Source organism: Neorhizobium turbinariae (genome assembly GCF_023223505.1).
GTDB classification, from domain to species: domain Bacteria; phylum Pseudomonadota; class Alphaproteobacteria; order Rhizobiales; family Rhizobiaceae; genus Neorhizobium; species Neorhizobium turbinariae.
In genome coordinates, this window is record NZ_JALPRY010000020.1 from 1 (window position 1) to 47,682 (window position 47,682).

The following is a 47,682-nucleotide window of genomic DNA, read 5'->3' on the forward strand; positions in this document are numbered from 1 at the left end:
AAACGAAGAACTTCGTCGCTAGCAGCGCCGCCGCCCTCGTCAGTGGTTGTGCTTATAAAGGTAGTCCCTTCGCGAAGTCAACAGGCCATTTCAAAAAACTGTCACTTTTCTCCGTCGGCCATCGACTTGTTCGGCCGCGACGGGGTTTTCAGCCGCCTGACGCTTTCATGGCTCCCATGGCTTTGCGACCCGCGCCCCGCGTTGCTAAGGTGCCGCTCCCTTTAATACCCGCTGATACCCAGGAGTACCCCGCATGCTGGTCATGGACGAAGAACAAACACGCGCCGCCCTTCCCTTTCCCGAACTGATCGACGCGATTGCGAAGATGTTTGCCAGCGAATGCGTGATGCCGGTGCGCCATCACCATGACATGGAGGTGCCGGGCGAAGCGCATGCGGTGATGTTGCTGATGCCGGCCTGGGTGCCGGGCGAATATGCCGGCGTGAAGATCCTCAACCTGTTTCCCGACAACCATTCACGCTCGCTCCCCTCCATCATTGGCCGTTATCTCCTGTCCTCCGGCAAGACGGGCGAGATGCTGGCCATGGTCGAGGGTGGCGAGCTGACCGCGCGCCGCACCGCCGCGGCCTCCGCACTCGCAGCCAAATATCTTGCGCGCGACAACGCCGAGACCATGCTGATGGTCGGCACCGGCCGCCTGTCGCTCAACCTGATGCAGGCCCATGCGGTCAACCGGCCGCTCAAGCGCTTCCTGCTCTGGGGCCGCGACGCGGCGAAGGCGCAGGCCATGGCAGAGGAAGCCAAGGCCCTGGGGATCACAGTCTCCGTCGTCACCGATCTTGCCGCCGCCTGCGCCGAGGCTGACATCATTTCCTGCGCAACGCTTTCGAGCGAGCCGCTGATCCGCGGCGAATGGCTGAAACCCGGGGTGCACCTTGATCTCGTCGGCGCCTACAAGCCGACCATGCGCGAAAGCGATGACGAGGCAGTGCGTCGTGCTTCGATTTTCGTCGACACCCGCGCCGGTGCGCTGAAGGAAGGCGGCGACATCGTCATGCCGCTCCAGGCCGGCATCATCAGCAAGGATGCGATCAAGGCGGAACTCGCCGAACTCGTGGCGGGGAGTCACCGGGGTCGCGCCAGTGCGGACGAGATCACCCTGTTCAAGTCGGTAGGCGCAGCGCTTGAGGATCTCGCCGGCGCCATCCTTGCTTATCAGCACGCGAGCGGACAAGCCGGTGCTTGACCGGAGCCGTTGCCATGGGTGATGGCGCAAATGCAGCACGGCTGCCGAAACTTCCTGTTTCGGAGGTACTGGGCGACATCACCAAGGCGCTTTCCGATGAGGCGCGGGCCGTGCTTTCGGCCCCGCCCGGTGCGGGCAAGACGACCCTGGTGCCGCTTGCGCTGCTCGACGAGCCGTGGTGCACCGGCAAGATCATTCTGCTCGAGCCGCGCCGGCTCGCCGCGCGGGCCGCAGCGTCCCGCATGGCGTCGCTGCTTGGCGAACCTGTCGGGGAACGCGTCGGATATCGCATGCGCCTCGACAACCGCGTTTCTGCCCGGACGCGGATCGAGGTGGTGACGGAAGGCGTGTTTGCCCGGATGATCCTCGAAGATCCTGAGCTTGCCGGCGTCTCCGCGGTGCTGTTCGACGAATATCATGAACGGTCGCTGGATGCCGATGTCGGTCTGGCGCTGGCGCTCGATGTGCAGTCGGCGCTGCGCGAGGATCTTCGCCTGCTGGTGATGTCGGCGACGCTGGATGTCGAGCGGGTGGCGGCGTTGCTGGGTGATCCGGCGGTGATCAAGAGTGAGGGCCGCACCTTCCCGATCGAGATCCGTCATCGTGACCGGTCTGCCGCCGAGCGGATCGAGGATGTGATGGCGGCCACCATCATCGAAGCACACCGTGGCGAGCAGGGCTCCATCCTCGCATTTCTCCCCGGCCAAGCGGAAATCACCCGCACCGTCGAGCGGCTGCAGGGGCATTTTGGTGCCGAAACGACCGTGGTGCCGCTTTATGGTAACCTGTCGCAAAAGGAGCAGGACCTCGCGATCAGGCCGGCGCCTGCCGGCCAGCGCAAGGTGGTGCTGGCGACATCGATCGCGGAAACCTCGATCACCATCGACGGAGTTCGAATCGTCATCGACAGCGGCTTGCAGCGCCTGCCTGTGTTCGAACCTTCGACCGGCATCACCCGGCTGGAAACGGTGCGGGTATCGCGCGCCTCTGCCGATCAACGCGCCGGACGTGCCGGGCGTACCGAACCGGGCATCGCCATACGCCTTTGGCACCAGGGGCAGACGGCGGCACTGCCCGCCTTTACCCCGCCGCAGATCCTGGCGAGCGACCTGTCCGGCCTTGTGCTCGACCTGGCGCATTGGTGCGTTCAGGACCCGGCGACACTTTCCTTTCTCGATCCGCCGCCGGCCGCGGCCTACAATGAAGCCAAGGGATTGCTCGTTCAGCTCGGCGCGCTGGAAGAAACCGGAAGCCTGACCGAAAAGGGCAAGTTGATGCGCGACCTCGCCCTGCCGCCACGACTTGCAGCCATGGCGATTTCGGCGACAGAGGAGGGACTGGGCCAGGAGGCCTGTCTCCTCGGCGTACTGCTGACCGAACAGGGGCTGGGCGGCAATGATGTCGATCTTGACGAGCGGCTGAAGCGCTTCCGGCACGAACGCGGAGACCGGGCTGACGCGGCGCGCAAGCTTGCACAGCGGATCGCCGCAAGTCTGCCGAAGACGAGCCAATCGCCTGAACCGGCAACGGCCGGGCGCCTCCTCATCCATGCCTATCCTGACCGGATCGCCCTGCAGCGTGGCGGTCGTGGCCGCTTCGTGATGGCGAATGGACGTGGCGCCGAGCTGCCGGAAACCGAGCGGCTGTCGGCCTCCAGGATGCTGGTGATCGCCGACCTGACCGGGCGCGCGGCGGCAGCACGCATTATGGCGGCAGCTGAAATCAGCCGCGCCGACGTGGAAGCAGAGCTTCAACATGCCATAATCGAAGGCGACGAATGTTTCTTCGACCGCGCCAGCCGCCAGGTACGGGCACGCAAGGTAACCCGGCTAGGTGCGATCATCTTCGATGAGCGGCCCCTGCCGCGCCCGAGCGGCGACCAGGCGGCGCGGGCTCTGGCGCAAGGAGTGCGCGAGCTTGGACTCCAGGTGCTGCCTTTTTCCAAGGAAGGGGCGCAGTTGCGCGATCGGATCGGTTTCCTTTACCGCACGATCGGCGAACCTTGGCCGGACATGAGCGACGAAGCGCTGCTTGCGCGGCTCGAGGACTGGTACGTTCCCTTCCAGGGAAATACGTCAGGGCTTGATGCGATCAACCCCGGCAGCTTGTCGGAAGGGTTGCGTTCGCTTGTGCCGCATGAGGTGGCGCAGGACCTGAACAAGCTTGCACCCACGCACTTCACGGCGCCGACGGGAGAGCGGCATCCGATCCGTTACGACGGGGAAGAACCGGTTCTGGCGATCCGCGTCCAGGAACTGTTCGGGCTGACGAAACATCCGGCGATCGCCGGCGGGCGATTGCCGCTGCTTCTCGAACTGACATCGCCGGCGCACCGGCCGATACAGACGACGCGCGACCTGCCCGGTTTCTGGGCCGGATCCTGGAAGGACGTGCGTGCCGAGATGCGCGGGCGCTATCCGAAACATCCGTGGCCGGAAGATCCGGCGCAGGCGCAACCGACGACGCGTGCCAAACCGCGCGGTACGTGACAGAATGCCGCCTCGCGCACCAGCGGAGGAACGGTATGACAGTGCCGAACACAAGCCAAGGTGAAGGACGGATTGTGAGCATGGACAGCCCATCGGTGCGATTTGCACAATTCGGCCCCTCCAGTCGGCGCATTCGCCTGCAGACCCTGGTGCGACTTCGCTGGCTGGCGGTGGCGGGCCAGACGATCACCGTGCTGATCGTCGGCGTCGTGCTGCGGTTTCCACTGCCGTTCCAGGAGGCGGCGATCCTGATCGGCGCGCTGGCGGTGGCAAACCTTGCGCTTTCCGCCTGGTTTCCGGCGACCCACCGGCTTGAACCAAAAGCGGCGCTTGCGCTACTCGCCTTCGACTTGCTGCAGATGGCCGCATTGCTGTTCATCACCGGCGGTCTTGCCAATCCGTTCGCGCCGCTCATCTGCGTGCCGGTCATCATTGCCTTTGCGTCGCAGCCGCTTCGCCACTCGCTGGTGCTGATCGTTGTGGCGCTCGCCGGCACCACGGCGCTTGCCCTCTCTCCTTACCCAGTGCCCTGGTATGAAGGTGAAACGCTGCGCATCCAGCCGATCATGCAGCTTGGCGTCTGGTGCTCGATCGCTTCGATGATGATGTTTGCTGCCTTTTACGCCTACCGCGTCAGCCATGAGGCGACGCTGCTGGCCGATGCACTGGCAGCCACCGAACTGGTGCTGGAGCGGGAAAAACACCTGTCACAACTCGACGGACTGGCGGCGGCCGCGGCCCATGAACTCGGCACACCGCTTGCCACCATCAGCGTCGTTGCCAAGGAAATGGAACGAGAACTCGGCGGTGACGAGCGCTTCCGGGAAGACGTGCAGCTTCTGCGCAGCCAGAGCGAGCGGTGCCGTGACATCCTGCGCCGGCTCACCTCGCTTTCGGCGGAGAGCGAGGAGCATATGCGTCGCCTCCCCTTGTCCTCGATGATCGAGGAAGTGCTTGCGCCGCATCGCCAGTTTGGCATCCAGATCGCTCTCATCGAAAACGGAGATCGGGCGACCGAACCGGTCGGCAACCGCAATGCTGCGATCCTTTACGGCCTTGGCAACCTGATCGAGAACGCGGTGGATTATGCGCGCAGCAAGGTGACCGTGACCGTCGCCCATGACGCGTCGCGGGTCTCGATCACCATCGAGGACGATGGCCAAGGTTACAGCCCGGAGGTCCTTTCCCGCATTGGCGAACCCTATATGACGCGGCGGCCGCGCGAGGATCAGCGCGCCGGGGGCCTCGGCCTTGGCCTCTTTATCGCCAAGACGCTCCTGGAGCGCTCCGGCGCTTCGATTCGCTTCGGCAACAGCGAAGGCAGCACGCTCGGCGCGCGTATTCATGTCGAATGGCCACGTTCGGTGATGGACGTGGCGGATAAAAATGATTTGGCTCCATCAACGGTAATGCCCATATAGATTGCACAAGGCAGGTGACAGCAGCCTGCGGAGAAGAAACGCTATGGAAACACACCTGGAACAGCCCTTAAGGCCGATTGATCCGGATCTCGGCCCGGACCCATCGCTGCTCATCGTGGACGATGACGGCCCGTTCCTGCGGCGCCTGGCGCGCGCCATGGAAGCGCGAGGCTTTGTGGTGGAAACGGCCGAATCGGTGGCCGAAGGTGTGGCAAAATCCAAGGCGCATCCGCCGAAATATGCGGTGGTGGACCTGCGGCTGGGTGACGGTAACGGGCTCGACGTGGTCGAGGCGATCCACCAGAGCCGCGAAGACACCAAGGTGATCGTGCTCACCGGCTACGGCAACATCGCAACCGCCGTGACGGCGGTGAAGCTTGGCGCACTTGATTATCTTTCGAAACCCGCCGATGCCGACGACATCTTCAGCGCGCTGACGCAGCGGCCGGGCGAGCGCGCCGACGTGCCGGAAAACCCGATGTCGGCCGATCGCGTGCGCTGGGAGCATATCCAGCGCGTCTACGAGATGTGCGAACGCAACGTTTCCGAAACGGCACGCCGGCTCAATATGCATCGCCGCACGCTGCAGCGCATTCTCGCCAAGCGCGCGCCGAAATAACTACATCTCGTCGAAGTTCCTGCCCGTCGCCCATTCGGCCATCATCAACCGTTGTGCCGCCGCGCGCGAGAAGCTGAGCGTGACGGCCTTGCGGGTCGCCGGCGCCAGCTTATGCTCCGGCGCATCGCGCAGCAGATGTGCGCCATAGCCATCCGACAGGATCAGCCCGCAGTCTTCCGGGAAGATATCGAGCGGCACATCCTTGTGGGTAGCAAAGAACAGCCTGTCACAGCAGGCACGGTAATCCGGCCATTTACGGTCGACGCGGAAATCCTCCACCGATGTCTTGATCTCGATGATCCAGATCTCGCCCTTCTCCGTCAGGGTCATCAAATCGGCGCGTCGTCCGCTGGATAGCACCATTTCCGGCAGGAGCGCATGGCGCATGTCATGCAGCAGGATCTGCACGCCCTTGCGCACCATCATGGCACGGGCGGACTGGCGCCCATCGATCAAGGGGTTGTTGCTGACGACATTCAGTATAGTCATGGGCTCTACGTATCAGGGACCAAGATGATGTTGCAAAAACACCATGCCCTTTTTCAATCATACGCCGGCTCTGTTTTGATGCGCTGCAGCGCTTGCCAAGACGAATCTTATCGAAAATAACCCCTGACGAAGGTGGTCGTCCACCTAATTCATCTGCCCAATCATCAAGAGACTTCCATGCGCGTCCGCAACAGCATGCTTGCACTCGGCCTTCTGGCGTCCGTCGCCCTGGCCGGCTGCTCCACCGTGACATCCAGCTCCGAAACCAAAAGCGTCAGCTATACCGAGCAAATCTTCACCGATTCCTACGGCTCGGTGCAGGACGCCGGATATACCTTGCCGGCGATCCCGATCAACCGGATGGACAAGAAGTTCGTTCGCCAGATCGTCAGCTACCAGACGAACGAGAAGCCCGGCACGATCGTGGTGAATACCCGCGAACGGCATCTCTACTACATCCTGCCGAACGGCAAGGCGGTGCGCTATGGCATCGGCGTCGGCAAGCAGGGCTTCGCCTGGTCAGGCACGGCTTACGTTGCCTGGAAACAGGAATGGCCAACCTGGCACCCGCCGAAGGAGATGGCAGCCCGCAAGCCGGACATCGCTCGTTATGTCGAGGCCGGCATGGGCCCCGGTCTCAACAACCCGCTTGGCGCGCGCGCCATGTATCTCTTCAATGAGAAGGGCCAAGACACGCTGTTCCGCCTGCACGGCACGCCGGAATGGGCTTCCATCGGCACCGCGGCATCGTCGGGCTGCATCCGCCTGATGAACCAGGACGTGATCGACCTCTACAGCCGCGTTCGCCCCGGTCGCCAGACCAAGGTCGTGGTGATCCAGTAAACGCAGCCATCCGCGCAGGAATAAAAAGGCCGCCAGGAGAGTTTCTCCGGCGGCCTTTTTTGTCGCTTGTGATTGCCCCCTCGTGAGGAGGCATTCCGGTATAGGGAATCACCCCGCCAGCTTCGCCTTCAGCTCCTGGCGACGACGGTGCAGCACTGGCTCGGTATAACCGTTCGGCTGTTCGCGGCCCTTCAGCACCAGGTCGAGCGCCGCCTGGAAGGCAACGGAGTTGTCGAAGTCCGTCGCCATCGGCCGGTAGAGCGGGTCGCCGGCATTCTGGCCATCAACGACCGCGGCCATGCGCTTCATCGTCGACACGACCTGTTCTTCGCTGACCAGTTTGTGGTGAAGCCAGTTTGCCATGTGCTGGGCCGAGATGCGCAGCGTTGCGCGGTCTTCCATGAGCCCGACATTGTTGATGTCCGGCACCTTGGAGCAACCGACGCCCTGGTCGATCCAGCGGACGACGTAACCAAGGATCCCTTGCGCATTGTTGTCGAGCTCGCGCTGGATCTCGTCCGCGGTCCAGTTCGGCCGCGAAGCAACCGGAACCGACAAGATATCCGAAAGCTTCGCGCGCTCGCGGCTCTTCAGCCCCGCCTGAACGGAGGCAACATCGACCTTGTGGTAGTGCGTCGCGTGCAGGGTTGCCGCAGTCGGCGACGGGACCCAGGCGGTGTTTGCTCCCGCGTTCGGATGGGCGATCTTCTGCTCCAGCATCGCCGCCATCATGTCGGGCATCGCCCACATGCCCTTGCCGATCTGCGCGTGGCCCGACAGGCCGCACTGCAAACCGATATCGACGTTCCAGTTTTCATAAGCTGCGATCCAGGCAGCCTGTTTCATGTCGCCCTTGCGGATCATCGGACCGGCTTCCATCGAGGTATGGATTTCGTCGCCGGTACGATCCAGGAAGCCGGTGTTGATGAACACCACCCGCTCGCGCGCCTGGCGAATGCATTCCTTGAGGTTGACCGTGGTGCGGCGCTCCTCGTCCATGATGCCCATCTTGATCGTGTTCACCGGAAGCCCCAGCGCCTGCTCGACGCGCGAGAAGATTTCCGAGGCGAAGGCCACCTCTTCCGGCCCGTGCATCTTCGGCTTCACCACATACATGGAGCCGGTGCGGGAATTCTGGCGGCGACCGTTGGGGCCAATGTCGTTGATGGCAATCAATGCCGTGATCATGGCATCCATGATGCCTTCCGGAACCTCGTTGCCGTCCCGGTCGAGGATTGCCGGATTGGTCATCAGGTGGCCGACATTGCGGATCAGCATCAGCGAACGGCGCTTCAGCACGAAATTCGAGCCATCCGGCGCCGTGTAGTCGGTGTCGGGGTTCAGCCGGCGGGTGAAGGTCTTGCCGCCCTTCGAGACTTCTTCCGACAGGTCCCCCTTCATCAGCCCGAGCCAGTTGGCGTAGACGGCAGCCTTGTCCTCGGCGTCAACGGCTGCGATCGAATCTTCGCAGTCCATGATCGTGGTAATGGCGGATTCGACCCAGACGTCGGAAATCTCCGCCGGATCATCCTTGCCAATTGCCGTCGTCGCATCGATCAGGATCTCTACATGCAACCCGTTCTTCTTAAGCAGGATATGCGTCGGTTCGGCGGGCGAACCCTGGTAGCCGGCAAACTGGTTCGGATCGGCAAGCTCGACCGTCTGGCCATCCTGCGCGGCGGCCTTCAGCCTGCCATCGGCAATGACGAAGGAGGTGACACCGGTCCAGCTCGCGCCAGACAGCGGCACGGACTGGTCAAGGAAGTCACGCACCCAGGCGATCACCTTGGCACCGCGCACCGGGTTGTAGCCCTTGCCCCTGTCGGCGCCATCCGTTTCGGGAATCGCATCCGTGCCGTAGAGCGCGTCATACAGCGAGCCCCAGCGGGCATTCGCCGCATTGAGCGCATAACGAGCGTTCATCACGGGCACGACAAGCTGCGGGCCAGCAATTTCTGCGATCTCGGGGTCGACATTCTGGGTGGAGACGGTGAAGTCCGGTCCTTCCGGCAGGAGATAGCCGATCTCGCGCAGGAAGGCTTCGTAGACTGAAAGATCCGTGGGAGCGCCGTTCTGCCGGTACCAGTCATCGAGCTTCGCCTGGAACTCGTCACGCTTTGCCAGCAGCACCCGGTTCTTCGGGGCAAGATCATGAATGATCTTGGAAAACTCGGAGAAGAAGTGGTTCGCATCCACGCCGGTGCCGGGAAGTGCCTGGTCGACCAGAAAATTGTAGAGCGTCTCGTCGATTGCGAGACCGTTCTTTTCGATGCGGGCCATGTGCCTCCCCTTGAACCGATTGCGAAAACTGCCTGTCACATTGCGCGGGCAAGGCAAGCTGTCAATGCAACGAATGGGCAGCGGTCCTACATTCACCCAACTGCGACGCGCGGCCGGCCGGCGGCAGTGGCGGTGATTCGCGCTTCCACAAGCTTTCGCGCGCCTTCGACCTCTGCGGCATCGACCTCTTCCGTGACCGCCAGAACCGCTTCGGCCGCGCCATCGGACAGGGCCCGGGCAAGCGCGACATCGGATGCCAGTTCCCGTGCTTTGGCAAGCGCTTCCGCCTCGCCCGCCAGCACAAGCCGCTCGCCAGCACCGGACAGGATGAAGCGCCCCTCTTCCGGTGAGGTGACGACAACCGTGGCGGACGCCCGCACCTGGCCCACGACAGCACCAATGGCGTTTGCCACATCCGCATCGGCGGGAATGACCGGCTGCGCGCCGAGCATGGTCGCCACGGCCGGATAATAAACGGCAGCCGAAGCACCAAGACCGACCAGCGGGCGATCAAGAGATATAGAGAGACGCGCAATGCCGGGAGTTCGCTTCAGGGCTCGATCGATTGCAAGCGAGGTGGCCGGGTCGATGGCGCCCGCCCCATCGTCGGCCAGACAGGTCGCAAGCACCGCCTCTGCCGACTGGCGCGTCATCCCGTCGACGATCCTTGTCGCCAGCATCTCCGCAGAGGCGGCGACCTCACGTCCTGCACCATCCTTGCGACGCGCGTGGAGTGTGAGACCAAGATGTGCCGCCTCGGCGTTCCACTGGTTCTGCCGCCCGAGCACATGCAGCGCATCCGACGGCGTGACGCCGCCGATATGAACAAGGCCACGCGCCACGAGCCGATCTAGAACCGCCTTCTGCGACGTCATCGTCAGCAGATCGTTCAGCGCTGTTGGATGTTCGGTGATGCGGTCGTAGAGGGAACGGTCGGCAGAGGCCAGCCCCTGCGCCAGCGCTTCCGGCACCCCGGTGCGGATGGCAAAGCGTGCGTCATGCCGCCCCGCATGCGTCGCGCGCAGCTGTTTCTCCAGAGAGCCAAGAACCTCTTGCCCGTGAGAAACCGCCAGCAGGCTGAGCGGCAGGATGCGGCGGGGCCCAAGTGAAATCCGCGCCTCGAGCCCGCGCTCATCGACATAAACTTCCGAATCACCGCCGAGCCCATAGGTGCGTAGCGCGACCGCCTCCACCATGGTCTGGTGCCCACCGACAACCGCCCCCTCCTCCGCAAGCTTCGGCCGCCCCTCATGCAGCACGGCAACGTCGGTCGTGGTGCCGCCGATGTCCGACACCACCGCCTGGTCGAGTTTCGTCAGGTAACGCGCTCCGACTAGGCTTGCGGCCGGCCCCGAGAGAATGGTTTCGATCGGCCGCAGCCGCGCCTCCGTTGCCGAAATGAGGGCGCCGTCACCGCGCACCACCATCAGCGGCGCATGGATCTGCCGCGCATGGAGAAAACCTTCGCAAGCGCTGACCAGCCGGTCGATCACGGAAACGAGCCGCGCGTTCAAAAGCGTTGTCAGTGCTCGCCGTGGTCCACCGAGCTTCGATGACAGCTGATGACTGCAGGTGACCGGCAGATGTGTCAGTTGGCGCAGCCGATCGCGCACCCGGATTTCATGCGCGGGATTGCGAACAGCAAAATAACCGGCAACGGCAAAGGCGGTGACATCGGTGGAAAGTCCAGCAGCAACCTGCTCGAGCGGTTCGAGATCGAGCGGCGTTTCATTGCCGTGGGCGTCATGCCCGCCCTGCAGGAAGATCACCGGGTCGCTGCCCAGCGCTTCTGCCAGACCGCTGCGCGCCAGATCGTCCGGAGCAAAGCCGATCATCACCAGCGCGGAACGGCTACCCTGCCCTTCCACCAGCGCATTGGTCGCAAGTGTCGTCGAGATCGACACGAGGCCAATCCGCGAGGAAGAAAGCCTGGCCTGTGCCAACACCGCATCCACCGCACCGGCGATGCCGACCGAAAGGTCATGCCGCGTCGTCAGCGACTTCGCCTTGGCGACAACGCCTTCTTCCTCACGGAACAGCACGGCGTCGGTATAAGTGCCGCCGGTATCGATGCCGAGAAGATAAGGAGATGCCACGCGAAGATCCCGAGGATTGGTCACGGGATCATTAGCCGATGCCGGGCAAAGATCAATTCACTGCACGAGACGTCCTGTGTCGCGGACTGACCTTCATGGGCATGCCGTCGCGCGGCTGCGTTGTCAGCTTCTGCACCGGCCAAACCCGGCTCTCCGGCACCCGATCGAACCGGTAGCTTTGCATCAGCACGGCAAGCGCGATCACCCCTTCCTGCAGCGCGAAGGTGGCACCGATGCAGGTGCGTGGGCCGACACCAAAGGGGATATACTGGAAGCGGTTGATGGAGCCACGGTTCTCCGGCAAGAAGCGCTCCGGCATGAAGGCGTCGGGTTTGTCCCAATAAAGCTCGTGGCGGTGCAGCGTCCACGGCATGACGAGCACGGTAACGCCCGGTTCGATATGGATCGTCTCGCCTTCCGGGCTGGTCCAGGAGTCAGCGCCGATCGCTTCGCGATTGAGGGATGGTGCGGGCGGATAAAGACGCAGCGCTTCCTCGAAAGCGGCCCGCACCCAGGGCATCCGCTCCACCCATTCGACCGGTTCGGTGCCCTCCGCCAGCACGCGGCCAATCTCCTCTTCCATCCGCTCGCGCACATGCGGCGAATGGCCGACGCAATAAAGCGTCCAGGCCAGCGCCCGCGCCGTGGTCTCGTGGCCGGCGCCGATGAAGGTGAGAATATTGTCCTCGATCTCCTCCATGGTCAGCCCGTCTGGACCGGCCAACTGCAACAACAGGGTGAGAAAATCCTGCGGCACGTCATCCGGCGCCTTCCGCATCCGCTCCTGCCGCGCCGCCATGGTATCGGACACCATCTGGAGGAATTTTTCCAGCATGCGCCGCCCGCCAAAACGCGTCAGCCGCGGCACCCACGGTGGCGCACGCATCATGTCCATCGGGTCGACGCGCCCCATGCGGTGGAGAAGTGCATCGACATCATTGGAAACGGTGTCCTTGTCGCCCGCCAGTTCTCCCGAAAACAGCGTTTCCGCAAGGATCGCATAGGTCAGGTCGGTCATGTCGGCGGAAATGTCGCTCACCCGGCCTTCGCTGCCGATCAACGCATAACGTTCGATGAATTGCTCAGACATGGCCAGCATTTGCCCGGCAAAACCGCGGGAATGTTTCGGCGTGAAGACCGGCGCCATTGCCTTGCGCGAGCGTTTCCAGACGGGTCCTTCGGCGGTGAGCAGGCCGTCCTTCAGGATCGGCCTCAGCACCAGCTGGCGGACCTCCGACATCCGGTAGTTGGCGGCATTCTCCACAAGCAGATGGCGGATGAGGTCCGGATGGTTGGCAACGATCGTGCGTTCGCGAAAGAATTTCGATTCCATCCATGGCAGACGATAGGCGTCCTGCCTCCACAGCTCGAGCGGGTTGCGAAGCGCGGTCCAGATGATTTCGGGCGGCGTCAGCTGGCGCTGCCGCGGCACAGGCGCGGGCGGTACGAAGGGTTCCGGGCGCATGTCCATGAACTGCTCTCCTTGAGGTTGCTCAAGGAGATATCAGTCTCGACACCTTGGGTTTCAACTAGAGCAGGGATCGCAATTCCGCGAGCTTGTCGTTGACCAGCCAGCCGTAATAGTTTTCCTGGGGCAGTCCGCCGCGCGCTTTCAGAGCAGCCGCGCGCTGCACCGATCCACCCGTGTTGTACAGCGTTGCGGTGATGCCGGGGTTGCGGGAAATATCGACGCCGGCGATCGTCTTGTAGTCGTCGATCGAACGGCGGATGTTTGCCGCCATGAAGGCGAGCGATTTGTCGGGATCCATGATCGCGTCATAAACCTCAGCCGCCCTCGTCTCATCGAGCTTCGGGAAACCGGAAACTCGCGACACCAGGTCAGAAAGCATCAGCGCCGTCAGCGGATTGACCTGGCCAAGCCCGAATGTCTGCCCGGCAAAGAAGGGCTGGAAGAAAACCGCGCTAAAACGGTTGTCCGGGTAACCCTTGCCGCCGACCTTGCGGCCGCGGAAGGTCTTTTCCCAGATGTCTTCGCGGCAGTTCCACAGATCGTAGGAATCGCTGAACTTGGCGCAGCGGGAAAACTCTTCGCGGCTGACGAACTGGGTGATGGTCTCGTCACCATAGCCGAAGCGGAACTTGTTGCCGGCATAGGCGGCCGCCTTCACGTAATAGGTCTGCAGGCGGTCATAGGCGTCGACATTGTAGGTATGCTCGCCAACGATCGCGCCGACGATATGGATCGGGTCGATGCCGTAAGCGGCAGCGGTCGACTTGATCTTGCCGATCAGCTTCTTGTCGCTCGCCAGCAGGTCGCGGATCTTGTCGTATTTGTCATCGAAGGTGGTGCGGCCAGCCTTGGTACGGCGAACCGAGGCGCCGGGGATCTTCGGCTGCTCGGCATTCCTGTTTCCCTCCGGCACGAGCGTCATGGCGGCGGCGAAATCGGGCGCAGCGCTGATCGCGGCAACAGCAATCATCAGGGAGAATAGAATGCGCTTCAAGATGCAGGTCCTGGGGCGTGCGTCACGCCGTTCGTGGCATGCTGTCCAAAGCTGTTCCGGCCGCTCCTGTTCCGCAAGGTGCCGATCAACTTTGCAATGTGCCTCCCTTACGCCAGCGCTGCGCGGCCTGTCGAGACGGGAGGGATCAAAAACCCGTCAGAGGCGTAGGCGTGGCAGCCCCACGTTGCGCGGCTGCCACGACCGTCATCAGAGAATATAACGCGACAGGTCGGTATCGGATGCGAGGTCCCCGACATGCTTGCGCACATATTCCGCATCGATCGTCACCGACGAGCCACCGCGGTCCGGCGCGTTGAACGAGATCTCGTCCAGCACGCGTTCCATCACCGTCTGTAGCCGGCGAGCCCCGATGTTTTCGACGGAGGAGTTGAGATGCACGGCGACATCGGCGAGCGCATCGATCGCGTCGTCGGTGAAGTCGAGTGTCAGTTCTTCCGTTTCCATCAGTGCCTTGTACTGGCGGATGAGGCTTGCTTCGGTTTCCGTCAGGATCCGGCGGAAGTCCTCCTTGGTAAGCGGCTTCAGTTCAACACGGATCGGCAGGCGGCCCTGAAGCTCGGGCAGGAGATCGGACGGCTTGGCGACATGGAAGGCACCTGAGGCGATGAACAGCACGTGGTCGGTCTTCACCGGACCATATTTGGTCGAAACCGTGGTGCCTTCCACCAGCGGCAGCAGGTCACGCTGCACGCCTTCACGTGAAACACCGGCACCCAGGCCGCCGTCGCGGGCTGCGATCTTGTCGATCTCGTCGAGAAAGACGATGCCGTCGTTTTCCACTGCCCGCACGGCCTCGCGCTGGATGACTTCGTTGTCGATCAGCTTGTCAGACTCGTCGCGAATCAGCTCACCATAGGATTTTGAAACCGTGGTCCGGACCTTCTTGGTGCGGCCGCCCATCGCCTTGCCGAACATTTCCGACAGGTTCAGTACGCCGATATTGGCGCCCGGCATGCCTGGGATCTCGAAGCCGGGCATGCCCGACCCGGTGTCGGAAACCTCGATCTCGATTTCCTTGTCGTCCAGTTCGCCACTGCGGAGCTTCTTGCGGAAGCTGTCGCGTGTTGCCGGAGAGGCCGTAGCGCCCACCAGCGCATCAAGCACGCGCTCTTCGGCGCTCATATGGGCCTTGGCCTGTACCTCGGCGCGCTTCTTTTCGCGAACAAGACCGATGCCGACTTCCACGAGGTCACGGATGATCTGCTCGACGTCACGGCCGACATAACCGACTTCGGTGAATTTCGTGGCTTCGACCTTGATGAAGGGCGCGCCGGCGAGCTTGGCCAAGCGACGGGAAATCTCCGTCTTGCCGACACCCGTCGGGCCGATCATCAGGATGTTCTTCGGCATGACTTCGTCGCGCAGGCTCTCGTCGAGCTGCTGGCGCCGCCACCGGTTGCGCAGCGCAATCGCCACGGCGCGCTTGGCATCGTGCTGGCCGATGATGTGCCGGTCCAGCTCGGAAACAATTTCTCGGGGAGAAAAATTGGTCATTACAAATCCGTTTCCTGGTTTGCGTCCAGCGCCATGAAATGGGCCGGACCATATATGGTTGTTCTGGAATCGACGTAGCGGAAGCCGGCTTTCTCGTAAGCCCGGATCGCACGGATGTTGTCCGGATCCGGGTCGATGACGAGCCGCGGCACCCCGGTTTCGAAAAGCTCCTGCGCCAGCTGGCGAACGATCGCACTGCCGTGCCCAAGCCCTAGCAGTTCCGGCGGGCCGATCGAGATATCGATCCCGAGCGTGCCCTTCGGCTGGTCCTGGTACGGATGATCCTCTTCAAGATGCGGATCGTAATACTGGAGGTAGGCGATCGGCCTGCCATCCAGCTCCGCAATCATCGGCCGCGTCTCGACGCTTTCCACCGCCTCTTCGATGCCTGCCAGCTCCTCCTCGACACTGCCCCACCACTCCGCCAGATGCGGTTCCGCGAGCCACTGCCGCAGCAGCGGAAAGTCATCGCGGGTCCCGTCGCGCAGCGTGTATCGAGGCGGTCGATCAGGCATCCGCGTCCAACTGCTCCACCACGAGATTGTGGTTGGTATAAACGCAGATGTCAGCGGCGATATCGAGAGCCGTCCGGGCGATCTCCTCGGCAGACTTGTCCGAATCCATCATGGCGCGTGCCGCGGCATAAGCGAAATTGCCGCCGGATCCGATGGCAATCGTGCCATGTTCCGGCTCCAGCACATCGCCATTGCCGGTGACGGCAAGGGTGATCGACTTGTCGGCGACCAGCATCATGGCTTCGAGATTGCGCAGATACTTGTCGGTGCGCCAATCCTTGGCGAGCTCGACGGCAGCGCGCATCAGCTGCCCGGGATATTGTTCGAGCTTCTTTTCAAGCCGGTCGAGCAGCGTAAAGGCGTCGGCCGTGGCGCCGGCAAATCCGGCGATCACCTCGCCCTTGCCGATGCGGCGCACCTTGCGCGCATTGCCCTTCATCACCGTCTGACCAAGGCTGACCTGCCCGTCACCGGCCATGATGACCTTGCCGCCCTTCCGCACAGTTATGATTGTTGTCATTCAGCACCTTCTGGCCCGCACCGCGGGCGTTACATTTTAGGGGAGCAAACCGCTCCGTTGGCTCCTATGTAAGATGGAGCAAGGCGAATGCAAACCGCTTGCGCGTTGCAGCATTCTGGCCCGGCTTTTACTGGATATTTGCCGAACTGCCTGATATGCAGCCCGGATCAAAAGGAGCGGGAGACGCTCCGAGCATGGAGAGACCCATATGGGTGAAACGACAGTCGCAAGCACCGGTACACGCACGGGAAGCATTTCGCGCAAGACCAACGAGACCTCGGTCAACGTCTCCGTCAATCTCGACGGCACGGGCGCAGCCAAGATCTCGACCGGCGTTGGCTTCTTCGACCATATGCTCGACCAGCTTTCGCGACATTCGCTCATCGACATGGAAATCGACGTGAAGGGCGATCTTCACATCGACGACCACCATACGGTGGAAGACACGGGCATCGCGCTGGGACAGGCGATTTCCAAAGCGCTCGGCGACCGTCGCGGCATCAACCGCTATGCGTCGCTCGATCTTGCCATGGACGAGACCATGACCAAGGCCGCGATCGACGTCTCCGGCCGGCCGTTCCTCGTGTGGAACGTCGCCTTCAGCGCCCCGAAGATCGGCACTTTCGACACCGAACTCGTGCGGGAATTCTTCCAGGCCTTCGCGCAGAATACCGGGATCACCCTGCATGTGCTGAACCATTACGGCGCCAACAACCATCATATCGCCGAGACCTGCTTCAAGGCCGTGGCGCGGACCCTCCGCGTTGCAACCGAAATCGATCCGCGACAGGCCAATCGCGTTCCTTCCACGAAGGGCATGCTGGTCTGACGCTTCCGGGAGCACATCCCTGTGAAAGCGAAACATGAGAAGCTATCTCGTCCTGACACCGCCCGGCGGCCCTGATCGCGATCATCGCTCGACCTTGATCATGCGTGACGGGTTTTCCTGGCCGGCCTTGTTTTTCCCCTGGGCTTGGCTCCTCTGGAACCGGCTCTGGATCGCCGCGATCGTTATCTTCCTGCTGCAGGTGCTCAGCGGCTTCCTGATGGGTTTTGCCGGCCTTGAACTTGCCGGTGGCCTGTTCGGTTTTGCCGTCAGCCTGCTCGTCGCACTCGAAGGCCGACATTATCGCTCCGAATCCTTGATCCGTCGCGGCTGGACGCTTGAAGCCGTGATACCCGCACCCGATCTGGACACGGCAGAAGAAACATTTTTCGCCGGCCTTCCGGAAACACAGACACAACCGATGCCGGCTTCCGCCGATTGGGCCAGGGACGCAAAGTCCCCTGCCGGCTGGCAGGCTCCCCCGATGGGGCTATTTGAACACGGAGCACGCTGATGCGCGTTGCAATCATCGACTACGGATCCGGCAACCTCCGATCCGCGACCAAGGCCTTCGAACGCGCCGCCCGGGAGGCCGGCATCGATGCCACGATTGACCTCACCGACAAGGCGGATGCCGTCGCCACGGCTGACCGCATCGTGCTTCCCGGGGTTGGCGCCTATGCCGACTGCCGCGCCGGCCTCGATGCCGTGCCCGGCATGAAGGAAGCCATCATCGATGTGGTGGAAAGCAAGGGCCGCCCGTTTCTCGGTATCTGCGTCGGCATGCAGCTGATGTCGTCCCGCGGGCTGGAGAAGACCACGACCGAAGGTTTCGGCTGGATCAAGGGCGACGTCGTGGAAATGACGCCGAGCGACCCGAGCCTGAAGATCCCACAGATCGGCTGGAACACGCTCGATCTCGTGCATCCGCACCCGCTGTTTGATGGCATTCCGACCGGCAAGGACGGGCTGCACGCCTATTTCGTCCATTCCTACCACCTTGCTGCTGAAAACCGGCAGGAGGTGATCGCCACCACCGACTACGGCGGCGCCGTGACGGCCTTTGTCGGCCGCGACAACATGGCGGGCTCGCAGTTCCACCCGGAAAAGAGCCAGACGCTTGGACTTGCCCTGATCGCCAACTTCCTGCGCTGGAAGCCTTGAAACGGCTCGCGCATCTACAGGACCTTTGAAAGATGATCCTTTTTCCTGCCATCGACTTGAAAGACGGTCAGTGCGTGCGCCTGAAGCTCGGTGACATGGACCAGGCCACCGTCTATAATCCCGATCCTGCGGCGCAGGCCAAAGCCTTTGAAGACCAGGGTTTCGAGTGGCTGCATGTTGTGGACCTCAACGGCGCCTTTGCCGGCGAGAGCGTCAATGGCGCAGCCGTCGATGCCATCCTAAAGGCGACTACGAACCCGGTGCAGCTTGGCGGCGGCATCCGTACGCTCGACCATATTGAAAACTGGCTGAGCCGAGGGCTGGCGCGTGTGATCCTGGGCACCGTCGCGGTGCGCGATCCGGCGCTTGTCATCGAAGCCTGCAAGAAATTTCCGGGCAAGGTCGCGGTCGGCATCGATGCCAAGGGCGGCAAGGTAGCCGTCGAAGGCTGGGCCGAAGCCTCCGAACTTGGCGTGATCGAGCTTGCCAAGAAGTTCGAGGGCGCCGGCGTATCCGCAATCATCTACACCGACATCGACCGAGACGGCATCCTGGCCGGCATCAACTGGGCGTCCACCCTTGAGCTTGCGAACGCCGTTTCCATTCCGGTCATCGCTTCGGGCGGGCTTGCCTCGCTTGACGATATCCGCCGCATGCTGGAGCCGGATGCGGCCCGGCTGGAAGGTGCGATCTCCGGCCGCGCGCTTTACGATGGTCGCATAGACCCCAAGGAAGCGCTGGCGCTGATCCGCAGCAGACAAGGACGTGCGGCATGACCCTCAAGGCCCGTGTCATCCCCTGCCTCGACGTGAAAGACGGCCGTGTCGTCAAGGGCGTCAACTTCGTCGACCTCATCGATGCCGGTGATCCGGTGGAAGCGGCCAAGGCCTATGACGCCGCCGGCGCCGATGAGCTATGCTTCCTCGACATCACGGCATCCTCCGACAACCGCGACACGATCTTCGATGTCGTGGCCCGCACAGCCGATTACTGTTTCATGCCATTGACCGTCGGTGGGGGCGTCCGCGCGGTCGGCGACATCCGCAAGCTGCTGCTTGCCGGCGCCGACAAGGTTTCGATCAACTCGGCGGCGGTGAAGAACCCGGATTTCGTGGCCGAGGCGGCAGACAAGTTCGGCAATCAATGCATCGTGGTATCGATTGACGCCAAGAAGGTTTCGGCAGCCGGCGAAACGAACCGGTGGGAGATCTTCACCCATGGCGGGCGCACGCCGACCGGCATCGACGCGGTGGAGTTTGCCGTGAAGACGGTGGAGCGTGGCGCAGGCGAATTGCTCGTCACCTCCATGGACCGTGACGGCACGAAGAGCGGCTACGACCTAGAGCTGACCCGCACCATCGCCGACAGCGTCCGTGCGCCGGTCGTAGCATCTGGCGGCGTCGGCAACCTCGACGACATGGTCGCCGGCATCAAGGAAGGCCACGCCACGGCCGTTCTCGCCGCTTCTATTTTCCACTTCGGCACCTATACCGTCGGCGAAGCCAAGCGCTATATGTCCGAGCACGGCATTGCCATGCGGCTCGATTGACCGGGGAGAGTGATCTTGAGCAAGTTTTCCCTTGAGCAACTCGAGGCGATCGTCGCCAAGCGTGCAGAAGCGTCGCCCGACGAATCCTGGACCGCAAAGCTTGTTGCAGCCGGGCAGGAACGGGCCGCCAAGAAACTCGGCGAGGAAGCGGTCGAAACCGTCATCGCGGCGATCTCGCAGGACCGGCAGAACCTCACTGCGGAGAGCGCCGACCTGCTCTATCATCTTTTGGTCGTGTTGAAGATCGCGGGCATTCCGTTGCAGGATGTGCTTGACGAACTGCAGCGGAGGACCGGCCAATCCGGGCTTCAGGAAAAGGCGAGCCGGCCCAAGTGATGAGATTTGCGTCATGACCAACGCAGCCCAGACTGCCGAGCCCGCGGACGCCGCCAGTGCGGCAGATTACTATTCGCCCTACCACTCCTTCACGGCTGAGGAATGGGCGAAGTTTCGCGCCGACACGCCGCTGACGCTGACGGCCGACGAAGTGCAGCGGCTGCGATCGCTGGACGACCCGATCAACCTCGACGAAGTGCGGCGGATCTACCTGTCGCTGTCGCGCCTGCTTTCCACCCACGTGGAAGGATCGCAGCTGCTGTTCCAGCAGCGCAACCGCTTCCTGAGCCTCTCCGACGTCACCAAGACTCCGTTCATCATCGGCATCGCGGGCTCGGTCGCCGTCGGAAAGTCAACAACGGCTCGTATCCTGAAGGAGCTCCTGGCGCGCTGGCCCTCCAGCCCCAAGGTCGACCTCATCACCACAGACGGTTTCCTTTATCCGAATGCGGTGCTCCAGCGCGAAAACCTGATGGAGCGCAAGGGTTTTCCGGAAAGCTACGACATCGGCGCCATTCTGCGCTTCCTGTCGGCCATCAAGGCGGGCGAGCCGAATGTGCAGGCGCCGCGTTATTCGCACCTGACCTATGACGTGCTGCCGAACGAATTCACACTGGTGGACCGTCCGGACATCCTCATCTTCGAAGGCATCAACGTACTGCAGTCGCGTGCGCTGCCGGCGGACGGCAAGATCGTGCCGATCGTTTCCGATTTCTTCGATTTCTCGATCTATATCGACGCCGAGGAAGAGCAGATCCACCAGTGGTATGTGCAGCGTTTCATGCGGTTGCGTGAAACCGCCTTCCGAGACCCGACCTCGTTTTTCAAGAAATACGCGGCCATCGATCGAGAGGCGGCCATGGCTGTTGCTGAAAACCTCTGGGAAAACATCAACCTGAAGAACCTGCGGCAGAATATCCTACCGACCCGCCCGCGCGCCGACCTCATCCTGCGCAAGGGCCGTAACCACTTCGTGGAAACGGTTTCTCTCAGAAAACTGTAGGCGATCTATCGTAGAGGCTGGATTAGGATCGTCAGCTATGGACGCGGCGCAGCGTCAGGTTGATGCGCCCGCCATTCTTCAAAAGCGTCGATGTACCGGGATAGATCCGGTCGACGCCGTGGAAGGCCAGCCTCCCCTCACCGCCGAGGATCACCACATCGCCACTCGACAGGCGGAAGGACCCGGTCGGGTCATGGCGGCTCAAGCCGCCGACGCGAAACAAACAGGTATTGCCGAGCGAGATGGACAGGACCGGTGCGTCGAACGCCTTCTCGTCCTTGTCCTGGTGCAGGCCCATCTTTGCGTCATCGGCATAGAAGTTGATCAGGCAGGCTTGCGGCGGCTTCGGATAGCCGGAGAGCTTTTCCCAAAGCTCCAGCAATTCGGTCGGGATTGCCGGCCACGGCCTTTTCGTCACCGGATGTTCAGGCTGGTAGCGATAACCGCGCGCCTTGTCCGTAACCCAGCCGAGCGGGCCGCAATTGGTCATGCGCACCGACATCGGCTTGCCAGTGCCTGGCATTTCCGGCGTATAAAGCGGCGCCTCAGCGACGACCGCGCGCACCACTTCGACCAGATGCTCCTGTGCCGCCCGGTCGAGATACTCCGGCAGGTGCCGGATGCCGTTTGGGAGTGTCGCCACGATCGTCTTCCAATCTCAGTCGCCGATTGGCCGGCCGCGCATCTTCTTCACTTCGGAACGGCCGGATTTTTCCTTCAGGCGCCGCTCAACCGAGCCACGGGTCGGCTTTGTCGCCTTGCGGGGTGGCGGTGGCGGCTTTGCCGCTTCAAGGATCAGTTCCTTCAGCCGCTCACGCGCCTCTTCCCGGTTGCGCTCCTGGCTGCGAAAACGATTGGCTTCTATCATCAGCACGCCGTCCTTCGACACCCGTTTCCCGGCGAGCCTGATGGCGTTCTGCTTGACGCGATCCGGCAGCGAAGGCGAATTGAGGATATCGTAGAACAACTGGACGGCGGTCGAGACCTTGTTGACGTTCTGGCCACCGGGGCCGCCCGCCAGCACGAACTGCTCGTTCAGTTCCCATCCGGCGATGGTGATGCGGCTGTTGATCTGAAGCGGATTGCTGGCCATGCATCTCCATATGTCTTGGCGAGCCGGCTTGTCCAGAAAGGTGTCTAAAAGAAAACCGCCGGTGCAGGCATGGCCCGGCACCGGCGGTTTCACGTGAATCCTTAAAGGTATCGCTTATTCTGCCGCAGCGAGGACACCAGGAGCAGCGGAGCGCACCTTGCTGTCGACGTGATCCTCGTACTGCTCGAAGTTCTGGATGAACATCGACACAAGTTTCTGGGCATAGGCATCGAAGGCGGCGCCATCAGCCCAGGTGGAACGCGGGTCGAGGATCTTGCTGTCGACGCCTTCAACGGCAACCGGCACCGCGAAGCCGAAGTTCGCATCCGTGCGGAACTCGGCGTTCTTGAGGCTGCCGTCGAGTGCAGCGGTCAAGAGGGTGCGCGTGACCTTGATCGGCATACGATGGCCAACACCATACTGGCCACCGGTCCAGCCGGTATTGAGCAGCCAGCAATCAACCTGATGCTTTGCAATCAGGTCCTTGAGCAGGTTGCCGTATTCAGCCGGATGGCGCGGCATGAACGGGCTGCCGAAGCAGGTCGAGAAGGTGGCTTCCGGTTCCGTTACGCCCTTTTCGGTGCCGGCAACCTTGGCCGTGTAACCGGACAGGAAGTGGTACATCGCCTGTTCCGGCGTCAGCTTGGCAACCGGCGGCATGACGCCAAAGGCGTCGGCCGTGAGCAGGATGATGGTCTTCGGATGGGGTGCGAGACCCGTGCGCGAGGCATTCGGGATGAAATCGAGCGGATAGGCGCTGCGGGTGTTTTCCGTCAGCGAGCCATCGGTAAAGTCCGGAACGCGGTTCTCATCGAGCACGACGTTTTCAACGACCGTGCCAAAACGACGGGTCGCGGCATAGATTTCAGGCTCGGCTTCGGCCGACAGGTTGATTACCTTGGCATAGCAGCCGCCTTCGAAGTTGAAGACGCCGTTTTCACCCCAGCCGTGCTCGTCGTCGCCGATCAGCGTGCGGTTCGGGTCTGCCGAAAGCGTTGTCTTGCCGGTGCCGGAGAGGCCGAAGAACAGCGTCGTGTCGTTGTTCGGGCCGACATTCGCCGAGCAGTGCATCGGCATGACGCCCTTTTCCGGCAGGAAGTAGTTCAGCACCGAGAAAACCGACTTCTTGTTTTCACCCGCGTAGGACGTACCGCCCACGAGGATCAGCCCGTTGGTGAAATCGCAAGCAATAACCGTTTCCGAACGGCAGCCGTGGCGCGCCGGGTCCGCCTTGAAGCTTGGCAGGTTGATGATCGTCAGCTTCTGCTGGAAGGTCGACAGCGTGTCACGCTTCGGACGGATCAGCAGGTTGCGGATGAACAGCGAATGCCATGCGTATTCGCTGACAACGCGCGTCGGCAGGGCGTATTCCGCGTCGGCGCCGCCAACCAGATCCTGGACGAAAAGCTCCTTGCCCGCGGCATGCGCGATCATGTCTGCCTTCAGCACCGCGAAGTGCTCCGGCGACATCGCCTTGTTCTCGTTGCTCCACCAGATCCGCTTTTCGGTCTCGGCATCGCGCACCATGAACTTGTCCTTGGGCGAACGACCGGTGTGCTGGCCCGTGATGGCCCGCAAGGCGCCATCGACCGTCAGGTCAGCTTCGCCGCGGCGAATGGCTTCTTCATAAAGCTCGACTTCGGAGGAATTATAAAAGACGCGCGATGCGCCGCTGATGCCGATCGCGGCTAACCCGTTGTTCGGGTTGCGAAGTCCAAGCTCTTCCATTCGCGCACTCCTTCCGTGACCGTGGAAACGTGACGCGAAACTAGTGGCAGATGCGTGAAAGAGCAATAGTCGAGTCTGGAATTAACCAATGATATCAATCAATTAATCGATTTAAAAAAATTTATTCCTGATTAAATCGGTTTAAGAGTGGATTCCAACTAGTGCAGCACCACATGCGGAAGCGTCATCTCTGACCACGGAAGCACCGCCGCCCCTTTAACTTTGCCACAATTTGTTCCACCTTTATCCCCAGAAGGCGCATCACGGAACTTCTCGGGCGGGGGGATGATTCCAGGAGATGCGCATAAGATGTTCATGGAGACGGAGAGAATGCAGACAATCGCCCTCGTGGATGACGACCGCAACATCCTGACCTCGGTGTCGATTGCACTGGAAGCTGAAGGTTACAAGGTCGAGACTTACACCGACGGTGCATCCGCACTGGACGGTTTGATCGCCCGTCCGCCGCAGCTGGCCATCTTCGACATCAAGATGCCGCGCATGGACGGCATGGAACTTCTGCGCAGGCTTCGCCAGAAGTCGGACCTGCCGGTGATCTTCCTCACCTCTAAGGATGAGGAAATTGACGAATTGTTTGGCCTGAAGATGGGCGCCGACGACTTCATCACCAAGCCGTTCTCGCAGCGGCTGCTGGTGGAGCGCGTCAAGGCGATCCTGCGTCGCGCCGGTGCACGCGAAGCTCTGGCTGCCGGCGGCGGTGTCGGCACCAAGGCAGCGGCTGACGCGCAGGCGGCGCGCACGCTGGAACGCGGCCAGCTTGCCATGGACCAGGAGCGCCACACCTGCACCTGGAAGGGCGAGCCGGTAACGCTGACCGTCACCGAATTCCTGATCCTTCATTCGCTGGCGCAGCGCCCCGGCGTGGTGAAGAGCCGCGACGCGCTGATGGACGCCGCTTATGACGAGCAGGTTTATGTCGACGACCGCACGATCGACAGCCACATCAAGCGGCTGCGCAAGAAGTTCAAGATGGTGGATACCGACTTCGACATGATCGAAACGCTCTATGGCGTCGGGTATCGCTTCCGCGAGGCGGCTTGACCCTGTTCATGCCAGCTTGCGAAAGCTTGACTTGAGGCCACCCCCATCCGGGGCTAGAAGATGCCCGGTGGAAGGACTGCAGTGGCAGATCGAACATTCGACAATGAAGTAGCCGGCGACAGCGCAGCGACTGGCACCGACAAGGCCGAGACCCGTCGCGCTCCGCGGCGGTTCTGGTCGCGCTCCTTCACGCTGATCCGTCGCGTCTTCGGCCATGCGGTGTTCTCCAGCCTGACGCGGCGCATCCTGTTCTTCAACATTGCCGCGACCGTGGTCCTGGTTGCCGGCATTCTCTACCTCAACCAGTTCCGCGAGGGGCTGATCGATGCGCGCGTCGAAAGCCTTCTGACACAGGGCGAGATCATCGCCGGCGCGATTTCCGCCTCCGCCTCCGTCGATACCAACTCTATTACCATTGACCCGCAGAAACTGCTCGAGTTGCAGGCCGGCCAGAGCATCACGCCGGTGCCGAACGACGAGGATCTCGATTTCCCGATCGACCCGGAGCGGGTGGCGCCTGTGCTGCGGCGGCTGATTTCGCCCACCCGCACCCGCGCGCGCATCTTTGATGCGGATGCCAACCTGCTGCTCGACTCGCGCCACCTTTATTCCCGTGGCCAGGTTCTGCGCTACGACCTGCCGCCGGTTGAAAACACGCAGCAGACCTGGAGCGAATGGTTCGCAAGCCTGTTCAACCGCATGCTCCAACCGGGCAACCTGCCGGTCTACAAGGAAGCGCCCGGCGGTGACGGGTCGATCTATCCGGAAGTGATGAACGCGCTGACCGGTGTGCGTGGCGCGCTGGTGCGCGTCACCGAACGCGGCGAACTGATCGTTTCCGTTGCCGTTCCCGTCCAGCGTTTCCGCGCCGTGCTCGGCGTGCTGCTTCTTTCTACCCAGGCCGGCGACATCGACAAGATCGTGCATGCCGAGCGCCTTGCCATCATGCGGGTGTTCGGGGTCGCGACACTCGTCAACATCCTCCTGTCGCTGCTTCTGTCCTCCACCATCGCCAATCCGCTGCGCCGGCTTGCGGCAGCGGCCATCCGCGTGCGGCGCGGCGCCAAGCAGCGCGAGGAGATTCCGGATTTCGCCTACCGCCAGGACGAGATCGGCAACCTGTCGATCGCGCTCCGCGAGATGACGAACGCGCTTTATGACCGCATCGATGCGATTGAAAGCTTCGCGGCAGACGTCAGCCATGAGCTCAAGAACCCGCTGACCTCGCTGCGCAGCGCGGTGGAAACCCTGCCTCTCGCCAAGTCGGAGGAATCGAAGCAGCGGCTGACCGAGATCATCTTCCACGACGTGCGCCGCCTCGATCGCCTGATCAGCGACATTTCCGATGCCTCGCGACTGGATGCCGAACTGGCCCGCACCGACTCCTCGCCGGTTGATCTGGAGAACCTGCTCGGCAATCTCGTCGACATTTCCCGCCAGATTCGCACCGGGCGCAAGCCGGTGGATATCGAGCTCAGCATCGACAACAAGGGCGGCAACAAGTCGGCTTATGTCATCAACGGACATGACCTGCGTCTCGGCCAGATCATTACCAACCTGATCGAAAACGCCCGCTCCTTCGTACCGGACAAGGGCGGCCGCATCGCGCTGCGGCTGACGCGCACCAAGGACCGCGTCGTCATCACCGTCGATGACAACGGGCCCGGCATCCAGGCGGAAGACATCGACCGGATCTTCGAGCGCTTCTATACCGACCGTCCCGAAGGCGAGAGCTTCGGCCAAAATTCAGGCCTCGGCCTGTCGATCAGCCGGCAGATTGCCGAAGCCCATGGCGGTTCGTTGCGGGCTGAAAACCTCCACGACCCGAAGACGGGCGCTCCTCTGGGCGCCCGGTTCATCCTGTCGCTGCCGGCTGGTGAAACCCAGTGACCGCGCCGGTCAACATTCACGCAACGGCGATCGTCATCGGGACGAGAGGCATTCTTTTTACCGGACCTTCGGGAAGCGGCAAGTCGATGCTCGCCTTCACCTGCCTTGCGGCCGCTCGGCGGCAGGGGATGTCTGCGGCGCTGGTGGCCGACGACCAGGTGTTCGTTTCACGCGATGGCGCGCAGATCATTGCATCGCGCCCGGAAACCATTGCCGGGCTCATCGAGATCCGCGGCAGCGGCATCGCCAGGATCGACAGCGTTCCACAAGCAGTGCTGGAGCTTGCCGTGTCCCCCGTATCCTTTCCGCAGGCAGAGCGGCTTCCGCCGCAAAACGAACGGTTCGAGGTTGGCGGGCTGGGTTCGCTTCCGCTGCTGCGCATCTGGAATGGGGCACCCGATCCCCTGGCGATCATCGCCGCCTTCCACCCGCAGTTCGCCGCGCAGGTGCCGTTTTGCTAATCAAGCTGGCGGATTTTTGACTTGAAGTTCATCTTAACATGGAGAAGATGGGCTCCCACCGCTGGACCACTTTATTGCGATGCGATAATGGCGCCGAGTTTTTGCAGCAGAGGGCAGTTTTCATGATCGGACTTGTGCTTGTCACTCATGGCAAGCTGGCTGAGGAATTTCGTCATGCTGTGGAGCATGTCGTCGGACCTCAGAAGTGCATCGAGACAGTCTGCATCGGCCCCGAAGACGACATGGACCAGCGGCGCCAGGACATCGTTGACGCCGTCGCAAAGGCAAACGACGGCCATGGTGTCATCATCCTCACCGACATGTTCGGTGGCACGCCGTCCAACCTGTCGATTTCGGTCATGGAGAGCGGCCAGACGGAAGTCATCGCGGGCGTCAATCTGCCCATGCTGATCAAGCTCGCCGGCGTGCGCAGTGACAACAACATGGACCGGGCGCTGGCAGAAGCCTCCGAAGCCGGCCGCAAGTACATCAATGTGGCAAGCCGCGTCCTGAGCGGTAAGTGAGATTTCCCCACGCATGTCGTCCCCCACGTCCCGCGAGTTCCTGATCGTCAACAAGCGGGGCCTGCACGCGCGCGCCTCCGCCAAGTTCGTGCAGATGGTGGAGCGTTTTGACGCCCAGATCACCGTTTCGCGCGACGGCACCACCGTCAACGGCACATCGATCATGGGCCTGATGATGCTCGCCGCGAGCCCCGGCTGTACGATCGAAGTTGCAGCCGATGGCGCCCAGGCGTCCGAGGCGCTCGACGCCCTGCAGGACCTTGTCGCCAACAGGTTTGGCGAAGAAGCCTGACCTCTCCCGCCACTACATAAACATATAAAGACCTCTTTATGTCCCGTTGCCAGTTGGCGGGAACCCTGCTAAACCGCCTCCAGCTTCCGCCGCTGACGGCGGGTCGTGCGGTTTCTCGGCTGCCAGCCTCGTGCGGCAACTGAACAAGGAGAGCTTTATGAGCGCAGAAAAAGATTACATCGTCGCCGATATCAGCCTTGCCGACTACGGTCGCAAGGAACTGGACATCGCCGAAACCGAAATGCCGGGCCTGATGTCCTGCCGCGCCGAATTCGGTCAGTCGAAACCGCTCAAGGGCGCTCGGATCTCCGGTTCGCTTCACATGACGATCCAGACCGCGGTCCTGATCGAGACGCTGAAGGAACTCGGCGCCGATATCCGCTGGGCCTCGTGCAACATCTTCTCCACCCAGGATCACGCTGCCGCTGCCATTGCTGCTGCGGGCATCCCGGTCTTCGCTGTGAAGGGCGAGTCGCTCACCGAATATTGGGAATACACCGACAAGATCTTCCAGTGGTCCGATGGTGGCTTCTCCAACATGATCCTCGATGATGGCGGCGACGCCACCATGTACATCCTGCTCGGCGCCCGCGCCGAAGCCGGCGAAGACGTGCTGTCGAACCCAGGTTCTGAAGAAGAAGAGATCCTGTTTGCGCAGATCAAGAAGCGCCTCCAGGCCTCGCCCGGCTGGTTCACCAAGCAGCGTGACGCCATCAAGGGTGTGACCGAAGAAACCACCACCGGCGTTCACCGCCTGTACGAGCTCTCCAAGAAGGGCCTCCTCCCGTTCCCGGCAATCAACGTCAACGACTCCGTCACCAAGTCGAAGTTCGACAACAAGTACGGCTGCAAGGAATCGCTGGTTGACGGCATCCGCCGCGGCACCGACGTGATGATGGCCGGCAAAGTTGCCGTGGTTTGCGGTTACGGTGACGTGGGCAAGGGTTCGGCCGCTTCGCTCGCCGGCGCCGGCGCACGCGTGAAGGTCACGGAAGTTGACCCGATCTGCGCCCTGCAGGCCGCCATGGACGGTTTTGAAGTCGTCGTTCTGGAAGACGTTGTCTCGACCGCAGACATCTTCATCACCACCACCGGCAACAAGGATGTCATCCGCATCGAGCACATGCGCGCGATGAAGGACATGGCGATCGTCGGCAACATCGGCCACTTCGACAACGAGATCCAGGTTGCGGCTCTCAAGAACCTCAAGTGGACCAACGTCAAGCCGCAGGTCGACATGATCGAGTTTCCGAAGGGCAACCGCATCATCCTGCTGTCGGAAGGTCGCCTGCTGAACCTCGGCAACGCCACCGGCCACCCGTCCTTCGTCATGTCTGCTTCGTTCACCAACCAGACGCTCGCCCAGATCGAGCTCTTCACGAAGCAGGGCCAGTACAAGAACGAGGTCTATATCCTGCCGAAGCACCTCGACGAGAAGGTTGCTCGCCTCCACCTCGCCAAGCTCGGCGTGAAGCTGACCGAACTTTCGCCGGAGCAGGCCGCCTATATCGGCGTCTCGCCGGAAGGTCCGTTCAAGGCTGAACACTACCGGTACTAATCCCTAGCCGGTTAATCCACAACATATAGACAGCCGCAGCCTTGACAAAAGCTGCGGCTTCTTTTTTGGCCGCCTCCCTTCCCGGCTTTTTCCTCAGCAGTTATCCTTTTCACGTTGATTCGTGACTTTCCTGAAATCGACGTCCGAAACCTTCGGTCGTCCGGCTCGGGGCAAGGCACGGTATGGTATGTCTTGTCGATGAGCGGCAATTGGACGGAGACAGACCGGTATGTCGGTAAAAAAAATGAGCCTGTTTCAGCAGGCCGATCCTTCTTGCGGGGACGCTGGCGCGAAGACAACGGGACCTTCCTGTGGCGACACGGTTGAGGGCTCGGTGAGCGGCAAGGCAAAGCGTCTGGCGTTGTTTGCCAGCGCCTTTCTATCAGGTACGGCTTTTTCCGGATTGGCGACGGGGGCGCTCGCGCAGCAGTCCGGCAGCGCCGCCGTCCGCCTTTTCTCCTCTACCGAAGTCATCGTCTCCTCCGTCGTGCTCGGCGCACTGGGTGCTGCCCTGCTCTCGTCGGTCTGGCTGGTGCGTCAGCGCGGCAATCTCACCGCCGAAAGCCAGGAAATCCGCAGCGCGCTTTCCGACGCTCAGCAGCGGATTTCCAAATACGAAGCCCTTATCGCAGACAAGAACCGACGCATCGTCGTGTGGGAAAGCGGCTCCTCGAAGCCGGAATTCCTTGGCCAGCTGCCGGTTGAAACCGGTGCGCCGCAGAGCGATCGCGATTTCCTCGCGTTTGGTCGCTGGCTGCGCCCTGCATCGGCAGGCGAGTTGGACAAGCTGATCGAGGCGCTGCGCAACGAAGCCCGCACCTTCGATACCGTCGTTGAGACGAACCGTGACGAAATCCTCGAAGTCCAGGGCCGCGTTTCCGGCGGCAAGGCCTTCGTGCGCTTCCTGGCACTCAACAACCTTCGCGCCGAACTGGCCGAACTGAAGATCGAGCGCGAGCGGCTCACGACCTCCATCTCCATGTTCCACTCCCTGCTCGACGCGATCGAACAGCCGGTCTGGCGGCGTGACGCACAGGGCAAGCTGACCTGGGTGAACCACGCCTATGGCGAAGCGGTGGAAGCCTCCACGCCCGAACATGTCATCGAAGAGGGCCGCGAATTCCTCGGCACGATCGCACGCGAGAAGATCAAGGCGACCGCAACCGCGGCTTCACCTTTCCATGATCGCGTGTCGACCGTGGTGCATGGCAACCGTACCGTCTTCGACGTCGTTGATGTCGTGGTGCCGGGCGGCTCGGCTGGTATGGCAACTGATGTCTCCGAGGCGGAAGCCGTGCGCGAGGAGTTGAAGCGCACGTTGAAAAGCCACGCGGAGACGCTCGATCACCTCGGCACGCCTGTCGCGATCTTCGATGGCGAACGCCGGCTGCAATTCTACAACCAGGCTTTCGTGCAGCTCTGGGGGCTGACACTGCCCTTCCTCGATTCCAGGCCGGACAACGGCGAGCTTCTCGACAAGCTGCGCAGCGACGGAAAGCTGCCGGAACAGTTGAACTGGCGCAGCTGGAAGGATTCCGCCCTTTCCGTCTACCGCTCGACCGAAACCCAGACCGACCTCTGGCACCTCCCTAACGGCCAGACGCTGCGTGTCATCGCCACCGCCCATCCGCAAGGTGGCGCAACGTGGGTGTTCGAAAACCTCACCGAACAGGTGGATCTCGAAACGCGCTACAACACCTTGGTGCAGGTCCAGGGCGAAACGATCGACCACCTGTCCGAAGGTGTCGCCGTGTTCGGTCCGGACGGACGCATCCGCCTTTCCAACCCCGCCTTCAGGGCGCTCTGGGGCATCACGGCGGAACAGGCCAAGCCCGGCACCCATATCAAGGCGATCGAAGCCGCCTGCGCACCGTCCTACGACCAGCCGGACGGCTGGCGCCGCTTCGGCCAGATGCTAACGACGTTCAACGATGCGCGCATCCCGCTCCAGGGAACACTCGAATTGTATTCTGGCCTGATCCTCGATTACGCCGCGATCCCGCTGCCGAACGCGCAGACCATGCTGACCTTCGTCGACACGACGGCCAGTGCACGCGCCGAACGTGCGTTGAAGGAAAAGAACGAGGCGCTGCAGAAGGCCGACGAGATCAAGAACGATTTCGTGCAGCACGTTTCCTACGAACTGCGCTCTCCGCTCACCAACATCATCGGCTTCACGGACCTCCTGAAGACGCCGGGCGTCGGCCCGCTCAACGAGCGCCAGGCCGAATATATCGACCATATCTCGACCTCGTCCTCGGTGCTGCTCACCATCGTCAACGACATCCTCGACCTTGCGACGGTCGATGCGGGCATCATGGAACTGCAGTTGTCCGAGATGGCGATCGACGACCTGCTCGATGATGTCGCCATGCAGATCGCCGACCGGCTGCACGAAAACGGGGTCAATCTTGCGATCACTGCCCAGGCAGGCCTCGGCATGATCGTCGCCGACGAGCAGCGCCTCAAGCAGATCCTGCTGAAGCTCCTGACGAATGCGACCAATTTTGCGCCGGAAGGGTCGACCATCACGCTGAACTGCTGGCGCAACCCGAAGGAAGTTTATTTCTCAGTAACCGACAAGGGCCCCGGCATGTCGGAAGACATGTTGAAGACCGTGTTTAACCGCTTCTCCGCCAACAGTCGCGGCGGCAAGCGCAGCGGCGCCGGCCTGGGTCTCTCGATCGTCGAAAGCTTCGTGCACCTGCATAACGGCGACGTTGTCATCGACAGCAAGCCCGGCCAGGGTACCACCGTCACCTGCCGGATCCCGAGCGGCGCCGCAGTGCGCTCCATCGCCGCCGAATGACCGACGCCGAGCCTCTTTCGCTTTTTCTCGCCGACGAGGCCGAAACCGTTCGCCTGGGCGAGGACCTGGCGCTTGCACTTGGCAAGGGTGACTGGATCGCCCTGTCGGGTGATCTCGGCGCTGGCAAATCCACCTTCGCGCGCGCCTTCCTGCGGGCGCTGGCCGACGATCCGGAGCTTGAGGTTCCGAGCCCCACCTTCACCCTGGTCCAGGCCTATGACCTGCGGCTCCCGGTCGCCCATTTCGATCTTTATCGGTTGGGCGACGCGTCGGAACTCGATGAGCTGGGCTTCGATGAAGCCCTCTCCTCTGGCATCTGCCTTGTCGAATGGCCGGAAATGGCGGACGAGCTTCTGCCTGCAGCACGCATCTCCCTGAAGCTGGAGCACCAGGCCAACGGGCGGCTGGCGACGATCACGGCGCCTGACACGCAGATGAAGCGCATCCGCCGGGTGCTGGCGATCCGCGCCTTCCTTGAGCAGCACGGCTACGCACACGCCAAGCGCCGCTTCCTTACCGGCGACGCATCCACCCGCGCCTACGAGACGATTACCACCGGGGCTGCCGAAACGCTGGTCCTGATGGACTGGCCGCACCCGCCGGAAGGGCCCGCCGTGCTTGATGGCAAGCCTTACCCCAAGGTCGTGCATCTGGCGCTCGACCCCTATCCCTTCGTGGCAGTCGACGAGTACTTGCGCGAACTCGGCCTCGCGGCGCCTAAAATACTCCATACCGACTACGCGCAGGGCATCCTGCTGATGGAGCACCTCGGTGACGAGGGCGTGGTGGATGAAGCTGGCCAGCCGATCGCCGATCGTTACCGTGAGGCAGTGGTCTGTCTAGGCTACCTGCACAGCCACGAGATGCGGCAGGATCTGCCTGTGGGCGACGGGCATGTGCACCATATCCCCGATTTCGACGCCACGGCGATGAAGATGGAGGCGCGCCTCCTTCTTGACTGGCACCTGCCCTGGAAACGTGGCACCCCGGCGACCGAGGAAGAACGCGCCGAATACCTTTCGATCTGGGATGGGTTGATCGCCGAGCTGGCCGATACGGAAAAGAACCTGCTGCTGCGCGACTTCCATTCGCCCAACATCATCTGGCGCCCGGACGAATCCGGCGTGCGGCGCGTCGGCCTCATCGATTTCCAGGATTCGATGAGCGGCCCCACGGCCTATGACCTCGCCTCGCTTGTTCAGGACGCCCGCGTCGACATTCCGAAGCCGCTCGCCGACCAGTTGATGGTCGATTACCTGGCGCTACGCCGGTCGCTTGGCCCTTTCGACGAAAAAACCTTCATGAAGGCCTGGGCGATCATGGCGGCGCAGCGCAATTGCAAGCTCGCGGGCCTTTGGGTGCGGCTGTTGCAGCGTGATGGCAAACCGGGCTACCTGAAGCACATGCCCCGGACGCTTCGCCATCTATCCACAGCCCTTCGCCATGAAGTGCTTGCCCCCTTGCGGGATTGGTGTCTCAGGTCTGGAATACAACTTCCCGAATCATAGACGCCGAGTTCGATGATCATCAAAGAAGCCATGGTGCTGGCCGCAGGTCTTGGGACCCGCATGCGCCCGATCACCAATACGATGCCGAAGCCGCTGGTGAAGATCGGCGGCAAGCCGATGATCGACTACGTGCTCGATTCGCTGAAGCAGGCGGGCGTGAAACGGGCGGTCGTCAACGTCCACCATTTCGCGGACCAGATGGAGGCGCACCTCAAGGCGTATGAGGGGCTGGAGATCCTGATCTCGGACGAACGGGACGCGCTACTCAACAACGGCGGGGGCATCGTCAAGGGGATCACCCAGCTTGGCCGCGACACCATCTTCGTGATGAATGCCGACCTGTTCTGGGTCGGCGAGCCGGAAGAGGGTCCAAGCAACCTGCAGCGGCTGGCTCAATTCTTCGACCCGGACCGCATGGACATGGCGATGCTCTGCATCCGCATTGAAAACACCACCGGTCACAACGGTGTCAATGATTTCAGCATGGGGCCGGATGGCAAGCTCACTCGCTTTCGCGACGACCCGTCCAACCCGGTGGTTTATGCCGGTGCCTTCGCCATGAAGCCGGAATTCCTCGATGACGCGCCGCGCGAGCCGTTCAACATCAACACCTATTTTGACAAGGCAATCGCCCGCGGCCGCCTCTACGGCATGATGATGGACGGCCACTGGCTGACGGTCGGCACGCCCGAAGCCGTGGACGAAGCGGAGGCGACGATCCGGCGGCTCCGGGCGTCGGCGTGACCTGATGGCCGAGGCGACGAGACACCTTCCCCGCGTTTTCACCATTCCGCCAGGCGCGCCTTTCCTCCAGACGCTCGCCGCCACGCTCTGCAACGGCGAGCTTGTCGAAACCTTCCGCTATGATCCGACCGATCCGCTTTCCTTGGCCGATGTCACGATCTTCGTGCCGACCCGGCGCGCGGCCCGCGTGCTGCGCTCGGAGTTTGTCGATCTGCTCGGTGGCCGTTCCGCGATCCTGCCGGTCATCCGGCCGCTCGGTGAAACCGATGATGACAGCGGTTATTTCGACCTCGTCGCGCCGGAAGAGATGGATCTTGCCCTGCCGATCGGCGGCACGGCCCGTCTGCTCGAGCTTGGCCGGCTGATTCTTGCCTGGCGTAACCAGCTTCCCCAGGTCGTCCTCGACATCCACTCGCAGTCACCGCTGATCGCACCGGCCAGTCCGGCCGACGCCATCTGGCTTGCGCGGGCGCTTGCCGAACTCATCGACGCGATCGATACCGAAGAGCGCGACTGGGCGGACCTGAAGAACCTCAACACAGAGGAGCATGCCCTCTGGTGGCAGCTGACGGCCGAATTCCTGTCGATCGCCAGCGCCTTTTGGCCGGCGCGCCTGGAAGAGCTGCGCCGCTTCTCGCCGGCACGGCACCAGGCGGCAATCCTGCGCGGTGAGTCACGCCGCATTGCGACCAAGACGCACAAGGGCCCAGTGATCGTGGCCGGCTCCACCGGCTCCATCCCGGCGGCGGCGGAGCTGATCGCGGCGATCTCCCGGCTGCCGGAAGGCGCAGTCGTGCTTCCCGGGCTTGACCTCGCCATGCCGGCCGATCAGTGGGCGCTGATCGGCGAGGAGACATTGGATGGGCTCGCCGAGCCACCGAGCCGCAGCCACCCCCAGTTCGGGCTCTGGCGCCTCTTGACCCGGCTTGGCATCGATCGCAGCGAGGTTGTGCTGCTGGGCGACGTCCCTTCCGATCTCAAATTCCGCGCAGAGACCATCTCGCAGGCGCTGGTTCCCGCCAAGGCTACGGATCGCTGGAGCACCTGGCGCGACGACGTCGATCTCGAGAAGCTTCGCGTAGCCTTCGCCGATGTATCGCTGATCGAGGCAGCCAACGAACGCGAGGAAGCCGTAGCCATCGCCATTGCGCTTCGGCTGGCGCTTGAAGAACCGGGCGCCGATGGCGGCGAAACGCGAGCGGCGTTGATTACCCCGGACCGCGCGCTCGCCCGGCGCGTCACGGCTGAACTTGCCCGGTTTGGCGTTGTCGCCGACGATACCGCCGGTTCACCGCTGTCCGGCACGCCACAGGGGACTCTGGTACAACTGCTTCTCGAAGCAGCACTGCGCCCCGGTGATCCAGTGGCGATCGTTGCGCTCATGAAGCATCCGCTGCTGCGGGTCGGCCTGCCTGCTGATGCGATCTGCCCGGCTGTCGAAGCGCTGGAAATCCTCGCATTGCGTGGCGGTTTGGGCGACATGGATCTCGGCACGCTGGAGCCTCTGCTGGAGACACGGCTTGCCCAGCAGAAGACTGACCGGCACACGCCGCAATGGCGGCTGGCCCTTGACGAGGAGGCACCGACACGGGCGCGTGATCTTGCCAGGCGCCTTGCGGCGGCCGCCGAACCACTGATCTCCGCGCTTGTCACCCGCCGCCCCGATGGCCGGGGACTGACGACCAAGCTGACGCTGTCGGAATGGGCCGAGCGCACGGGCCGAGCGCTGGAGGCGCTTTGCATCGATGAGAACGGCCGCCTTGCCGCGCTGTGGTCCGGAGAGGCCGGCGAACGTCTGGCCGGCATGCTTGCCGAAGTCATCGAGACCGATGGGCAGATCGAGGCAGACGGTCCGCAATGGATCGACATCGTCATGGCGCTGACCACGGGCGAAGCGGTGAAACCACGCGCCCTCAGCCATCCGCGTGTCTTCATCTTCGGCACGCTTGAAGCGCGGCTGCAGACCGTCGACACGATGATCCTCGGGGGGTTGAATGAAGGTTCGTGGCCTGGCCAGACGGTCAACAACCCGTTCCTGTCACGCACGATGAAGACCGATATCGGCCTTGAGCCACCCGAACGGCGCATCGGGCAGCTGGCGCATGACTTCGAAATGGCGTGCGGCATGCGACGGCTCATCCTGTCGCGAGCGCTGCGCCAAGGCTCGACACCAACGGTCGCGTCGCGCTGGCTGCAGCGCTTGCTGGCGCTGGGCGGCAAAACCTTCGCCGACGAGTTGAAGGCTCGCGGGGAGCAATATCGGCACTGGGCGGCAGCGGTCGATGCCGGTGAAAACCAGCCCGGTGCCAAGCGACCGGCGCCAAAGCCGCCGGCTGATCTGCAGCCGGTGAAATATTCCTTCAGCGAGGTCGGACGCCTGCGGCGCGACCCCTATGCCATCTACGCCCGCCGAATCTTGAAGCTCGACCCTATCGACCCGTTCAATTCGGATCCGGGCGCCTCGGAACGCGGCACGCTCTATCACGCCATCATCGACCGCTATACCCGGCAGGGCCACAAGCCAGGCACGCCGGCGGCGAAGGAGGCGATGCGGGAGATCATGGAAGAGCTCTTCGATGCCGAGCAGCTTCCTATCCATATCGACCGCGTCTGGCGACCACGTTTCTGGGAAGTCGCTCGAGCCTTCCTTGATTGGGAAGCCGCTCGAGCCCACGACATTCGCCGGACGCTGACGGAAGTCGGCGCCGGCTGGGATGTGCCCGTCGCTGGCATCCGCGTCACCGGTATTGCAGACCGCATCGACATCAAGGGTTCCGGTCTTGTCGATATCGTTGATTACAAGACCGGCCTCAGCCCCTCGGTTTCCCAGGCGCGGTCGCTGCTCGATCCGCAGCTTGCGCTTGAAGCAGCCGCATTGCGCGCCGGTGCCTTCCGGGACCTGGACGCGCTGACGCCGGAAAACCTCATCTACGTGCGCCTTCGTCCGGGAGACCGGTTCCGGGAGGACAAGGTCAACAACGAGGGCGCCTCTGCCACCGCCAAACGCCAGCCGAAATCGGCGCTCGACCTCGCGCAGGAATCGCTCGACCAGTTGACGCGTTTCGTGGTGACGCTCCGGAGCGGTGAAGCCGGCTTCGCATCGCGCCTCGTACCCTTCGCGCAGGGCGATTTCGGCGGCGAATATGACCACCTTGCCCGCGTCGCCGAATGGTCGACGGCCGACGAGGACAATGAGGTTGATGCCGATGAGTGAGCTTCCACCTCCCCCGCTTCCCGAAGACGATGATCCGATTCGCTGGATCGACTGGACGACGCGGCAGCAGTCGCTCGCGTCCGATCCGGCAAGCTCGGCCTGGGTGTCGGCCAATGCCGGCTCCGGAAAGACGCATGTGCTGACACAGCGCGTCATCCGCCTGCTGCTCTCGGGCTGCCGCCCCTCGGCAATCCTGTGCCTCACCTATACGAAGGCCGCGGCGTCCGAGATGTCCAACCGCGTCTTCCAGCGGCTGTCGGAATGGACGGTGCTTTCGGATGCTGAGCTGCGGCAGCGGATCAAGGATATCGAAGGTATTGAGCCGGATTCACTGAAGCTTGCCGAAGCACGCCGGCTGTTTGCCAAGGCGCTGGAGACGCCAGGCGGGCTGAAGATCCAGACCATTCACGCCTTTTGCGAAGCACTGCTGCACCAGTTTCCGCTCGAGGCCAACGTCGCCGGGCATTTCTCGGTGCTTGATGATCGCGCCGCGGCAGCACTGCTCGCCGAAGCGCGGCGTTCGCTGCTGACCGCCTCGTCTGCCGAGGAAGACCCGCAGCTCGCAGAAGCCTTCGCACATGTGCTGGATCTTGGAGACGAGTTCGGGCTCGAAACGCTGCTTTCCGACATCATCGCCAACCGCACCGCGCTGCGACGTTTCATTGCGCAGGCGGAGCACCAGGGCGGTCTGGGCGTCGAGCTGAAGCGCGCCTATGGTCTTGATCCGGCCGACACCGAAGATAGCGTCGCCGCCTCCTACTGGCCCTTGCCCGGCCTTTCCGGCATTACGCTTGATCTTTATCTTTTGCTTGCTGACCAGAAGGGCGGAGCCAAGGCGACCGAGGTTGCATACGGCCTGCGACTGGTGATGCGCGAGCCTGACGTGTTCAAGCGCGCCCAGCACCTCGACCAGATCTTCCTCACCCGTGAAGGCAAACCAAAGGCAGATTCCTCGCTGGTCGCCAAGGCTATGCTGACCATGGCACCGGAACTGGCAGACGCCGTGGACGCCGCGCGATCACATGTTGTTGCCTGCCGCGATCGCCTGCGCCTGATCCGCATGTTCGGTGCGACCAAGGCGGCACTGATCTTGGCGCAGCGGCTCAACGACGACTACGAGGACCTGAAGAAGCAGCGCAGCCTGCTCGACTTCGAGGATCTGATTGCACGCACCGCCGATCTGCTTACCCGTGACGGCGTTGGCGCCTGGGTCCATTACAAGCTCGACCAGGGCATCGACCATATCCTGGTCGACGAGGCGCAGGACACGAGCCCGGTACAATGGACCGTCATCAAGTCGCTTGCGGAAGATTTCTATTCCGGCGCCAGCGCTCGCAACACGCGCCGCACAATCTTCGCCGTCGGGGATGAAAAGCAGTCGATCTATTCCTTCCAGGGTGCCCGACCGGAGCGGTTTGCCGAAGAGCGGAGCGAGACGGAAAAACGGGTGCGGGCCAGCGGCCAAGCCTTCCATCCTGTCCGCCTGCCGCTTTCGTTCCGCTCCACGGCGGATGTGCTCGCCGCAGTCGACCAGGTTTTCGCGCTTGAGGACAATGCCCGTGGACTGAGCGCCACCGGCGACCCGGTGCAGCACCGTTCGAACCGCATGGGTCATCCCGGTGCGGTGGATCTCTGGGATGTCATCGTTCCCGAAGCATCCGACCAGGACGAAGACTGGACCGCACCCTTCGACGCGACGCCCGACAAGGCGCCCTCGGCGATCCTTGCGTCCCGCATTGCCAACCGCATCGGCGAGATGATCGGAAACGAGACGATCATCGAAAAGGGCGTCGAGCGGCCGATCGAGGCCGGTGACATCCTGGTGCTGGTTCGCAAGCGCGATGCCTTCGTTAATGCGCTGACGCGGGCGCTCAAACGGCGCGACAATATTCCCGTCGCCGGTGCCGACCGCTTGAGGCTGACGAGCCATATCGCGGTGCAGGACCTGCTGGCGCTCGGCCGCTTCCTGCTCCTGCCGCAGGACGATCTTTCGCTCGCCGCCCTGCTGAAGAGCCCCTTGTTCAACCTCTCCGAAGAGAATGTTTTCGAGGTTGCAGCGCTGCGCCCGGAAAAGACCAGCGCCTGGGACGCGCTGAAACGCCTGGCGGAAGATCAGCCGCTGCGTTTTCAGGATGCGGCGGAGCGGCTTCAGCACCTGCTGGCGCTGTCGCGGCAGCTCAGTCCTCACGATCTCTTTGCCCGCATCCTTGGTCAATACGGCGGGCGTCGCAAATTCCTCGGGCGGCTTGGCACGGAAGCCGGCGACATCCTTGACGAGTTCCTCACCTTCGCGCTCGACCACGAAACCAGCGGCCTGCCCGGGCTGCAGGCATTCATCTCGACGCTCGAGATCGAATCACCGGAGGTGAAGCGCGAGCAGGATGCCGGCCGCAACGAAGTGCGGATCATGACCGTGCATGCCTCCAAGGGGCTTGAGGCGCCAGTGGTGTTTCTGGTCGACAGCGGCTCGAAGGCCTTCATCTCCTCGCATGTCGCCAAGCTTCGGCTGCTGCGGATCGATGGGCAGGAAGTGCCAGCCTGGGTGCCGGGCAAGACGCTGACGAATGCGCTCACCGTAGCCGACGACACCCGCATACGCTCCGCCACGGAAGAGGAATATCGCCGGCTACTTTATGTCGGCATGACCCGGGCGGCTGACCGGCTGATCGTTTGCGGTTACCGCGGCAAGACCGATAACCCGGACACCTGGCAGTCGATGATCTCGAAGGCCCTGGCGGCGGACGAGTACCGCTGCAGCCCGAGCGATTTCACCGACAAGGACGGCCAGTGGAGCGGCTTCAAGTGGCGGCTCCCGGCTTCATCCGACACACGGGCAAGCAAGGCCGAAAGCAGGGAGACGGCACCGGTGACGGCGCCACCCCTGCCGGCAGCGCTTTCCCGGCCGCTACCGCCGCAGAAGATGTTGCCGAGGCCGCTGAGCCCCTCCGGTGCCGGCACCATGATCGACGACGAGCCGGATGATCTGGTCTACGCCTCGCCGCTGTTCAGCACCAAGGAAAGCACGGGGCTTGCGGCCCAGAAGGGTCGGCTCGTGCACCGCATGCTGCAGATGCTGGCCGAGTTCCCCCATGCCGAGCGCGAAGCCGCAGCTTATCGTTACGCGGAACGGGCAGCGCGTTTCTGGCCTGCGGCCGAGCGGGACAAGCTCGTTCAATGCGTGCTGTCCGTGCTCTCCAACCCGGCGCTTCATCTGGTGTTTTCCGAACGCGGACAAGCGGAAGTCTCGATCATGGGCACGCTTGCGCTCGAAGGCCGCGATTACGCCATTTCTGGACGGATCGACCGGCTGGTGGTCACCGACGACCGGGTGATCGTGCTCGACTACAAGACCAATCGCACACCGCCGCGCGATGCTGAACAGGTGCCGCTGGCGCATCGGGCACAACTTGCGATCTACCGGGAGATCCTGCGCCCCCTTTACCCGGGCAAGGACATCGAATGCCTGCTGGTCTATACCGAAACCGGTGGAGTGATATCGCTCTCGCCGGAGCTCATGGCGCGCTCGCTTGCCGAACTCAAAACAAAGTGAGATGACGGTCATTGAAATGCGTGGGGCTCAGTCTCACATTTGGGTCAACAGAATTGTTAAGGAGAGCCCCATGGCTACCGTGAAAGTCGACAGCAACAATTTCCAGGCTGAGGTCCTGAATTCCGCCGAGCCTGTTGTGGTGGATTTCTGGGCTGAGTGGTGCGGTCCGTGCAAGATGATCGGCCCGAGCCTGGAAGAGATCTCCACCGAACTCGCCGGCAAGGTGAAGGTGGTCAAGCTCAACATCGATGAGAACCCGGATCTGGCCGCCCAGTACGGTGTCCGTTCGATCCCGACGCTCGCCATGTTCAAGGGTGGTGAAGTGGCCGACATCAAGGTTGGTGCCGCTCCGAAGACCGCGCTTTCTGCGTGGATTTCCAGCGCTGCCTGATCAGGCAAGACTTCAGAATCAAAAAGCCCGGCTGCCTTTCGGTAGCCGGGCTTTTTCGTGCCGTCAGGTCGGCGGCGTTCCGTTGTCTGCCAGCACATTGCCGGCGAAATACAGCGAGCCGCCGATCAGGATGCGCGGCGGAATGGCGTCCGGCAGCTGGCGACGGGTTATTTCCTTCAGCGCTTCTTCCGCCGATGCGGCAGGTTCCGCCACCAGACCCGCATCGAAAGCCGACTGCGCCAACGCCACCGGATCAAGGGCTGCTTCGCTGTCGCGGATGCGCACGGTGAAGACATGTTCGGCGAGATCCGCAAAGGCGCGGAAGTAACCGACCGGATCCTTGGTGTTGATCATGCCGGTGATGAGGTAAAGCGGCCGCGGCTGACGTTCCTCAAAAGCGGCCATCGCTTCCGCCACGACTTCCCCACCGGCCGGGTTATGTCCCCCATCAAGCCAGATCTCGGCGCCTTCGGGGGCATGCTGGATGAGCTTGCCCTCGGTCAACCGCTGCAGGCGTGCCGGCCATTCGACCGTCGCCATCGCTTCTTCCATCATCGCCTCGGTCACCGGGAAACCGGCGGCCTTGACGGCGCGGATTGCGGCGGCGGCATTGGCATATTGATGGCGGCCCGGCAGGCGCGGCAGCGGCAGGTCGTTGAGACCGAACTCGTCCTGGTAGATCATCCGGCCGAATTCCTCATGCGCCGAGAAGTCCTGGCCATAGACCACCATCGGGCAACCGAGCCGTTCGGCGGTGGAAACGAGCACATCGAGCGCGGCATCAAATTCCTGCTGGCCGATCACCACGGGACGGCCGCGCTTCATGATGCCGGCCTTTTCAGCCGCGATCAGTTCGACGCGGTCGCCGAGGTAAGCCTGGTGATCGAGCGAGATCGGCATGATGACCGAAACGGCGGGATCGGTGATGACATTGGTGGCGTCGAAGCGCCCGCCAAGGCCAACTTCCAGGATCACCACATCGGCCGGCTGTTCGGAGAATAGCAGGAAGGTCGCGGCCGTCAGGATTTCAAAGACCGTGATTTCCTGGCCAGCGTTGGCGGCTGCGATGCGGCGCAGCGCATCTGCCAGAAGCGCATCATCAACGATCTGGCTGCGGCCGCCCTTGACGCCGATCCGGTAGCGTTCGTGCCAATGCACGAGATGCGGTGAGGTGTGGACATGCGCCGCATATCCACCCGCCTCAAGCAACGCACGACAGAAGGCCGTGAAAGAGCCCTTGCCGTTGGTGCCGGCCACATGAATGACCGGCGGCATTTTCCTGTGCGGGTTGCCGAGGACCTCGAGAAGCCGCGTGATGCGGTCGAGTGAAAGATCGAAACCCTTCGGGTGAAGGGTCATCAGCCTTTCGATTTCCAGTTCGGCTTCGCTCGTCGCGGCTTCACCCATGGTCGTCATCCCGCCGCCCGCCTATCTCGCCGTTCGCTCAGGCGCTCACGGCGACCGGTGCCGGAACAACTTGCTCGGCCGGCTGGCGCATCAGCATCTTCAGGATGCGGGCAAGCGTCGACGGGATGTCGTGGCGCTTCACAACCATGTCCACCATGCCGTGCTCCAGCAGGTATTCCGCCGTCTGGAAGCCTTCCGGCAGCTTTTCGCGCAGCGTCTGCTCGATCACGCGCTTGCCGGCAAAACCGATCTCGGCGCCAGGTTCCGCGATATGGATGTCGCCGAGCATGGCGTAGGAGGCGGTGACGCCACCGGTGGTCGGGTTGGTCAGCACGACGATATAGGGAAGGCCTGCTTCCTTCAGCATGTCGACGGCAACCGTGGTGCGCGGCAGCTGCATCAGGGACAGGATGCCTTCCTGCATGCGGGCACCACCAGAGGCCGGGAAGATGACCAGCGGGCACTTTTCAGCAAGCGCGCGTTCGCAGGCTTTCACGATCGCCTCACCGGCGGCCATGCCGAGCGAACCACCGATGAAGCTGAACTCGTGCACCACGGCAACGAGCTTCACACCCTCAACAGTGCCAAGACCGGCAAGGATCGTATCCTCCTGCTCGGTCTTCAGGCGGCTGTCCTTCAGGCGGTCGACGTATTTCTTCGAGTCACGGAACTTCAGCGGGTCCTGAGCGACCTTCGGCTGCGGCAGGCTTTCGTACTCGCCACCATCGAACAGGTCCTTCAACCGCGCCTTGGCCGGCATCTTCATATGGAAACCGGAGGCCGGAATGACCCACTTGTTCTCTTCCAGATCCTTATGGAAAACCATCTCGCCCGTTTCCGGGCACTTGATCCAAAGATTTTCAGGAACGTCCCGGTTGGGGCGGCCAAGCATGGAGTTGATGCGCGGCCGGACGTAATTGGTGATCCAGTTCACTGGTTCTACTCCGAATGTTGTTCTAGCTTCATGTGGGCCGGTTATTCAGCCGCGACAAGACGTGCGGCACGAACGCCGGTGGCAAGGCCACGTACGAGGGTGGCGACAGAGGCGACCGTATCCGGGCCAGCCTTGCCGTCCTTGGTGAGGCTGCCGGCGACCTGGGCAACGATAGCCGAGCCGACCACGACGCCATCGGCTGCAGCACCGATCGCTCTTGCATGCTCAGCCGTCTTGACGCCGAAACCGACGCAGACCGGCAGGTCCGTATGGCCCTTGATGCGGTTGACGGCGCCCGACACGAGCGAGGGATCCGGCAGGGCCGACCCGGTAATGCCGTTCATCGAGACGTAATAGACGAAGCCGGAGGTGTTCTTCAGAACCGCGGGCAAACGTTTGTCATCGGTCGTTGGCGTCGCCAGGCGGATGAAGTTGATGCCCTTTTCGAGCGCCGGGATGCAAAGTTCGTCGTCCATTTCCGGCGGCAGGTCGACAACGATCAGGCCGTCGATGCCGGCTGCCAGCGCGTCATCCAGAAACTTGTCGACGCCGTGGATATAGATCGGGTTGTAGTAACCCATCATCACGATCGGCGTGTCGTTGTCGGACTTGCGGAATTCGCGGGCGAGCTCAAGCGTCTTGGCAAGCGTCTGGCCGGCTGCGAGCGCGCGCTGGCCCGCCATCTGGATCACCGGCCCATCGGCCATCGGATCGGAGAACGGCATGCCGAGCTCGATGATGTCAGAGCCCGCTTCCGGCAGCGCCTTCATGATGCCGAGCGAGGTTTCGAAATCCGGATCGCCGCCCATGAAATAGGTGACCAGAGCGGGGCGGCCTTCTGCCTTCAGCGCCGCGAAACGTGCATCCATACGAGCAGTCATATTACATATCCATTCCGAGGATCTTGGCGACGGTGAAGATGTCCTTGTCGCCGCGACCGGAGAGGTTCATCACGATGATCTGGTCCTTGCGCATGCTGGGTGCACGCTTGATCACTTCGGCAAGCGCATGGCTCGGCTCCAGCGCCGGGATGATGCCTTCGAGGCGGGTCAGGAGCTGGAAGGCATCGAGCGCCTCCTGGTCCATGATCGGCACATACTGGACGCGACCAATGTCATGCAGCCAGGAGTGTTCCGGGCCGATGCCCGGGTAATCGAGACCGGCCGAGATGGAGTGGCCTTCGAGGATCTGGCCGTCGTGATCCTGCAGCAGATAGGTGCGGTTGCCATGCAGCACGCCCGGCGCACCGGCGGTGATCGAGGCGCAGTGTTCGACGCCCTGCAGGCCACGGCCACCGGCTTCGACGCCAACGATCTGGACGCCATCATCATCCAGGAACGGATGGAATATGCCGATTGCGTTGGAGCCGCCACCAACGGCTGCGACCACCAGGTCGGGCAGCTTGCCTTCGGCCTCGAGGATCTGCTCGCGGGCCTCCTTGCCGATTACCGACTGGAAATCGCGAACCAGTTCCGGATAGGGATGCGGGCCGGCCGCTGTGCCGATCAGGTAATAGGTGTCGTCGACATTGGTGACCCAGTCGCGAAGGGCCTCGTTCATCGCATCCTTCAGCGTGCCGTTGCCGGAACTCACCGGCACCACTTCGGCGCCGAGCAGCTTCATGCGGAACACGTTCGGCGCCTGGCGCTCGACATCGGTTGCGCCCATGTAGACGACGCAGGGGAAACCGAAGCGCGCCGCAACGGTTGCCGAGGCGACGCCATGCTGGCCGGCACCGGTTTCAGCGATGATGCGGGTCTTGCCCATGCGCTTGGCGAGCAGGATCTGGCCGATGCAGTTGTTGATCTTGTGCGAGCCGGTGTGGTTCAGTTCTTCGCGCTTGAAATAGATCTTCGCGCCGCCGAGATGTTCGGTCAGGCGTTCGGCGAAATAAAGCGGGCTCGGGCGGCCAATATAGTGCTTGCCGAGTTCGGCCAGTTCCGACTGGAAGGCCGGGTCGTTCTTCGCCTTTTCCCATTCGCCCTGGAGATCAAGGATCAGCGGCATCAGGGTTTCCGCAACAAAGCGGCCACCGAAAATGCCGAAGCGGCCGTCTTCGTCCGGACCTGACCGGAAAGAGTTCGGTTTTGGCGTCTCGTTCACTGTCAATCTCCTTCAGGCGCTTTGGCGGCGCGAACTGTTTACGGCGTCAAAGAACGCATCGATCATGCCAAGATCCTTGACGCCCGGCGCGCTTTCCACGCCGGAGGATATGTCGAGACCTCGTGCACGGGTGGAGCTGAGCGCAGACGCGACATTGTCCTTGTTCAGCCCTCCGGAAAGCATGTATTCCACGCTCTCGTCAAGCGATGCCATGAGGCTCCAGTCAAAGGAAACGCCGTTGCCGCCCGGCAGTTCGGAACCGGCCGGGGCCTTGGCGTCAAAAAGAAAGCGATCGGCAACGCCGATGAAGGGATCCACCCGGTCGAGATCGCCCGCTTCGCGGACCGAAAATGCCTTCATGACCGGCAGGCCGTAAAGCGCCTTCAAGTGCAGGATTCGCTCCGGGCTTTCATGACCGTGGAGCTGCAGAATGTCGGGCCGCAGCAGCGAGACAATATCATCGAGTTCCTCGTCGCCGGCATCCACTGTGACGGCCACGATCTTCACCTGGCCGCGCACCCGGTCAGCGAGTTCTGCCGCATCCTCTGGGGAAATGTTGCGTGGGCTCTTCGGGAAAAAGATGAAACCGACGTGGGACGCTCCACGAGCAACGGCACGTTCAACAGCGTCGGGCGTCTTCAAACCACAAATCTTGATTTCGGGCTTCATGGGCGTCGGAGTGGCATGAAATCGTGTTGGAGTCGAGGCAAATCAGGCGGCAGGCGGACTCCTGCCTTGGCGATCTCGGTATTTTGATTTCGGCCGGGGCGCTGAAAGCTGCCTCTTAAGTTTTAGTTTTATGTGACACCTCTCAGCGCCCCGTTCAGTGTGTTTTTCCGCGCAACTCCGGTCCGTCTGCGGCGGCCCCTCTTGTTGTTCTTGGTGGGCCGGGTTGTGTGCGACACACGCACGCCTTGTTCAGGGGCAGACCATTTTCTGCGCAGCTTCCGGGCGGGCGCCTGCATAAGGGCGCCTTCCCGGACCACCGGTCCCGCCTCGCCGGTTATGCGGACCGGTGTAGCCGAAGCGGAACGGGCTTAGTGTAGAGGCAGGCGGAAGAGCGTGGATAAACGGGGG

The 47,682-nt window shown here is 62.5% G+C and carries 40 protein-coding genes; 24 read left to right on the plus strand and 16 right to left on the minus strand.

Going from position 1 to position 47,682, the window contains the following annotated elements; translation table 11 throughout:
* The first annotated feature begins 253 nt into the window (after positions 1–253).
* From M0654_RS17465 to M0654_RS17480, 4 genes are all read left to right on the plus strand, one after another.
* Positions 254–1,207, plus strand: coding sequence for an ornithine cyclodeaminase family protein (locus M0654_RS17465; RefSeq protein ID WP_248684186.1), 954 nt, complete (start codon positions 254–256; stop codon positions 1,205–1,207).
* A 14-nt stretch (positions 1,208–1,221) separates the two neighbouring features.
* Positions 1,222–3,696, plus strand: coding sequence for an ATP-dependent helicase HrpB (hrpB, locus tag M0654_RS17470; protein ID WP_248684187.1), 2,475 nt, complete (start codon positions 1,222–1,224; stop codon positions 3,694–3,696).
* 80 nt (positions 3,697–3,776) lie between these two features.
* Positions 3,777–5,117, plus strand: a complete 1,341-nt coding sequence (locus M0654_RS17475) for an ActS/PrrB/RegB family redox-sensitive histidine kinase (protein WP_248684188.1) — start codon at positions 3,777–3,779, stop codon at positions 5,115–5,117.
* Positions 5,118–5,160: 43 nt separating this feature from the next.
* Positions 5,161–5,736 carry an ActR/PrrA/RegA family redox response regulator transcription factor gene (locus M0654_RS17480; protein WP_248684189.1) on the plus strand — a complete coding sequence of 192 codons (576 nt, stop codon included), beginning with the start codon at positions 5,161–5,163 and terminating at the stop codon, positions 5,734–5,736.
* Here the strand turns inward: M0654_RS17480 and M0654_RS17485 are convergent, their stop codons facing one another.
* On the minus strand, positions 5,737–6,225 hold the full coding sequence (locus tag M0654_RS17485; RefSeq protein ID WP_118851162.1) for an MmcB family DNA repair protein: 489 nt from the start codon (positions 6,223–6,225) through the stop codon (positions 5,737–5,739).
* Positions 6,226–6,402: 177 nt separating this feature from the next.
* Here M0654_RS17485 and M0654_RS17490 point away from each other — a divergent pair, with 177 nt between their 5' ends.
* Complete coding sequence (locus M0654_RS17490) at positions 6,403–7,068, plus strand: L,D-transpeptidase (protein WP_118851161.1); 666 nt, start codon at positions 6,403–6,405, stop codon at positions 7,066–7,068.
* 108 nt (positions 7,069–7,176) lie between these two features.
* On the opposite strand, the gene M0654_RS17495 is transcribed toward M0654_RS17490, so the two are convergent.
* The 7 genes from M0654_RS17495 to hslV all read right to left on the minus strand — a co-directional run bounded on the left by M0654_RS17495 (position 7,177) and on the right by hslV (position 16,459).
* The gene (locus tag M0654_RS17495) at positions 7,177–9,348 is read right to left on the minus strand and encodes a malate synthase G (RefSeq protein ID WP_248684190.1); all 2,172 of its coding nucleotides are present in this window, start codon (positions 9,346–9,348) and stop codon (positions 7,177–7,179) included.
* Between the two features lie 92 nt (positions 9,349–9,440).
* Complete coding sequence (locus M0654_RS17500) at positions 9,441–11,444, minus strand: hydantoinase/oxoprolinase family protein (protein WP_248684191.1); 2,004 nt, start codon at positions 11,442–11,444, stop codon at positions 9,441–9,443.
* A gap of 52 nt (positions 11,445–11,496) precedes the next feature.
* Positions 11,497–12,915 carry a cytochrome P450 gene (locus tag M0654_RS17505; RefSeq protein WP_248684192.1) on the minus strand — a complete coding sequence of 473 codons (1,419 nt, stop codon included), beginning with the start codon at positions 12,913–12,915 and terminating at the stop codon, positions 11,497–11,499.
* 58 nt (positions 12,916–12,973) lie between these two features.
* Positions 12,974–13,909 (minus strand): DUF1402 family protein, encoded by a 936-nt coding sequence (locus M0654_RS17510; RefSeq protein WP_248684193.1) that lies wholly within the window; start codon positions 13,907–13,909, stop codon positions 12,974–12,976.
* Between the two features lie 207 nt (positions 13,910–14,116).
* Positions 14,117–15,424: an ATP-dependent protease ATPase subunit HslU gene (hslU, locus tag M0654_RS17515; protein WP_118851158.1), complete on the minus strand. Its 1,308-nt coding sequence runs from the start codon at positions 15,422–15,424 to the stop codon at positions 14,117–14,119.
* Positions 15,424–15,939: a GNAT family N-acetyltransferase gene (locus M0654_RS17520; RefSeq protein WP_248684194.1), complete on the minus strand. Its 516-nt coding sequence runs from the start codon at positions 15,937–15,939 to the stop codon at positions 15,424–15,426. The genes hslU and M0654_RS17520 overlap by 1 nt, the downstream gene beginning before the upstream one ends.
* The gene (hslV, locus tag M0654_RS17525; protein WP_118851156.1) at positions 15,932–16,459 is read right to left on the minus strand and encodes an ATP-dependent protease subunit HslV; all 528 of its coding nucleotides are present in this window, start codon (positions 16,457–16,459) and stop codon (positions 15,932–15,934) included. The genes M0654_RS17520 and hslV overlap by 8 nt, the downstream gene beginning before the upstream one ends.
* A 208-nt stretch (positions 16,460–16,667) precedes the next feature.
* Between hslV and hisB the strand changes: the two genes are divergently transcribed.
* From hisB to coaA, 7 genes are read left to right on the plus strand one after another with little or no spacing between them, the layout of a single operon-like run.
* Positions 16,668–17,288, plus strand: a complete 621-nt coding sequence (hisB, locus tag M0654_RS17530; RefSeq protein WP_248684195.1) for an imidazoleglycerol-phosphate dehydratase HisB — start codon at positions 16,668–16,670, stop codon at positions 17,286–17,288.
* Positions 17,289–17,322: 34 nt separating this feature from the next.
* The gene (locus M0654_RS17535; protein WP_248684196.1) at positions 17,323–17,799 is read left to right on the plus strand and encodes a DUF2628 domain-containing protein; all 477 of its coding nucleotides are present in this window, start codon (positions 17,323–17,325) and stop codon (positions 17,797–17,799) included.
* Positions 17,799–18,449 carry an imidazole glycerol phosphate synthase subunit HisH gene (gene hisH, locus M0654_RS17540; protein WP_248684197.1) on the plus strand — a complete coding sequence of 217 codons (651 nt, stop codon included), beginning with the start codon at positions 17,799–17,801 and terminating at the stop codon, positions 18,447–18,449. Before M0654_RS17535 ends, hisH begins: the two co-directional genes overlap by 1 nt.
* A 32-nt stretch (positions 18,450–18,481) precedes the next feature.
* Positions 18,482–19,225: a 1-(5-phosphoribosyl)-5-[(5-phosphoribosylamino)methylideneamino]imidazole-4-carboxamide isomerase gene (hisA, locus tag M0654_RS17545; protein WP_248684198.1), complete on the plus strand. Its 744-nt coding sequence runs from the start codon at positions 18,482–18,484 to the stop codon at positions 19,223–19,225.
* Positions 19,222–19,998 carry an imidazole glycerol phosphate synthase subunit HisF gene (gene hisF, locus M0654_RS17550; RefSeq protein ID WP_248684199.1) on the plus strand — a complete coding sequence of 259 codons (777 nt, stop codon included), beginning with the start codon at positions 19,222–19,224 and terminating at the stop codon, positions 19,996–19,998. The genes hisA and hisF overlap by 4 nt, the downstream gene beginning before the upstream one ends.
* A 15-nt stretch (positions 19,999–20,013) precedes the next feature.
* Entirely contained in the window at positions 20,014–20,334 is a 321-nt protein-coding gene (locus tag M0654_RS17555) for a phosphoribosyl-ATP diphosphatase (protein WP_248684200.1), read from the plus strand.
* A gap of 13 nt (positions 20,335–20,347) precedes the next feature.
* The gene (gene coaA / locus M0654_RS17560; RefSeq protein ID WP_248684201.1) at positions 20,348–21,337 is read left to right on the plus strand and encodes a type I pantothenate kinase; all 990 of its coding nucleotides are present in this window, start codon (positions 20,348–20,350) and stop codon (positions 21,335–21,337) included.
* 31 nt (positions 21,338–21,368) lie between these two features.
* Here coaA and M0654_RS17565 read toward each other — a convergent pair whose 3' ends face one another.
* The 3 genes from M0654_RS17565 to M0654_RS17575 all read right to left on the minus strand — a co-directional run bounded on the left by M0654_RS17565 (position 21,369) and on the right by M0654_RS17575 (position 24,158).
* Positions 21,369–21,980 (minus strand): alpha-ketoglutarate-dependent dioxygenase AlkB, encoded by a 612-nt coding sequence (locus M0654_RS17565; RefSeq protein ID WP_248684202.1) that lies wholly within the window; start codon positions 21,978–21,980, stop codon positions 21,369–21,371.
* Between the two features lie 15 nt (positions 21,981–21,995).
* Positions 21,996–22,430: an alternative ribosome rescue aminoacyl-tRNA hydrolase ArfB gene (gene arfB / locus M0654_RS17570; protein WP_248684203.1), complete on the minus strand. Its 435-nt coding sequence runs from the start codon at positions 22,428–22,430 to the stop codon at positions 21,996–21,998.
* A 114-nt stretch (positions 22,431–22,544) separates the two neighbouring features.
* Entirely contained in the window at positions 22,545–24,158 is a 1,614-nt protein-coding gene (locus M0654_RS17575) for a phosphoenolpyruvate carboxykinase (RefSeq protein WP_248684204.1), read from the minus strand.
* A gap of 330 nt (positions 24,159–24,488) precedes the next feature.
* Here M0654_RS17575 and M0654_RS17580 point away from each other — a divergent pair, with 330 nt between their 5' ends.
* The 12 genes from M0654_RS17580 to trxA all read left to right on the plus strand — a co-directional run bounded on the left by M0654_RS17580 (position 24,489) and on the right by trxA (position 42,161).
* A complete protein-coding gene (locus M0654_RS17580) occupies positions 24,489–25,220 on the plus strand; it encodes a response regulator transcription factor (RefSeq protein WP_118851694.1) in 732 nt (243 codons plus the stop codon).
* An 81-nt stretch (positions 25,221–25,301) separates the two neighbouring features.
* Complete coding sequence (locus M0654_RS17585; protein ID WP_248684205.1) at positions 25,302–27,110, plus strand: stimulus-sensing domain-containing protein; 1,809 nt, start codon at positions 25,302–25,304, stop codon at positions 27,108–27,110.
* Entirely contained in the window at positions 27,107–27,571 is a 465-nt protein-coding gene (locus M0654_RS17590) for an HPr kinase/phosphorylase (protein WP_248684206.1), read from the plus strand. Before M0654_RS17585 ends, M0654_RS17590 begins: the two co-directional genes overlap by 4 nt.
* Before the next feature lie 122 nt (positions 27,572–27,693).
* Entirely contained in the window at positions 27,694–28,095 is a 402-nt protein-coding gene (locus M0654_RS17595; protein WP_118851143.1) for a PTS sugar transporter subunit IIA, read from the plus strand.
* Positions 28,096–28,108: 13 nt separating this feature from the next.
* Complete coding sequence (locus M0654_RS17600; RefSeq protein WP_248684207.1) at positions 28,109–28,387, plus strand: HPr family phosphocarrier protein; 279 nt, start codon at positions 28,109–28,111, stop codon at positions 28,385–28,387.
* A 157-nt stretch (positions 28,388–28,544) separates the two neighbouring features.
* Positions 28,545–29,945 (plus strand): adenosylhomocysteinase, encoded by a 1,401-nt coding sequence (gene ahcY, locus M0654_RS17605; protein WP_248684208.1) that lies wholly within the window; start codon positions 28,545–28,547, stop codon positions 29,943–29,945.
* Positions 29,946–30,174: 229 nt separating this feature from the next.
* Positions 30,175–32,754 (plus strand): PAS domain-containing sensor histidine kinase, encoded by a 2,580-nt coding sequence (locus M0654_RS17610; protein WP_248684209.1) that lies wholly within the window; start codon positions 30,175–30,177, stop codon positions 32,752–32,754.
* Entirely contained in the window at positions 32,751–34,262 is a 1,512-nt protein-coding gene (tsaE, locus tag M0654_RS17615) for a tRNA (adenosine(37)-N6)-threonylcarbamoyltransferase complex ATPase subunit type 1 TsaE (RefSeq protein WP_248684210.1), read from the plus strand. Before M0654_RS17610 ends, tsaE begins: the two co-directional genes overlap by 4 nt.
* 12 nt (positions 34,263–34,274) lie before the next feature.
* Positions 34,275–35,006: a nucleotidyltransferase family protein gene (locus tag M0654_RS17620; protein ID WP_248684211.1), complete on the plus strand. Its 732-nt coding sequence runs from the start codon at positions 34,275–34,277 to the stop codon at positions 35,004–35,006.
* A gap of 4 nt (positions 35,007–35,010) precedes the next feature.
* Positions 35,011–38,220 carry a double-strand break repair protein AddB gene (gene addB, locus M0654_RS17625; RefSeq protein ID WP_248684212.1) on the plus strand — a complete coding sequence of 1,070 codons (3,210 nt, stop codon included), beginning with the start codon at positions 35,011–35,013 and terminating at the stop codon, positions 38,218–38,220.
* Positions 38,213–41,770 (plus strand): double-strand break repair helicase AddA, encoded by a 3,558-nt coding sequence (gene addA / locus M0654_RS17630; protein WP_248684213.1) that lies wholly within the window; start codon positions 38,213–38,215, stop codon positions 41,768–41,770. Before addB ends, addA begins: the two co-directional genes overlap by 8 nt.
* Positions 41,771–41,840: 70 nt before the next feature.
* Complete coding sequence (trxA, locus tag M0654_RS17635) at positions 41,841–42,161, plus strand: thioredoxin (RefSeq protein ID WP_248684214.1); 321 nt, start codon at positions 41,841–41,843, stop codon at positions 42,159–42,161.
* Between the two features lie 63 nt (positions 42,162–42,224).
* Here trxA and M0654_RS17640 read toward each other — a convergent pair whose 3' ends face one another.
* From M0654_RS17640 to M0654_RS17660, 5 genes are read right to left on the minus strand one after another with little or no spacing between them, the layout of a single operon-like run.
* The gene (locus M0654_RS17640; protein WP_248684215.1) at positions 42,225–43,577 is read right to left on the minus strand and encodes a bifunctional folylpolyglutamate synthase/dihydrofolate synthase; all 1,353 of its coding nucleotides are present in this window, start codon (positions 43,575–43,577) and stop codon (positions 42,225–42,227) included.
* 28 nt (positions 43,578–43,605) lie between these two features.
* Positions 43,606–44,502, minus strand: coding sequence for an acetyl-CoA carboxylase, carboxyltransferase subunit beta (gene accD, locus M0654_RS17645; protein ID WP_248684216.1), 897 nt, complete (start codon positions 44,500–44,502; stop codon positions 43,606–43,608).
* Between the two features lie 41 nt (positions 44,503–44,543).
* Positions 44,544–45,383: a tryptophan synthase subunit alpha gene (gene trpA / locus M0654_RS17650; RefSeq protein ID WP_248684217.1), complete on the minus strand. Its 840-nt coding sequence runs from the start codon at positions 45,381–45,383 to the stop codon at positions 44,544–44,546.
* A 1-nt stretch (position 45,384) separates the two neighbouring features.
* Positions 45,385–46,605, minus strand: coding sequence for a tryptophan synthase subunit beta (trpB, locus tag M0654_RS17655; protein ID WP_248684218.1), 1,221 nt, complete (start codon positions 46,603–46,605; stop codon positions 45,385–45,387).
* A gap of 12 nt (positions 46,606–46,617) precedes the next feature.
* Complete coding sequence (locus M0654_RS17660) at positions 46,618–47,274, minus strand: phosphoribosylanthranilate isomerase (RefSeq protein WP_248684219.1); 657 nt, start codon at positions 47,272–47,274, stop codon at positions 46,618–46,620.
* Between the last annotated feature and the right edge of the window lie 408 nt (positions 47,275–47,682).

Excerpts from the sequence above, each read along its gene's own strand:
- arfB (WP_248684203.1), bottom strand. The coding sequence starts at position 22,430 with ATGGCCAGCAATCCGCTTCAGATCAACAGCCGCATCACCATCGCCGGA.
- trpA (WP_248684217.1), bottom strand. The coding sequence starts at position 45,383 with ATGACTGCTCGTATGGATGCACGTTTCGCGGCGCTGAAGGCAGAAGGC.
- M0654_RS17575 (WP_248684204.1), bottom strand. The coding sequence starts at position 24,158 with ATGGAAGAGCTTGGACTTCGCAACCCGAACAACGGGTTAGCCGCGATC.
- M0654_RS17480 (WP_248684189.1), top strand. The coding sequence starts at position 5,161 with ATGGAAACACACCTGGAACAGCCCTTAAGGCCGATTGATCCGGATCTC.
- hisF (WP_248684199.1), top strand. The coding sequence starts at position 19,222 with ATGACCCTCAAGGCCCGTGTCATCCCCTGCCTCGACGTGAAAGACGGC.
- M0654_RS17600 (WP_248684207.1), top strand. The coding sequence starts at position 28,109 with ATGTCGTCCCCCACGTCCCGCGAGTTCCTGATCGTCAACAAGCGGGGC.
- hisH (WP_248684197.1), top strand. The coding sequence starts at position 17,799 with ATGCGCGTTGCAATCATCGACTACGGATCCGGCAACCTCCGATCCGCG.
- M0654_RS17475 (WP_248684188.1), top strand. The coding sequence starts at position 3,777 with ATGGACAGCCCATCGGTGCGATTTGCACAATTCGGCCCCTCCAGTCGG.
- M0654_RS17640 (WP_248684215.1), bottom strand. The coding sequence starts at position 43,577 with ATGACGACCATGGGTGAAGCCGCGACGAGCGAAGCCGAACTGGAAATC.
- M0654_RS17535 (WP_248684196.1), top strand. The coding sequence starts at position 17,323 with ATGAGAAGCTATCTCGTCCTGACACCGCCCGGCGGCCCTGATCGCGAT.
- M0654_RS17620 (WP_248684211.1), top strand. The coding sequence starts at position 34,275 with ATGATCATCAAAGAAGCCATGGTGCTGGCCGCAGGTCTTGGGACCCGC.
- hslU (WP_118851158.1), bottom strand. The coding sequence starts at position 15,424 with ATGACCAATTTTTCTCCCCGAGAAATTGTTTCCGAGCTGGACCGGCAC.
- hisB (WP_248684195.1), top strand. The coding sequence starts at position 16,668 with ATGGGTGAAACGACAGTCGCAAGCACCGGTACACGCACGGGAAGCATT.
- hslV (WP_118851156.1), bottom strand. The coding sequence starts at position 16,459 with ATGACAACAATCATAACTGTGCGGAAGGGCGGCAAGGTCATCATGGCC.
- M0654_RS17610 (WP_248684209.1), top strand. The coding sequence starts at position 30,175 with ATGTCGGTAAAAAAAATGAGCCTGTTTCAGCAGGCCGATCCTTCTTGC.
- hrpB (WP_248684187.1), top strand. The coding sequence starts at position 1,222 with ATGGGTGATGGCGCAAATGCAGCACGGCTGCCGAAACTTCCTGTTTCG.
- M0654_RS17595 (WP_118851143.1), top strand. The coding sequence starts at position 27,694 with ATGATCGGACTTGTGCTTGTCACTCATGGCAAGCTGGCTGAGGAATTT.
- M0654_RS17485 (WP_118851162.1), bottom strand. The coding sequence starts at position 6,225 with ATGACTATACTGAATGTCGTCAGCAACAACCCCTTGATCGATGGGCGC.
- M0654_RS17520 (WP_248684194.1), bottom strand. The coding sequence starts at position 15,939 with ATGCCTGATCGACCGCCTCGATACACGCTGCGCGACGGGACCCGCGAT.
- M0654_RS17490 (WP_118851161.1), top strand. The coding sequence starts at position 6,403 with ATGCGCGTCCGCAACAGCATGCTTGCACTCGGCCTTCTGGCGTCCGTC.
- M0654_RS17505 (WP_248684192.1), bottom strand. The coding sequence starts at position 12,915 with ATGGACATGCGCCCGGAACCCTTCGTACCGCCCGCGCCTGTGCCGCGG.
- addA (WP_248684213.1), top strand. The coding sequence starts at position 38,213 with ATGAGTGAGCTTCCACCTCCCCCGCTTCCCGAAGACGATGATCCGATT.
- ahcY (WP_248684208.1), top strand. The coding sequence starts at position 28,545 with ATGAGCGCAGAAAAAGATTACATCGTCGCCGATATCAGCCTTGCCGAC.
- addB (WP_248684212.1), top strand. The coding sequence starts at position 35,011 with ATGGCCGAGGCGACGAGACACCTTCCCCGCGTTTTCACCATTCCGCCA.
- M0654_RS17495 (WP_248684190.1), bottom strand. The coding sequence starts at position 9,348 with ATGGCCCGCATCGAAAAGAACGGTCTCGCAATCGACGAGACGCTCTAC.
- hisA (WP_248684198.1), top strand. The coding sequence starts at position 18,482 with ATGATCCTTTTTCCTGCCATCGACTTGAAAGACGGTCAGTGCGTGCGC.
- coaA (WP_248684201.1), top strand. The coding sequence starts at position 20,348 with ATGACCAACGCAGCCCAGACTGCCGAGCCCGCGGACGCCGCCAGTGCG.
- M0654_RS17660 (WP_248684219.1), bottom strand. The coding sequence starts at position 47,274 with ATGAAGCCCGAAATCAAGATTTGTGGTTTGAAGACGCCCGACGCTGTT.
- M0654_RS17465 (WP_248684186.1), top strand. The coding sequence starts at position 254 with ATGCTGGTCATGGACGAAGAACAAACACGCGCCGCCCTTCCCTTTCCC.
- trxA (WP_248684214.1), top strand. The coding sequence starts at position 41,841 with ATGGCTACCGTGAAAGTCGACAGCAACAATTTCCAGGCTGAGGTCCTG.
- tsaE (WP_248684210.1), top strand. The coding sequence starts at position 32,751 with ATGACCGACGCCGAGCCTCTTTCGCTTTTTCTCGCCGACGAGGCCGAA.
- M0654_RS17580 (WP_118851694.1), top strand. The coding sequence starts at position 24,489 with ATGCAGACAATCGCCCTCGTGGATGACGACCGCAACATCCTGACCTCG.